Annotated in this window: 54 protein-coding genes and 1 other RNA gene (2 of these 55 only partly in view); 49 read left to right on the top strand and 6 right to left on the bottom strand. The window is 63.7% G+C overall.

Annotated elements, in window-relative coordinates:
• The 3 genes from AWB67_RS10050 to trxA form a co-directional block, all read right to left on the bottom strand.
• A protein-coding gene (locus AWB67_RS10050; RefSeq protein WP_087656081.1) for a MerR family transcriptional regulator crosses the window boundary here: on the bottom strand, positions 1-457 show its 5' portion. 53 nt of this gene lie to the left of the window's left edge; the window shows 457 of its 510 coding nt (coding positions 1-457); its start codon is at positions 455-457; the stop codon falls past the left edge of the window.
• A gap of 117 nt (positions 458-574) precedes the next feature.
• The gene (gene rho / locus AWB67_RS10045; RefSeq protein WP_062636961.1) at positions 575-1,840 is read right to left on the bottom strand and encodes a transcription termination factor Rho; all 1,266 of its coding nucleotides are present in this window, start codon (positions 1,838-1,840) and stop codon (positions 575-577) included.
• Between the two features lie 270 nt (positions 1,841-2,110).
• Positions 2,111-2,437: a thioredoxin TrxA gene (gene trxA, locus AWB67_RS10040; RefSeq protein ID WP_008349330.1), complete on the bottom strand. Its 327-nt coding sequence runs from the start codon at positions 2,435-2,437 to the stop codon at positions 2,111-2,113.
• Between the two features lie 321 nt (positions 2,438-2,758).
• Between trxA and ffs the strand changes: the two genes are divergently transcribed.
• From ffs to AWB67_RS09995, 9 genes are all read left to right on the top strand, one after another.
• Positions 2,759-2,857: signal recognition particle sRNA small type (gene ffs, locus AWB67_RS10035), an RNA gene on the top strand.
• A gap of 106 nt (positions 2,858-2,963) precedes the next feature.
• On the top strand, positions 2,964-5,984 hold the full coding sequence (gene dnaX, locus AWB67_RS10030; protein ID WP_087656080.1) for a DNA polymerase III subunit gamma/tau: 3,021 nt from the start codon (positions 2,964-2,966) through the stop codon (positions 5,982-5,984).
• 234 nt (positions 5,985-6,218) lie between these two features.
• Positions 6,219-6,545 (top strand): YbaB/EbfC family nucleoid-associated protein, encoded by a 327-nt coding sequence (locus AWB67_RS10025; protein ID WP_062636957.1) that lies wholly within the window; start codon positions 6,219-6,221, stop codon positions 6,543-6,545.
• Between the two features lie 30 nt (positions 6,546-6,575).
• Complete coding sequence (gene recR / locus AWB67_RS10020) at positions 6,576-7,172, top strand: recombination mediator RecR (protein ID WP_087656079.1); 597 nt, start codon at positions 6,576-6,578, stop codon at positions 7,170-7,172.
• Between the two features lie 10 nt (positions 7,173-7,182).
• The gene (locus AWB67_RS10015) at positions 7,183-7,407 is read left to right on the top strand and encodes a DUF1653 domain-containing protein (protein WP_087656078.1); all 225 of its coding nucleotides are present in this window, start codon (positions 7,183-7,185) and stop codon (positions 7,405-7,407) included.
• A gap of 177 nt (positions 7,408-7,584) precedes the next feature.
• On the top strand, positions 7,585-8,790 hold the full coding sequence (locus AWB67_RS10010) for a CaiB/BaiF CoA transferase family protein (protein ID WP_087656077.1): 1,206 nt from the start codon (positions 7,585-7,587) through the stop codon (positions 8,788-8,790).
• Between the two features lie 56 nt (positions 8,791-8,846).
• Positions 8,847-9,884, top strand: coding sequence for an ABC transporter substrate-binding protein (locus AWB67_RS10005; protein ID WP_087656076.1), 1,038 nt, complete (start codon positions 8,847-8,849; stop codon positions 9,882-9,884).
• 3 nt (positions 9,885-9,887) lie between these two features.
• Complete coding sequence (locus AWB67_RS10000) at positions 9,888-10,718, top strand: ABC transporter ATP-binding protein (protein ID WP_087656075.1); 831 nt, start codon at positions 9,888-9,890, stop codon at positions 10,716-10,718.
• A 20-nt stretch (positions 10,719-10,738) separates the two neighbouring features.
• Entirely contained in the window at positions 10,739-11,563 is an 825-nt protein-coding gene (locus AWB67_RS09995; RefSeq protein ID WP_087656074.1) for an ABC transporter permease, read from the top strand.
• Between the two features lie 72 nt (positions 11,564-11,635).
• Here the strand turns inward: AWB67_RS09995 and AWB67_RS09990 are convergent, their stop codons facing one another.
• Positions 11,636-12,610 carry an NADPH:quinone oxidoreductase family protein gene (locus AWB67_RS09990; RefSeq protein WP_087656073.1) on the bottom strand — a complete coding sequence of 325 codons (975 nt, stop codon included), beginning with the start codon at positions 12,608-12,610 and terminating at the stop codon, positions 11,636-11,638.
• Positions 12,611-12,708: 98 nt separating this feature from the next.
• On the opposite strand from AWB67_RS09990, the gene surE reads away from it, so the two are divergent.
• From surE to rlmD, 6 genes are read left to right on the top strand one after another with little or no spacing between them, the layout of a single operon-like run.
• A complete protein-coding gene (gene surE / locus AWB67_RS09985) occupies positions 12,709-13,467 on the top strand; it encodes a 5'/3'-nucleotidase SurE (RefSeq protein WP_087656072.1) in 759 nt (252 codons plus the stop codon).
• On the top strand, positions 13,464-14,468 hold the full coding sequence (locus tag AWB67_RS09980) for a protein-L-isoaspartate(D-aspartate) O-methyltransferase (protein ID WP_087656071.1): 1,005 nt from the start codon (positions 13,464-13,466) through the stop codon (positions 14,466-14,468). Before surE ends, AWB67_RS09980 begins: the two co-directional genes overlap by 4 nt.
• A 5-nt stretch (positions 14,469-14,473) precedes the next feature.
• A complete protein-coding gene (locus AWB67_RS09975) occupies positions 14,474-15,412 on the top strand; it encodes a peptidoglycan DD-metalloendopeptidase family protein (RefSeq protein ID WP_087656070.1) in 939 nt (312 codons plus the stop codon).
• A 15-nt stretch (positions 15,413-15,427) separates the two neighbouring features.
• A complete protein-coding gene (rpoS, locus tag AWB67_RS09970) occupies positions 15,428-16,522 on the top strand; it encodes an RNA polymerase sigma factor RpoS (RefSeq protein WP_087656069.1) in 1,095 nt (364 codons plus the stop codon).
• Positions 16,523-16,527: 5 nt separating this feature from the next.
• A complete protein-coding gene (locus AWB67_RS09965) occupies positions 16,528-17,304 on the top strand; it encodes a 3'-5' exonuclease (protein WP_087656068.1) in 777 nt (258 codons plus the stop codon).
• Positions 17,305-17,360: 56 nt separating this feature from the next.
• The gene (gene rlmD / locus AWB67_RS09960) at positions 17,361-18,776 is read left to right on the top strand and encodes a 23S rRNA (uracil(1939)-C(5))-methyltransferase RlmD (RefSeq protein ID WP_087656067.1); all 1,416 of its coding nucleotides are present in this window, start codon (positions 17,361-17,363) and stop codon (positions 18,774-18,776) included.
• A gap of 71 nt (positions 18,777-18,847) precedes the next feature.
• Here the strand turns inward: rlmD and AWB67_RS09955 are convergent, their stop codons facing one another.
• Positions 18,848-19,546, bottom strand: a complete 699-nt coding sequence (locus AWB67_RS09955) for a Bax inhibitor-1/YccA family protein (RefSeq protein ID WP_087656066.1) — start codon at positions 19,544-19,546, stop codon at positions 18,848-18,850.
• A 284-nt stretch (positions 19,547-19,830) separates the two neighbouring features.
• Between AWB67_RS09955 and ndk the strand changes: the two genes are divergently transcribed.
• The 17 genes from ndk to AWB67_RS09870 all read left to right on the top strand — a co-directional run bounded on the left by ndk (position 19,831) and on the right by AWB67_RS09870 (position 39,089).
• Positions 19,831-20,256 carry a nucleoside-diphosphate kinase gene (ndk, locus tag AWB67_RS09950; RefSeq protein ID WP_087656065.1) on the top strand — a complete coding sequence of 142 codons (426 nt, stop codon included), beginning with the start codon at positions 19,831-19,833 and terminating at the stop codon, positions 20,254-20,256.
• A 114-nt stretch (positions 20,257-20,370) separates the two neighbouring features.
• Positions 20,371-21,510, top strand: a complete 1,140-nt coding sequence (gene rlmN / locus AWB67_RS09945) for a dual-specificity RNA methyltransferase RlmN (RefSeq protein WP_087656123.1) — start codon at positions 20,371-20,373, stop codon at positions 21,508-21,510.
• Between the two features lie 223 nt (positions 21,511-21,733).
• Positions 21,734-22,843 (top strand): helix-turn-helix domain-containing protein, encoded by a 1,110-nt coding sequence (locus AWB67_RS09940; RefSeq protein ID WP_087656064.1) that lies wholly within the window; start codon positions 21,734-21,736, stop codon positions 22,841-22,843.
• Positions 22,844-22,960: 117 nt separating this feature from the next.
• A complete protein-coding gene (gene ispG / locus AWB67_RS09935; RefSeq protein ID WP_087656063.1) occupies positions 22,961-24,277 on the top strand; it encodes a flavodoxin-dependent (E)-4-hydroxy-3-methylbut-2-enyl-diphosphate synthase in 1,317 nt (438 codons plus the stop codon).
• 6 nt (positions 24,278-24,283) lie between these two features.
• Entirely contained in the window at positions 24,284-25,624 is a 1,341-nt protein-coding gene (gene hisS / locus AWB67_RS09930) for a histidine--tRNA ligase (RefSeq protein ID WP_087656062.1), read from the top strand.
• Positions 25,625-25,715: 91 nt separating this feature from the next.
• Entirely contained in the window at positions 25,716-26,345 is a 630-nt protein-coding gene (locus AWB67_RS09925; protein ID WP_087656061.1) for a YfgM family protein, read from the top strand.
• A gap of 106 nt (positions 26,346-26,451) precedes the next feature.
• Positions 26,452-27,594: an outer membrane protein assembly factor BamB gene (gene bamB, locus AWB67_RS09920; protein ID WP_087656060.1), complete on the top strand. Its 1,143-nt coding sequence runs from the start codon at positions 26,452-26,454 to the stop codon at positions 27,592-27,594.
• Positions 27,595-27,946: 352 nt separating this feature from the next.
• The gene (gene der, locus AWB67_RS09915; protein ID WP_087656059.1) at positions 27,947-29,284 is read left to right on the top strand and encodes a ribosome biogenesis GTPase Der; all 1,338 of its coding nucleotides are present in this window, start codon (positions 27,947-27,949) and stop codon (positions 29,282-29,284) included.
• Between the two features lie 141 nt (positions 29,285-29,425).
• Positions 29,426-29,662, top strand: a complete 237-nt coding sequence (gene hfq, locus AWB67_RS09910) for an RNA chaperone Hfq (protein WP_035930711.1) — start codon at positions 29,426-29,428, stop codon at positions 29,660-29,662.
• A gap of 72 nt (positions 29,663-29,734) precedes the next feature.
• A complete protein-coding gene (gene hflX / locus AWB67_RS09905) occupies positions 29,735-30,988 on the top strand; it encodes a GTPase HflX (RefSeq protein ID WP_087656058.1) in 1,254 nt (417 codons plus the stop codon).
• Between the two features lie 48 nt (positions 30,989-31,036).
• The gene (hflK, locus tag AWB67_RS09900; protein ID WP_087656122.1) at positions 31,037-32,413 is read left to right on the top strand and encodes an FtsH protease activity modulator HflK; all 1,377 of its coding nucleotides are present in this window, start codon (positions 31,037-31,039) and stop codon (positions 32,411-32,413) included.
• Between the two features lie 11 nt (positions 32,414-32,424).
• A complete protein-coding gene (gene hflC / locus AWB67_RS09895; protein ID WP_087656057.1) occupies positions 32,425-33,321 on the top strand; it encodes a protease modulator HflC in 897 nt (298 codons plus the stop codon).
• A 42-nt stretch (positions 33,322-33,363) separates the two neighbouring features.
• Positions 33,364-33,555, top strand: a complete 192-nt coding sequence (locus AWB67_RS09890; RefSeq protein WP_087656056.1) for a DUF2065 domain-containing protein — start codon at positions 33,364-33,366, stop codon at positions 33,553-33,555.
• A gap of 72 nt (positions 33,556-33,627) precedes the next feature.
• Positions 33,628-34,779: an ATP phosphoribosyltransferase regulatory subunit gene (locus AWB67_RS09885; protein WP_087656055.1), complete on the top strand. Its 1,152-nt coding sequence runs from the start codon at positions 33,628-33,630 to the stop codon at positions 34,777-34,779.
• A gap of 139 nt (positions 34,780-34,918) precedes the next feature.
• The gene (locus AWB67_RS09880; protein WP_087656054.1) at positions 34,919-36,265 is read left to right on the top strand and encodes an adenylosuccinate synthase; all 1,347 of its coding nucleotides are present in this window, start codon (positions 34,919-34,921) and stop codon (positions 36,263-36,265) included.
• 114 nt (positions 36,266-36,379) lie between these two features.
• The gene (locus tag AWB67_RS09875; protein WP_087656053.1) at positions 36,380-36,940 is read left to right on the top strand and encodes a phosphoribosyltransferase; all 561 of its coding nucleotides are present in this window, start codon (positions 36,380-36,382) and stop codon (positions 36,938-36,940) included.
• Between the two features lie 256 nt (positions 36,941-37,196).
• Positions 37,197-39,089 (top strand): potassium transporter Kup, encoded by a 1,893-nt coding sequence (locus tag AWB67_RS09870; RefSeq protein WP_087656121.1) that lies wholly within the window; start codon positions 37,197-37,199, stop codon positions 39,087-39,089.
• A 25-nt stretch (positions 39,090-39,114) separates the two neighbouring features.
• Here the strand turns inward: AWB67_RS09870 and AWB67_RS09865 are convergent, their stop codons facing one another.
• Entirely contained in the window at positions 39,115-40,080 is a 966-nt protein-coding gene (locus AWB67_RS09865; protein WP_087656052.1) for a DMT family transporter, read from the bottom strand.
• Positions 40,081-40,363: 283 nt separating this feature from the next.
• Here AWB67_RS09865 and guaB point away from each other — a divergent pair, with 283 nt between their 5' ends.
• The 17 genes from guaB to puuE all read left to right on the top strand — a co-directional run.
• Positions 40,364-41,824, top strand: a complete 1,461-nt coding sequence (gene guaB / locus AWB67_RS09860) for an IMP dehydrogenase (RefSeq protein ID WP_087656051.1) — start codon at positions 40,364-40,366, stop codon at positions 41,822-41,824.
• A 3-nt stretch (positions 41,825-41,827) separates the two neighbouring features.
• The gene (locus tag AWB67_RS09855) at positions 41,828-42,625 is read left to right on the top strand and encodes a hypothetical protein (RefSeq protein ID WP_087656050.1); all 798 of its coding nucleotides are present in this window, start codon (positions 41,828-41,830) and stop codon (positions 42,623-42,625) included.
• A gap of 173 nt (positions 42,626-42,798) precedes the next feature.
• Positions 42,799-44,382, top strand: coding sequence for a glutamine-hydrolyzing GMP synthase (guaA, locus tag AWB67_RS09850; RefSeq protein WP_087656049.1), 1,584 nt, complete (start codon positions 42,799-42,801; stop codon positions 44,380-44,382).
• 40 nt (positions 44,383-44,422) lie between these two features.
• Complete coding sequence (gene thpR / locus AWB67_RS09845) at positions 44,423-44,977, top strand: RNA 2',3'-cyclic phosphodiesterase (RefSeq protein ID WP_087656048.1); 555 nt, start codon at positions 44,423-44,425, stop codon at positions 44,975-44,977.
• Positions 44,978-45,268: 291 nt separating this feature from the next.
• Positions 45,269-45,832, top strand: a complete 564-nt coding sequence (gene ddpX / locus AWB67_RS09840) for a D-alanyl-D-alanine dipeptidase (protein ID WP_087656047.1) — start codon at positions 45,269-45,271, stop codon at positions 45,830-45,832.
• A 43-nt stretch (positions 45,833-45,875) separates the two neighbouring features.
• Positions 45,876-47,489, top strand: a complete 1,614-nt coding sequence (locus AWB67_RS09835; protein WP_087656046.1) for an ABC transporter substrate-binding protein — start codon at positions 45,876-45,878, stop codon at positions 47,487-47,489.
• Entirely contained in the window at positions 47,490-48,560 is a 1,071-nt protein-coding gene (locus AWB67_RS09830; RefSeq protein ID WP_087656045.1) for an ABC transporter permease, read from the top strand. It begins immediately after the preceding gene.
• Positions 48,561-48,611: 51 nt separating this feature from the next.
• A complete protein-coding gene (locus AWB67_RS09825; RefSeq protein WP_087656044.1) occupies positions 48,612-49,526 on the top strand; it encodes an ABC transporter permease in 915 nt (304 codons plus the stop codon).
• 1 nt (position 49,527) lies between these two features.
• Positions 49,528-50,415 (top strand): ABC transporter ATP-binding protein, encoded by an 888-nt coding sequence (locus tag AWB67_RS09820; RefSeq protein ID WP_087656043.1) that lies wholly within the window; start codon positions 49,528-49,530, stop codon positions 50,413-50,415.
• The gene (locus tag AWB67_RS09815) at positions 50,412-51,194 is read left to right on the top strand and encodes an ABC transporter ATP-binding protein (protein ID WP_087656042.1); all 783 of its coding nucleotides are present in this window, start codon (positions 50,412-50,414) and stop codon (positions 51,192-51,194) included. Before AWB67_RS09820 ends, AWB67_RS09815 begins: the two co-directional genes overlap by 4 nt.
• Positions 51,195-51,421: 227 nt before the next feature.
• A complete protein-coding gene (locus tag AWB67_RS09810) occupies positions 51,422-51,814 on the top strand; it encodes a DnaJ family domain-containing protein (RefSeq protein ID WP_087656041.1) in 393 nt (130 codons plus the stop codon).
• Positions 51,811-52,356, top strand: a complete 546-nt coding sequence (gene tadA, locus AWB67_RS09805) for a tRNA adenosine(34) deaminase TadA (RefSeq protein WP_235025092.1) — start codon at positions 51,811-51,813, stop codon at positions 52,354-52,356. The genes AWB67_RS09810 and tadA overlap by 4 nt, the downstream gene beginning before the upstream one ends.
• Complete coding sequence (gene ldcA, locus AWB67_RS09800) at positions 52,353-53,282, top strand: muramoyltetrapeptide carboxypeptidase (RefSeq protein WP_087656039.1); 930 nt, start codon at positions 52,353-52,355, stop codon at positions 53,280-53,282. Before tadA ends, ldcA begins: the two co-directional genes overlap by 4 nt.
• Positions 53,283-53,579: 297 nt before the next feature.
• The gene (locus AWB67_RS09795; protein WP_087656038.1) at positions 53,580-54,296 is read left to right on the top strand and encodes a GntR family transcriptional regulator; all 717 of its coding nucleotides are present in this window, start codon (positions 53,580-53,582) and stop codon (positions 54,294-54,296) included.
• A gap of 377 nt (positions 54,297-54,673) precedes the next feature.
• The gene (locus AWB67_RS09790; RefSeq protein ID WP_087656037.1) at positions 54,674-56,170 is read left to right on the top strand and encodes an NCS1 family nucleobase:cation symporter-1; all 1,497 of its coding nucleotides are present in this window, start codon (positions 54,674-54,676) and stop codon (positions 56,168-56,170) included.
• A gap of 85 nt (positions 56,171-56,255) precedes the next feature.
• Positions 56,256-57,011 (top strand): aspartate/glutamate racemase family protein, encoded by a 756-nt coding sequence (locus AWB67_RS09785; RefSeq protein ID WP_087656036.1) that lies wholly within the window; start codon positions 56,256-56,258, stop codon positions 57,009-57,011.
• 93 nt (positions 57,012-57,104) lie between these two features.
• Positions 57,105-57,671, top strand: partial view of an allantoinase PuuE gene (gene puuE, locus AWB67_RS09780; RefSeq protein WP_087656035.1) — the 5' portion only. It continues 390 nt past the right edge of the window; the window shows 567 of its 957 coding nt (coding positions 1-567); the start codon lies at positions 57,105-57,107; its stop codon lies off the right edge, out of view.

Here is a 57,671-nt window from a genome sequence, read left to right as displayed (position 1 = left end):
TCTTGCGCTGTTCCAGCAATTCGTCGGCGGGCTGGCCGGCGAGGCGCCCTTCGACGTAATCCAGGTCGCGCCGCAATTCCGCGCGTACCGTCTGCGCTTCCTTCAACTCGCGGCGCACCGCTTCGATGCGCGTATCGAGCGCGTCGAGTTGCTGCTGCAGGCCGCTGCGGATTTCGTCGAGCGATTCGTCGGAGTAGCGCCTGCGCCCGGTTTCAGTCGATTCGAGCGGCCGCTTCAGCATCTCGACGATGCCGTGCAGCGAAAACCCCAGCGATCGCAAACGCAGGATTCGCCCGAATCGCTCGAGATCGCTTTCATCGTACAGACGATAGCGGCCGACGCTGCGGCTCGGCATAACGAGGCCGCGTTCCTCGTAATACTTCAGCGTGCGCGGCGTGACGCCGAGACGCTCGGCGGCGTCGCGGACGGTCAGAAGTGGAGTCGATTCGTCGGCCATGCGGCGAATTATAGTTCAACCTGTACGTTCACGTACAGGTTGTCACCAACGCATGCGATGGACGAAAAAAAACCGCCCGGAGGCGGTTTCGGTGCAGACGGGGTGCGAGAGGAAGAATCAGCCTCCGCCACGGCGCATCAGGTCGAAGAACTCGGAATTGCTTTTCGTCTGGCGGATCTTGTCGAGCAGGAATTCCATCGCTTCGACTTCGTCCATGTCGTGGATGAACTTGCGCAGCACCCAGACCTTTTGCAGCAGATCCGGCTTGATCAGCAACTCTTCGCGGCGCGTGCCCGACTTGTTCAGGTTGATCGACGGATAGACGCGCTTTTCAGCCAGACGCCGCTCCAGGTGCACTTCCATGTTGCCGGTGCCCTTGAACTCTTCGTAGATCACGTCGTCCATGCGGCTGCCGGTTTCGATCAGCGCCGTACCGATGATGGTGAGCGAACCACCTTCCTCGATATTGCGGGCAGCGCCGAAGAACCGCTTCGGACGTTGCAGCGCGTTCGCATCGACACCGCCCGTCAGCACCTTGCCCGACGCCGGCACGACCGTGTTGTAGGCGCGCGCGAGACGCGTGATGGAGTCGAGCAGAATCACGACGTCGTGCTTCATTTCGACGAGACGCTTCGCCTTCTCGATCACCATTTCCGCGACTTGCACGTGGCGCGCGGCGGGTTCGTCGAAGGTCGAGGCGATCACTTCGCCGGCGACCGAACGCTGCATTTCCGTCACTTCTTCCGGCCGCTCGTCGATGAGCAACACGAAGAGCACGATGTCCGGATGGTTCGACTTGATGGCATGCGCGATGTGCTGGAGCATCACCGTCTTGCCCGACTTCGGCGACGCGACGAGCAGACCGCGCTGGCCTTTGCCGATCGGCGAGATCATGTCGATGATCCGGCCGGTGACGTTTTCCTCGCCGCGCATTTCGCGTTCGAGCGGCAGCGGCTTGTTCGGATGCAGCGGCGTCAGGTTCTCGAACATGATCTTGTGCTTCGAGGCCTCGGGCGGCTGCCCGTTGACCTTGTCGACCTTGACCAGCGCGAAATAGCGTTCGCCGTCTTTTGGCGTGCGCACTTCGCCTTCGATGGTGTCGCCGGTATGCAGATTGAAACGGCGAATCTGCGAGGGGCTGATATAGATGTCGTCCGTGCTCGCGAGATACGAGGTCTCGGGCGAGCGCAGGAAGCCGAAGCCGTCGGGAAGGACTTCTAGCGTGCCGTCGCCGAAAATCGTGTCGCCCGTCTTGGCGCGCTTCTTGAGAATCGCAAACATCAATTCCTGCTTGCGCAGGCGGTTTGCGTTTTCGATCTCAAGGCCATTGGCCATTTCGATCAGTGCTGACACGTGCTGAGACTTGAGCTCGGATAAATGCATACGGATTTCCCGCCAGGGAGAGAGGTGCGACTGAAAGATTTGGGAGAAGAGGTGAGCGGAACCGCTCTAGGACTTGTACTTCTTGAAGTCTTGTGATTCTAGCATAGCACACGCCGGACAAGGCCCGGGTGGCGCTGCGACGCGGGTTTTGCGCGCATGTTGTCGCTTCACAACATTGGCTCGTGCACGCTGGTGCACATCGGGTGCACGTTTGGCCCGCATATAAAGAGAAGAGCGCCTTTGCAGCGCTCTTCTCTTGGGTATGACGTGTTACAGGTTGCTATCGAGGAACGCGGTGAGCTGCGACTTCGACAATGCACCGACCTTCTGCGCGGCGACAGCGCCGTTCTTGAACAGGATCAGCGTGGGGATGCCGCGCACGCCGAACTTGACCGGCGTCGACTGATGCTCGTCGACATTGATCTTCGCGATTTGCAGGCGATCGCCGTAATCCTTCGCGACTTCGTCGAGGATCGGGGCAATCATCTTGCACGGACCGCACCATTCCGCCCAGAAATCGAGCAGGACTGGTTTATCCGACTTGACGACGTCCTGTTCGAACGATGCGTCGCTGATATGCTTGATTGATTCGCTCATTGTCTAAATACCTCTATCGATTCGAGGCCCGCGTTTGAATGCTCGCCACGATACACCAAAACAGGAAAAGTTCTTCGTTGCGCTGCGGCTGAAACCGCTCGCCTACCGAAAGCGCCAAGCCGTTGCCGGCCGGGCCTTACGGGTGATTCAAATATCATCTTAGCCTACTTTGCTATCCGTTGCCCGGTGCTGATAGGGACCATCTGAGGCCGGAAACACGAAGCGCAAGAGGCGTATTCCTACGGATATTTAGGTTAGTCGCCGGCAATGAATGGCGCTTCCGGGTCGCGCTGTGCTGCGCCCGGTGATACAATTCGTCGTGACGGGCCTCCTCGCATGGCGGCGCGGTCAACCTGGTCAGGTCGGGAACGAAGCAGCCACAGCCGTTTTCCGCCAGTGCCGAGGGTCGGGCTCGTCACCTTCCGCTTTTTCCTCTGTTTTCCCCCTCGTTTTTCATTGCTCCGGCGCTCGGTTGCATCGCCTTTGCGGCTGCTTTGCGATAGGACGTTGCTGATACAATTTCGGCATGACCTATCAAGTTCTCGCACGCAAATGGCGGCCGAAATCGTTCGCGTCGCTCGTCGGCCAGGAGCACGTCGTTCGTGCGCTCACGCACGCACTCGACGGCGGCCGCCTGCATCACGCCTATCTGTTTACAGGCACGCGCGGCGTCGGCAAGACGACGCTCTCGCGCATCTTCGCGAAGGCGCTCAACTGTGAAACGGGCGTGACGTCTACGCCGTGCGGCGTGTGCCGCGCGTGCCGGGAGATCGACGAGGGGCGTTTCGTCGATTATGTCGAGATGGATGCGGCGAGCAATCGCGGGGTCGACGAGATGGCGGCGCTGCTCGAGCGCGCCGTGTACGCGCCGGTCGATGCGCGCTTCAAGGTCTATATGATCGACGAAGTGCACATGCTCACGAATCACGCGTTCAACGCGATGCTGAAGACGCTCGAAGAGCCGCCGTCGCACGTCAAGTTCATTCTCGCCACCACCGATCCGCAGAAGATTCCGGTCACCGTGCTCTCGCGCTGTCTGCAATTCAATCTGAAGCAGATGCCGGCGGGCCACATCGTTTCGCACCTCGAGCACATTCTCGGCGAGGAACAGATTCCGTTCGAGTCGCAGGCGCTGCGGCTTTTGTCGCGCGCAGCGGACGGCAGCATGCGCGACGCGCTCTCGCTCACCGATCAGGCGATCGCCTATTCGGCCAATCAGGTCACCGAGGAAGCCGTGCGCGGAATGCTCGGCGCGCTCGATCAAAGTTATCTGATCCGGCTGCTGGAAGCGCTCGCGGCGGGGGATGGCGAGGGTGTGTTGTCGGTTGCCGATGAGATGGCGTTGCGCAGTCTGTCGTTTTCGACTGCGCTGCAGGATCTTGCGGGGCTGCTGCACCGGATCGCGTGGGCGCAGTTCGCACCGGCGTCCGTGCTGGATGAATGGCCCGAGGCGGAGGATGTTCGGCGGTTTGCCGAGGCGCTGTCGGCTGAACAGGTGCAGTTGTTCTATCAGATCGCGACGGTCGGGCGCAGTGAGCTGGGCCTCGCACCCGATGAGTACGCCGGCTTCACCATGACCCTGCTGCGCATGCTCGCGTTTGAACCGGCGAGTGGCCCGGGTGGCGGTGGTGGCGTCGTGGTTAATGCGCCGTCGTCGGGCGCTGGGGTTGCGCGGAAGGCGGTCGCTGGCGTTGCAGTTGCGGGTTCGCGTGCGTTGGCGTCGGGTGAGGGTGCGTCGAGCGCCGCGCGTGGCGTTGCGGCCACCGTTTCTTCGACACCGACGCCCGCGCAACCGTCGGGCGCGCAGGATTCGGCAGCGATGGTCGATGCGTTTGCGCAAGTGGAACGCACCACGCCGAGCGCCGCCGGGCAGGTGGAAGCGCCGCGCGAATCGGCTCATTCTGCTGATGCAGCCGTCAATGAGAGCGCTGCGCGGAAGCCCCCGAATGCTGCTACACGGACAGAATTAGCGGCATCCGAGAGCGCGGCGATTTCCGATGGCGCAATGCTCATGCGTTCGAACAACGCCGCGTCGGCAGAATTGGCTACTCCCGAAGGCGCGATACCTGAGCGTTCGGATGCCGCTGCAGAGTCGTTTCCCGGCGCGCCAAAATCTCAGAACATCGCTGCATTGGCAGGATCGGCTACGCCCGAAGGCGCGATACCTGAGCGTCCGGATGCCGCTGCACAGTCGTTTCCCGGCGCGCCGAAATCTCAGAACATCGCTGCATTGGCAGGATCGGCTACTCCGAAAAATGCGGCGATCTCCCAACGCGCGACGACGCCTCTGAATGTTGCTGCGTCGGCAGGAGCACGGACGCCTGAAAGCACCGCGACGCGTAAAGGTTCGGCGCCAAGGCATCCGAATGCCGCTTTGCATGAAGAGTTGGCGCCTTGGGACGACGCGGCAACGTCCGACGGTGCAACGGATATTTCTGCGCAAACCGGATCGGGGACGTTTGAAGGAGTGGCTCCGAATCCCGATGCCGCTGCATGGGCAGAAGCGCCGACGACCGAAAGCACAAAGTCGGGCGAAGCCGCCACGTCGGCACGCGATGACCATGCTGCGCCCGTCGTCGAGCGCAACATCACTGCAACCGATTTCGACGCAGCGTCCGGCCAGCAATCTCCCGACGTAACCCCATCGCCCGTCGCCGCAGCCGCGCAGCAAGCCGCAGCCGATTCCGCGCGCTATACCCCGGTAGCCGCCGACAAACCACGCGCCGCCACCGGCGCAAGCGCCGCGCTCGACGTGTTGCGCAGCGCGGGAATGCGCGTGTCGTCGGATCGGGGAACGCGAGGCGCGCCGCCTGTGCCGAAACCTGTCTCCGCGTCGCCGATGTGCGCCGCGCCCGCCGTGCAAGTCCCGACACCGCGCCGCGCGCCCGTCGCAGCCCAGCCGCCTGCCGCTGCACCGTCGCCCACGGTCGAAACCAAACGCGCCAGTTCCGCCGTGCCGCCATGGGAAGACATGCCGCCGGACGACTACATGCCGGCATCGTCGGAAGATGCGTACTTCATGCCGCCCGACGACAACTTCGTCCCCGCGTTCGACAGCGGCCCCGACGACCTGGATTTCAACGCCGCGCCGGCGAAGGCAACCCCAAAATCCGACCCGCGCCCGCTGCCCGCTGCCGTGCCGCTCGATGCGATCGGCGTCGCGGGCGACTGGCCGTCGCTTGCCGCCGACTTGCCGTTGAAGGGCATCGCCTACCAGCTCGCGTTCAATAGCGAACTGACCGCATGCGACGCCGCCTCGATCGCCCTGAGCGTGCCCGTGCCGCAATACGCCGACGCAGCGCAAGTGGCCAAACTGAAGGCAGCGCTCGCCGAAAAGCTCGGCCGGGCGCTCGAAGTGAACGTCACCGTCGGACCAGCGCGCCGCACGGCCGCCGCCGTCGATGCCGCCGTCCGCGCAAAACGCCAGCAGGAAGCCGAGCAGGAAATCACGCAGGATCCGTTCGTGCAGTCGCTGATTCGCGACTTCGGCGCGAGCATCGTCCAGGGTTCGATCAAGCCGCTCGCAGCGGGCATGCGACCAGAGTAACGCGCATGGGATCGGAATAAGCGCATGGGGCCAGAGGAAGCGCTAAAGAGCGCCAACTTCGATCGACAGCGCTAACTCTGATCCGACAGCGCCCGCAACTGATGAATCGAACGCCCGCCGATAAGGCGCAAGGGTCGCGCGCAAAGTTTCTCGAGATACGCGCCGGCAAAGCAACGCAACCGGACGCGTCCGTCACTGATCTGCATTACCCCGATCCAGGCAAGGAGCCACATCATGATGAAGAATCAACTCGCCGGGCTGATGAAGCAGGCCCAGCAGATGCAGGAAAACATGAAGAAGATGCAGGACCAGCTCGCGCTGATCGAGGTGGAAGGGCAGTCGGGCGCGGGCCTCGTCAAGGTGACGATGACCTGCAAGAACGACGTGCGCCGCGTGCAGATCGACCCGAGCCTGCTCGCCGACGACAAGGACATGCTCGAAGACCTCGTCGCCGCCGCCTTCAACGACGCGGTGCGCAAGGCCGAGGCCACCACTCAGGAAAAGATGAGCGGCATGACAGCCGGCATGCCGATGCCGCCGGGTTTCAAGATGCCGTTTTAAGGGCGCGTCGCGCGTCCATCGCAGGAACACATGAAACAACCTTCCGCGTTGTCGGCGCTCGTCGAAGCGCTGCGTGTGCTGCCGGGCGTCGGTCCGAAGTCGGCGCAGCGCATGGCCTATCACCTGATGCAGCACGATCGCCCGGGCGCGGAAAAGCTCGGGCGATCGCTCGTGTTCGCCACCGAGCACCTGAAGCACTGCGAGAAGTGCAACACGTTCACCGAGGCGCAGATCTGCGAAGTGTGCAGCGATCCGGAGCGCGATCCGGCGCTGTTGTGCGTCGTCGAGACGCCCGCCGACCAGATCATGCTCGAACAGACGCTCACGTATCGCGGGCTCTATTTCGTGCTGATGGGCCATCTGAGTCCGCTCGACGGCATCGGTCCGAAAGAGATTCACTTCGACCGGCTGATCAGCCGCGCGAACGACGGCATCGTGCAGGAAGTCGTCCTCGCGACGAACTTCACGAACGAAGGCGAGGCGACCGCGCACTATCTGGCCCAGACGCTCAAGTCGAAGGGGCTGAAGGTGACGCGTCTTGCGCGCGGCGTGCCGGTAGGTGGCGAACTGGAATACGTCGATGCCGGGACGATCGCACGCGCGATGCTGGACCGGCGCTCTGTATAGGACTGATCGAATGACTGAAGAACAAGCAAAGGCGCTCGCCACGCATCGGCACTACAAGGGCGGGCTGTATCGCGTGATCGGCGTGGCGCGGCATTCCGAAACCGAGGAGACGATGATCGTCTACGAACACCTGTGGCCGCATGAGCGCGGCTTGTGGGTGCGTCCGGCCGAGATGTTCAACGGCACGCTCGACGACGGCACGCCGCGCTTCAAAGCGCTCGACATTCCGCTCTGAGAAGCGGACGCGAACAAAGCAACAACCTTTCGTGGGGCCAGAGTAAGGCGCATAGGGCCTGAGTAAGCGCTAAAGCGCCAACTCAGGCCGACAGCGCTAACTCTCATCGACCGCAACTACGTTGCATGGGACCAGAGTAAGGCGCTAAAGCGCCAACTCTGGTCGACAGGAGACGACATGACCGCATCGACCGGACCGCTCGCCGGCGTCAAGGTGCTGGAACTCGGCACGCTGATCGCCGGGCCTTTCGCCGCGCGCTTCATGGGCGAATTCGGCGCCGACGTCATCAAGATCGAAGACCCGAACGGCGGCGATCCGCTGCGCAAATGGCGCAAGCTCTACCCGGAAGTCGGCGGGACGTCGCTCTGGTGGGCCGTGCAGGCGCGCAACAAGAAGTCCGTGACCGTGAATCTCAAGGCCGAGGAGGGCAAGGAGATTGTGCGGCGGCTCGCGAAGGAAGCCGATATCGTCGTCGAGAACTTCAGGCCGGGGCTGCTCGAAAAGCTCGGGCTCGGCTACGAGGTCTTGTCGGCGGAGAATCCAGGGCTCGTCATGGTGCGCTTGTCCGGCTATGGGCAGACAGGGCCGTATCGCGACCGGCCGGGCTTCGGCGCGATCGCGGAATCGATGGGCGGCTTGCGGCACATCACCGGTTATCCCGACTTGCCGCCGCCGCGCATCGGCATTTCGATCGGCGATTCGATCGCGGCGCTGCACGGCGTGATCGGCGCGCTAATGGCGCTGCATCACAAGCAGGTGAACGGCGGACGCGGGCAGGTGGTCGATGTCGCGCTCTACGAAGCCGTCTTCAACATGATGGAAAGCGTCGTGCCGGAATACGGCGTGTACGGGCTCGTGCGCGAGCGCACGGGCGCGTCGCTGCCGGGCATCGTGCCGTCTAACACGTATCCGTGCCGCGACGGCAGCGTCGTGATCGGCGGCAACAGCGATCCGATCTTCAAGCGCCTGATGAACGCCATCGGACGCGACGATCTCGCGAACGATCCCGCGCTCGCATCGAACGACGGCCGCGTGCCGCGCACGCAGGAAATCGACGCGGCGATTGGCGCGTGGCTCGCGCCGCGCAGCATCGACGAGGCGCTCGCGGTGCTCAATGCTGCCGACGTGCCGGCGGGGCGCATCTACAGCGTCGCCGACATGTTCACCGATCCGCAATACATCGCGCGCCAGATGCTGCAGCGTTTTCCGTGGCAGGACGGTCGCGAGATCACGCTGCCGAACGTCACGCCGAAGCTCTCGGAGACGCCCGGCGAAACGCGCTGGCTCGGGCCGCAGCTGGGTGAACACACGGATGAAGTCCTTCAATCGCTCGGGTATGATCCTGACGATATCGCGAGGCTGCGAGCGGCGAAGGTGATTTAGCCGCGGCAGACCAGACCACAAGAAACAAGACCACAAGAAATCGGAGACAGAAGTCGATGAAACGCAGAACGTTCATTGCGAGCGGTGCCGTGCTCGCAGGCGGTGTAGTGTCGGGCGCGCCGCTCGCATTCGCGCAGGCGAAGCCGGAGCAGCCGAAGGTGGCCGTCGCGGTCGGCGGCAAGAACCTGTTCTATTACCTGCCGCTCACCATCGCCGAGCGCCGCAATTACTTCAAGGACGAAGGGCTCGAAGTCGAGATCTCGGATTTCGCGGGCGGCGCGAAGGCGCTGCAGGCGGCGGTCGGCGGCAGTGCCGATGTCGTGTCGGGCGCGTTCGAGCACACGCTGCTCTTGCAGGCGAAAGGCCAGATGTTCCGCGAATTCGTGCTGCAAGGGCGCGCGCCGCAGATCGTGTTCGCGGTATCGAAGAAGGCGATGCCGAACTACAAGACCGTCGCCGACCTGAAGGGCAAGAAGATCGGCGTGACGGCACCCGGTTCGTCGACGTCGATCATGGCGAGCTACGTGCTCGCGAAGGCGGGGCTCACCGCGAGCGACGTCGCGTTCATCGGCGTGGGCGCGGGCGCCGGCGCGATTGCCGCGCTGCAATCCGGCCAGATCGACGCCATCGCGAACCTCGATCCCGTGATGACCAAGCTCGAACGCTCGGGCGATATCCGCATCATCTCCGATACGCGTACGCTCGCCGATACGAAGAACGTCTTCGGCGGCAACATGCCGGCGGGGTGTCTGTACGCGTCGCAGAGTTTCATCAACAAGAACCCGAACACGACGCAGGCGCTCACCAACGCGATGGTCCGCGCGCTGAAGTGGCTGCAGACGGCATCGGGGTCCGAGCTGATCGCGACCGTGCCAGAAGGCTATCTGCTAGGCGACCGCGCACTCTATCTCGACTCGTGGCAGCACGTGAAGGAAGCGCTGTCGCCGGACGGCCTGATGCCCGCCGACGGTCCCGCGACTTCGCTCAGGACATTGCAGGCGTTCGACCAGACGGTGAAGGGCAAGCCGATCGACCTGTCGAAGACGTGGACGAACGACTTCGTCAAGAAGGCGCTCGCGACGGTCAAGGCGTAAGCGATGGCGCCCACGTCCCTCACGTCGCCTTACGCGCTCGCGCTCGAGAACATCATCTGCACGTTCACGTCGCGCGACGACCGCAACGCGCGTTACACCGCCGTCAGCCAGACGACGCTGCGGATCGCGCCGGGCGAGTTTGTATCCGTGGTCGGCCCGACGGGCTGCGGCAAGTCCACGCTGCTCAACATCGGCGCGGGGCTGTTGCAGCCGTCGTCGGGTGAGGTGACGGTGTTCGGCGAACCGCTCGCTGGCATCAACCGGCGCGCGGGCTACATGTTCCAGGCCGAAGCGCTGATGCCGTGGCGCTCGGCAATCGATAACGTCACCGCCGGTCTCGCGTTTCGCGGCGTGCCGAAAAACGAGGCGCGCGAACGCGGCGAGGAGTGGCTGAAGCGCGTAGGCCTTGGCGGCTTCGGCGACCGCTATCCGCATCAGCTATCGGGCGGCATGAGAAAGCGCGTCGGCATGGCGCAGACGCTGATCCTCGATCCCGACATCATCCTGATGGACGAGCCGTTCTCCGCGCTCGACATCCAGACGCGCCAGCTCATGGAAAACGAGCTGCTCGACTTGTGGGCGGCGAAGCGCAAGGCCGTGCTCTTCATCACGCACGACCTGGACGAGGCGATTTCGATGTCCGACCGCGTGGTCGTGCTGTCGGCGGGGCCGGGCACGCATCCGATCGGCGAATTCACGATCGATTTGCCGCGTCCGCGCGATGTCGCCGAGATTCGCTCGCATCCGCGCTTCGTCGAATTGCATGCGCAAATCTGGGGCGTGCTGCGCGAAGAGGTGCTGAAGGGCTATCAGCAGCAGCTCACCGCCGTCTAATTCGAGGCCTAACGACAATCATGTGGAAGAAATTGCGCCCGAATCGCGCAAATCTGGTGCTTTGGCAATGGCTGCTGCTCGTCATGTGCTTCCTGCTCTGGTACGTGCTGACGAGCCCGACGCTGCTCCCGGCCTTTTATTTCGACGACAACAGCAAGGCCGCGTTCTTCTTCGGCGAGCCGCAGAAGGTGCTGCTGCGCATCTGGGAATGGTTCACGACCGGTGAAATCTACGTGCACCTCTGGGTGACGCTGATCGAAACCGTGCTCGCGTTCACGATCGGCACGGTGCTGGGACTTGGCGTCGGCTTGTGGCTCGCGCTCGCGCCGCTGATGAGCGCTCTCCTCGATCCGTACATCAAGGCCGCCAACTCGATGCCGCGCGTGATCCTCGCGCCGATTTTCGCGGTGTGGTTCGGGCTCGGGATCTGGTCGAAGGTGGCGCTCGGCGTGACGCTCGTGTTCTTCATCGTGTTCTTCAACGTCTATCAGGGCGTGAAGGAAGTCAGCCCGGTCGTGCTCGCGAACGCGCGCATGCTTGGCGCGAATCGCAAACAATTGTTGCGCCATGTCTACCTGCCGAGCGCGACGAGCTGGGTGTTTTCCAGCCTGCATACGTCGGTGGGGCTGGCGTTCGTCGGCTCGGTGGTGGGCGAATATCTTGGCTCGGCGCGGGGAGTCGGTTATTTGATCTTGCAAGCCGAAGGCACGTTTGACATCAATACAGTGTTCGCCGGCATTCTCGTGCTGACGGCGTTCGCACTGGTGCTGGACGGCATCGTCGCGCTGGTCGAGCGTCGGCTGATGAAGTGGCAGCCGAAGACGGGGGAGACGGAGAAGCTCTAACTTCCCGCGATGCATTGCGCGGAAAAATGGCGCGCCTGAATTAATCGGGCGCGCCACTTTTGTATCAGCCGTTCACGGCTCGATGACCACTTTCCCCGTCACGCGGCGATGCGCCATGTCGTCGAGCGCCTGGGGCGTTTCGTCGAGCGTATACCGCTTCGACACGTGCGGCTTGAGCTTGCCCTCCCTGATCCAGCCGACCATGCGCTCGAATCCCGCCGCGCCGAGTTCGGCTTCGCGCTTCATGTGATCGCCCCAGAACACGCCGACGATGCTCGCGCCTTTCAGTAGCGGCAAGTTGAACGGCAGCTTCGGGATCTCGCCGTTCGCAAACCCGACGACTAGATAGCGTCCGCGCCACGCTATGCTGCGAAATGCTGGTTCGGCATATTCGCCGCCGACCGGATCGAAGATCACGTCGGGGCCGCGCCCGTCGGTGAGCGCCTTGATGCGCTCGCGCAGATCCTCGCGCGAATAGTCGATCGTCGCGTCCGCGCCGTTTGCGGAACAGACCGTGAGTTTCTCCGCGCTCGATGCGGCCGCGATCACCCGCGCGCCTAGCGCCTTGCCGATCTGCACCGCCGCGAGTCCGACGCCGCCCGCCGCCCCGAGCACGAGCAGCGTCTCGCCGGCCACGAGCGCCGCACGATCCGCGAGCGCGTGATACGACGTGCCGTACGCGAGCGTGAAGGCGGAGGCGCTCGCGAGATCGACGTCGTCGGGGAGCGCGACGCACGCGTCCTCGCGCGCGAGCGCCTGCTCGGCGAACGCGCCGTGCGCGGTGTAGGCCGCGACGCGCATCCCTGGCTTCAGACGCGTCACGCCCGCACCGGTTTCGCGCACGATGCCCGCGAGCTCGGCGCCGGGCGTGAAAGGCAAGGGTGGCTTGAACTGATATTTGTTCTGAATGATGAGGACGTCCGGGAAGTTGACGCTCGCCGCTTTCACGTCGATAACGACTTCGCCCGCCGCGGGATGCAGGTCGGGCAAGGTCTCGATGGAAAGCGTCTCCGGGGGTCCGTGGCGGGTGCATCGAACGGCGCGCATGTCGTCTCCTTATGAGGTCGCGTAAGTGTAGTTCAGGCTTGCCGCGAGGCGCTTGGCGAGTCGTTCGCGTGCCATCTTTCCTCGGTTACAATCGTCGGATGCGAATCCTACTCAGCAACGACGACGGTTATCTGGCGCGCGGCCTCAACGTGTTGTACGAGGCCATGGTGCCGCTCGGTGACGTCACGGTGATGGCGCCCGAGCAGAACTGCAGCGGCGCCTCGAACTCGCTCACGCTCTCGCGCCCGCTCACGATCCATCAGGCGGCGAACGGCTTCAACTACGTGAACGGCACGCCCACCGATTCCGTCCACATCGCGCTCACCGGCATGCTCGAAGAGCAGCCGGACCTCGTCGTCTCGGGCATCAACAACGGCCAGAACGTCGGCGAGGATACGCTGTATTCCGGCACCGTCGCCGCCGCCACCGAAGGCTTCATGTTCGGCATCCCGGCGATCGCGTTTTCGCTCGTCGGCCGCGACTGGCTGCATCTCGATTCGGCGGCGCGCGTCGCGGCTGAAATCGTCGCGCATTTTCTCGAGCACCCGATGCCCGGGCATCCGCTCTTGAACGTCAACATCCCGAGCCTGCCTTACGAGCAACTGGGCGACTGGCAGGTGACGCGGCTCGGCAAGCGTCATCCGTCGCAGCCGGTGATCCGGCAGACCGATCCGCGCGGCAATCCGATCTACTGGATCGGCCCGTCGGGCGATGCGCTCGATGCCAGCGAAGGCACCGATTTCCACGCGGTCGCGAACGGCCATGTGTCGATCACGCCGCTGCAACTCGATCTGACTCACACGAAGCTGCTCACCGAGACGCGCGAGTGGGCGCTGGCCGGGAGCCATCGCTCATGACGGACGAGCGCGCGAAGCGCTTTCCGCTGGCGCTCGCCGATCTCGTGCGCGAGCCGCGCAAGTCGGTTGCCCGCGCGGATCAGGCGCGCGCGAAGCCGGCGGGCGGCGCGTTGCGCTCGGTGCCGGGCGTCGGATCGACAGTCTCGCGTAATACGCCGCTCAAAGCCGCCGATGCGAACGCCGCCGTGGTCAAACCGGCCAAGCCGGTCGTGACGCGTTCGGCGAGTCTGGTCCCGAGTCCCGTGACGAAGCCGCTGCCCGGCGCTTTGCGCGCGGCGCCGCGTCAAAACGAGCACCGTGAATCAAACGTCAGCGTCAAGCGCGGCGCCCCGAATGTTGCGCTGAACACGACGCATGCGCTGACCTCGGAACGGGTTCGCGAACGCATGGTCGAACGGCTGCGCGCGAACGGTATCACCGACGCGCGCGTGCTGAACGCGATGTCTGTCGTGCCGCGCCATATGTTCGTCGATCCCGGACTCGCCGCGCAGGCTTATGAAGACGCGGCGCTGCCGATCGGCCATCATCAGACCATCTCGAAGCCGTCCGTGGTCGCGCGCATGATCGAACTCGTCGCGGCGGGCCGGACGCTCACGAAAGTGCTGGAGATCGGCACTGGCTGCGGCTATCAGGCGGCGGTGCTGTCGCTGGTCTCGGCCGATGTGTATTCGATCGAGCGCGTGCGTCCGCTGTCGGAGCGCGCGAAGCTCAACCTGCGGCCACTGCGCGTGCCGAACATTCGCCTGCATTACGGCGACGGCCGGCTCGGCCTGCCGGCGGCGGCGCCGTTCGATGCCATCGTCATCGCGTGCGCCGGGCTCGACGTGCCGCAGGCGCTGCTAGAGCAACTGGCGATCGGTGGCAGGCTCGTCGCGCCGGTCGGCTCGCAAAGCGCACAGTCGCAGGTGCTGACGCTCGTCGAGCGCGTGTCGGCCACGCAATGGCGGGAGTCGCAGCTCGATCGTGTTTTCTTTGTACCCTTAAAATCCGGAGTGATTTGACACCGATGAGTATGTTGCGTGCTTGGCGAGTAAGAAGCGTGAGCGCCCGCCCGACGGCGGTCCAGCGCGGTTTGTGTGTTCTCGCGCTGTCCGTCCTGGCAGCCTGTGCGACGCGGATGGATCAGGCGCCGGTCGTCGACCGCACGGGCGGGGCGATCAGCACCGACGCCGCCGCGCAGGCGGCGGCGCAGAACGGCCCGCCGCCGCCCGGTTATATCCGCGTGAAACCGGGCGACACCCTATATCGGATTGCACTGGAAAACGGTCAGAATTATCGGGATATCGCGTCATGGAACAACCTGACGAACCCGAACCAGATCGAAGTCGGTCAGCTCGTGCGCGTGGCGCCTCCGGGCGCGAATCTCGCCGCGACGACGCCGGGCGTTGCCACCGCGCCGATCGTGGGCGGCGGGGTGCAGGCACAGCCGCTTGGCGGTGCCCCGCAGCCGGGCGTGACGACCGGCACGACGGCGCAGCCGCCGGTGTACGGTTCGTCGTCGGGGATGGGCGTGGCGCCGGGCGCGGCCGCTGGAATCGGAGCAGGCGTTGACAGCGGCACTGCCACCGCGCCCGCTGCACAGCCGGCGTTCATCTGGCCCGTGCGCGGCCCGATTCTCGGCACGTTCGACGATGCCAAGAACAAGGGCTTGAACATCGGCGGCGTGGCGGGAGATGCGATCAATGCGTCGGCGGATGGCCGGGTCGTGTACTCGGGCAACGGTCTGCGCGGGTACGGCAACCTCATTATCATCAAGCACGATGCGACTTTTCTCACGGCATATGCACATAACCGCGCTTTGATGGTAAAAGAGGGTGACGCAGTAACAAAAGGTCAAAAAATCGCCGAGATGGGGAATAGCGATTCCGACCGCGTGATGTTGCATTTTGAAGTTCGCCGTCAGGGCAAACCTGTCGACCCGCTGAAGTACTTGCCGCCGCAATAAAAAGCGAAAACCATCATGCCTAAAACGAAGCGCCGCCTACCGCAAGCCGAGACTGAGACGATCAGCCGACCCATGCAAGTGTCGGTGGAAGACGGTGCTTCGACCCACGACGAAGACGACGCCGACGCGGTGGACGTCGAAATCGAACCATCCGATGACGAAGGCGAAATACGGTCGAAGGATTCGGGGGACGTCGCAAACGATAACGTTCCCGACGCCGACGATTTCCGCTCGATTCTGCAGGCCGAGCTCACCGCCGACACCATCCAGCATTATCTGAATCGAATCAGCGTCAAGCCGCTTTTGACCGTCGAGGAAGAGCAGCGCTATTCGCGGCTTGCAAAAGCGGGCGAATTCGAAGCGCGCCAGGTGATGATCGAGCGTAATTTGCGGCTCGTCGTGAGTATCGCGAAGGGTTATCTGAATCGCGGGGTTCCACTTCTCGATTTAATCGAGGAGGGCAATCTCGGCCTGATGCACGCTATCGAAAAATTCGATCCGACGCGCGGTTTTCGCTTTTCGACTTATGCCACCTGGTGGATTCGCCAGAGCATCGAGCGCGCGATCATGAATCAGGCGCGCACGGTGCGCTTGCCGGTGCATGTGATCCGCGAGCTGAACCAGGTTTTGCGCGCCAAGCGCCACCTGGAAAAAAATTCCGCCAACTCGAACACGGCGATTGCGCCCGACCGCCGCGACGCGAGCATCGACGATATCGCCTACCTCACCGGCAAGACGCCCGAGGAAGTCACCGATATCCTCGCGCTCAACGAACACACCGCGTCGCTCGATGCACCGCTTGACCTCGATCCGGGTTCGAGCCTGCTCGATCTGCTCTCCGACGACCAGAGCCAGTCGCCGGACGCCGAAGTGCAGCACCGCGAACTCGAGACGCTCACGCGCCTGTGGTTGTCGCGCCTGTCGGACAAGCACCGGCATGTGATCGAGCGCCGCTTCGGGTTGAACCACATCGAGCCCGCGACGCTCGAGGAACTCGCCGATGAAATGGGCCTCACGCGCGAGAGGGTGCGCCAGATCCAGCAAGAGGCGCTCGTGCGGCTCAAGCGCTTTTTCGCTTCCAACGGCGTTCGCAAGGACGCCGTGCTCTAGGATTCATGACTCCCATCCTCGTTTTCGACATCGAGACGATTCCCGATGTCGACGGTATTCGCCGTCTTGAAGATCTCCCGTCCGAACTGTCCGACGCAGAAGTCGCCGAATTCGCGTTCGCGGCACGCCGCGAGCGCGTCGGCAACGATTTCCTGCCGCACCATTTGCAGCGCATCGCCGCGATTTCGTGCGTGTTTCGCGACAACAACGGCTTTCGCGTGCGCTCTCTCGGCACGCCGCAAGATTCCGAGGCGGCGCTGATCCAGTCGTTTTTCCGCGTGATCGAAAAGTACACGCCGCAACTCGTTTCCTGGAACGGCGGCGGGTTCGACTTGCCCGTGCTCAACTATCGTGCGCTGGTGCATGGCGTCGCGGCGTCGCGCTTCTGGGATTCTGGCCAGGACGACCGCGAGTTCAAGTTCAACAACTACCTGAGCCGATACCACACGCGCCACACCGATCTGATGGACGTTCTCGCGATGTATCAGGCGCGCGCGAACGCGCCGCTCGACGCCCTCGCGAAACTCTGCGGCTTTCCCGGCAAGCTCGGCATGGATGGCGGCAAGGTGTGGGAGGCGTACTGCGACGGCCGCATCGACGATATCCGCGCCTATTGCGAGACGGACGTCGTCAACACGTACCTGATGTATTGCCGCTTCCAGCTGATGCGCGGCGGCTTCTCGGCGGACGAATACGCCGATGAAATCACCTTCGTGAAAAACGCGCTCGCGCTCGAACCGTCGCCTCACTGGGCGCAATATCTGGCCGCGTTCGGGAAGTAAGGCTGCGACGTTCGACTACAATCTCGCCTTTGCCACGTCAGTCAGGAAGTCCGCAGGTGTCTGAATCCGCTCGAAAATCCTCGCATCGCCGCCGCGCCGCGCCGGCCAAGTCCGTCGTCGTCGACCCGTCGTTCGCCGCGCCCGAAATCGAGATCGAATCGCTCGATATGGACGCGCGCGGCGTCGGCCGAACGGTCAATGAAGACGGCGAGCCGGGCAAGGTCATTTTTGTCGAAGGCGCGCTGCCCGGCGAGCGCGTGACGTACTCCAGCTATCGCAAAAAGCCGAGCTTCGAGCAAGCGCAGGTCGTCAAGGTGCTGCGCGAAAGCGTGATCCGCACGAAGCCGAAATGTAAATTTTTCGGCACTTGCGGCGGCTGCTCGATGCAGCATCTCGACGTGCGCGCGCAGATCGCCGTCAAGCAACGCGTGCTCGAAGACAATCTGCAACATTTGAGCAAACTGCGCGCCGAAACGATGTTCCGGCCGATCCACGGGCCGTCGTGGGGCTACCGGTATCGCGCGCGGCTGACTGTGCGTTATGTGGAGAAGAAGGGTGGCGTGCTGGTCGGTTTCCACGAGAGGAAGAGCAGCTACGTCGCCGACATGACGAGCTGCGAAGTCCTGCCGCCGCACGTTTCCGAGATGCTCGTGCCGCTGCGGCATCTTGTGGCGGGGCTGTCGATCCGCGAGCGCATGCCGCAGATCGAGCTCGCGGTGGGATCGGATGTGACGGCGCTCGTGCTGCGCATCCTCGAACCGCTGACCGAAGCCGACGAGGCGCTTCTGCGCACCTTCGCGGACGAACACGGCGTCCAGTTCTGGCTCCAGCCGAAGGGCCCGGACACGGTGTATCCGTTCTATCCGCTCGACAAGCAGCTTGCCTACACGCTGCCGGAATTCGCGATTCGCATGCCGTTCAAGCCGACCGATTTCACGCAGGTGAACCACCAGATCAACCGTGTGCTGGTGAGCCGGGCGCTGAGCCTGCTGGCGGCATCGAAGACGGATCGCGTGCTCGATCTTTTTTGCGGCATCGGCAACTTCACGCTGCCGCTCGCGCGGGTGTCGCGCGAGGTGGTCGGAATCGAAGGTAGCGAAGTGCTCACGACGCGCGCGCTGGAGAACGCGAAGGCGAATGGCGTCGATGCGCATACATCGTTCGCGTGCCGCAACCTGTTCGAAGTCACCGCCGACGACCTGCGCGCGCTCGGCGCCTTCGACAAATTCCTCATCGATCCGCCGCGCGAAGGCGCGCTGGCCGTGGCGAAGGCGCTCGCGGACATTGCGCAGAGCGGGGACGGGCCGCTGCCGAAGCGGATCGTCTACGTGTCGTGCAGCCCGTCGACGCTCGCCCGCGACGCCGGGGTGCTCGTCCGCGAAGCGGGGTACAGGATGAAGGGCGCGGGCGTCGTGAACATGTTTCCGCACACGTCGCACGTCGAATCGATCGCGCTTTTCGAGCGGGATTAACACAGCAACTTTTTCTGCAGACGAAAAAAACCGGCCCGCGAAGGCCGGTTTCGTATTTCAGGCGACCGCGATCAGTTGCGATTGCCGCCGAAGATGCCGAGCAGCGCCAGCAGGTTCGTGAAGACGTTATACAGATCGAGATAAATCGCGAGTGTGGCGCTGATGTAATTCGTCTCGCCCCCGTTCACGACGCGCTGCACATCGAACAGCATATAAGCCGAGAAAATGACGATCGCGAGCACGGAAATCGTGAGCATCAGGGCCGGCAACTGCAGGAAGATGTTCGCGAAAGCGGCGAGCAGGATCACCATCACGCCCATGAACAGCCACTTGCCGAGGCCCGAGAAGTCGCGTTTGCTGACCGTGGCAATGGTTGCCATCGCGGCGAAGATCACGCCGGTGCCACCGAACGCCATCATGATGAGTTGCGGCCCGTTCGAGAACCCGAGGATGAAGCTCAAAAGGCGCGAGAGCATCAGGCCCATGAAGAACGTGAAGCCGAGCAGCACGACGACGCCGATGGCGCTGTCCTTTGTTTTTTCTATGGCGAACATGAAGCCGAACGCGATCGCGAGGAACGCGATGAAGCTCATCGTCGGGCTGGTGGCGGCGAAGAGCGAAAAGCCCGTCGCGACGCCGATCCAGGCGCCGAGCACTGTCGGCACCATAGATAGCGCGAGCAGCCAGTAGGTGTTGCGCAGCACGCGATTGCGCATCTCGACCGACGTGACGCTGCCATTGCGGCCAAAACTGTAGGGTGATTCGTTCATGGTTTCTCCTTGCCTTTGCCTTGAGTCTGAAAACAAGATATCCATAACAGCGGTGGGTATGACGTGCCGGCGCTTTTGCTTTCTCTTCGCCGCCGGTTCGCGTGCGGCACGTATATGCGTCTATCTTGCACTGAATTCAATAGTGCCGCACCACAGCGACACCATCTGTGACGACTGGTTCGACCCTTACGAATCCGTAAGGTTTCAATCGCAATCATACATGCCTTCGTGCTACAATTGTCGATTCATTTAATTCGTAACCCGTTCATTTTTTTGGAGTTTTCATGGCGATCGAGCGCACCCTGTCGATTATCAAGCCGGACGCAGTGGCAAAGAACGTTATCGGCCAAATCTACGGCCGTTTCGAAAACGCTGGCCTCAAGGTTGTTGCGGCTCGCATGGTTCACCTGTCGCGTGCTGACGCGGAAAAATTCTACGCCGTGCACGCAGCACGCCCGTTCTTCAAGGACCTGGTCGAATTCATGATCTCCGGCCCGGTGATGATCCAGGCGCTGGAAGGCGAGAACGCAATCGCACAGAACCGTGACCTGATGGGCGCAACGGACCCGAAGAAGGCCGACAAGGGCACGATCCGCGCGGATTTCGCCGACAGCATCGACGCGAACGCCGTACACGGCTCGGACGCTCCGGAAACGGCGCGCCAGGAAATCGCGTTCTTCTTCCCGGAAGTGAACGTCTACTCGCGCTAATTGCGTTTGGCCTCCGCATCGCGCGGGGGCACACTGGATGCAAGCAGGAATTGGCGCGAACGGCCCGGGCGACCTGCCCGGAATTCGCACAAGACAGAAATGGCAGAATTCGACATGACGAGCAGCTCTACCGTCAACCTTCTCGATCTCGACGCCGCCGGGCTCGTGGCATATTGCGGCAGCCTGGGGGAAAAGCCGTTTCGCGCCAAGCAGTTGCAGCGCTGGATCCACCAGTACGGCGCCGACGACTTCGACGGCATGACGGACCTGGCAAAATCCCTGCGCGAAAAATTGAAGGGCCGCGCCAACATGGCGATGCCTGAAATCGTCCGCGATCACGTTTCTACCGACGGCACGCGCAAGTGGCTGATCGACGTAGGCAACAGCAACGCGGTCGAGACGGTTTTCATCCCCGAGGAACATCGTGGCACGCTGTGCGTTTCGTCGCAGGCGGGCTGCGCCGTGAATTGCCGCTTTTGTTCGACGGGCAAGCAGGGCTTTTCGCGCAATCTCAGCACGGGCGAGATCATCGGCCAGTTGCGCATGGCGGAATTCGCGCTGCGCAAGTCGCTCGGACGCGAAGTCGGCGGGCCGGGCAAGGGCGGACGCGTCGTGACTAACGTCGTGATGATGGGCATGGGCGAACCGCTGCTCAATTACGACGCCGTGGTCCCCGCGATGCGCCTGATGCTCGACGACAACGCCTACGGCCTGTCGCGCCGTCGCGTGACGCTGTCCACCTCCGGCGTCGTGCCGATGATGGACCGCCTCGCTGCCGATCTGCCGGTGGCGCTTGCAGTATCGCTGCACGCACCGAACGATCCGCTGCGCGACATGCTCGTGCCGCTGAACAAGAAGTATCCTTTGCGCGAGCTGATGGCGGCGTGCCAGCGTTACCTGAAAGTGGCGCCGCGCGATTTCATCACGTTCGAGTACTGCATGCTCGACGGCGTCAACGATACGGAAGCGCACGCGCGCGAATTGCTCGCCATCACGCGCGACGTGCCGTGCAAGTTCAACCTGATCCCGTTCAATCCGTTCCCGGAGTCGGGCCTCACGCGTTCGCGCAACGATCAGATTAAGCGTTTCGCACAGGTGCTGATGGACGCGGGGATCGTGACGACTGTGCGCAAGACCCGCGGCGACGACATCGATGCCGCCTGCGGGCAACTCGCTGGCGCGGTTCAGGACCGCACGCGACTCGCCGAGCGCATGGGCCGGCAGTCAAAAGTGATCGAAGTGCGGGCGGTCTGAAATCTGCCCGAAAGCTGGCGGCCGCTCATTTTTGAAGAATCCGCGTGTTTTTGGCGCGAAAAACAAAGAAAAACGAAGCAAGCGATCGGATGCGGCACGGAAAGCCGCACATTTTGTTATAAAGCGGTCTGCGACAGGCAGCAGGGTTATATCGTGCACAGATGGTCCGTGCAACCCGACGCTTTGCAGTGTCAAATAAAAGAATCGATGCGAGGAATTTGGCATGAGTGAGCCGCAGCACCCGACGCCGTTTGGAAGTCACGACGGCAGTCATTCCGGCGGTCCGTCCGGTAGTTTTCCGGATGGCGAAGCGTTGTCGGGCACGACGGCGTCGAGCGGAAATCAGGCGGGGAGCTTGGAATCGATCGTCGCGGTCGGCGCGCGCTTGGCGCAGCTGCGCACGGCGAAAGGCTGGTCGATCGACGATGTATCGGCGCGCCTGAAAGTGTCGCCGCAAAAGGTACGCGCGCTGGAAGCCGGCGACCTGAGCCACTTACCTGACCGCACGTTCGCGGCCGGCATCGTGCGCAGTTACGCGAAGATGCTCGGCGCGGATCCGGCACCGTTCACCCAGGCGATGCGCCGCGCGAATGGTCCGGTGGAGCAGAATCTTTCGTTGCCGGCGTCGGCCGGCGGCGGTTTGCCGCGGGCACGCGTGTCCGTGCCGCTCAACACCGCCGGGCGCCGCCGTTCGTGGCTCTGGGGCGTAGCGGCGGTGATCGTCGCGATGATCGCGCTCGCGATGTGGCACACGGGCGGCGATTCGGCCGCCTGGCTCGCGCGCCTGAAGGCGAGCGCGAACGGCACGGCGGTATCGGGCAACAACGGGGCGAGCGCGGCATCGTCGGCCGCGACTCCCGACGAGATGGCGGCGGCCAATACCGGCGAAGGTTCCTCGACCGATGCCGCAGCCACTGCCGGCATGCAGCCGATGCCGCATCCGCTCGGGACCAACGCGCTGCCGGCTTCATCGTCGGCGATCGTCGCGATGCAGCCCGCGAGCGGTGCGGCCGCGCCGGCAACCGTCCCGCCAGCAGCCGCCGCAGCAGCTGCATCGGCTTCTGCCCCGGCCGTCGCGGGCTCCGGGTCGAGCGCCCTCGAACTGAAAGTGAAGGCGGACAGCTGGTTCAGCGTGCGCCAGAAAGACGGCAAGGAAGTATTCTCTGGTCTCGTGCGCGGCGGCAGCACCCAGCGCGTCGAAGGCGAGGTGCCTTTCAAGGTGACGATCGGCAATCAGGCGGGCATGGAATCGCTCACGCTCGACGACGAACCGGTCGATCCCGCCAAGTACGCCAACGCCAAAGGCAACGTCGCACGGTTCTCCGTGCCCTGAGGCCAAGCCGGCGCGCACCGCGGCATGAATCGAGAGCGCCGCCGGCTACCCCGGCGGCGTCGGTTTGAGAGTTCCACAAAAGCGTCACCTCAGGAGGCGGCGCAAGAGGGTTTTTCGATGCAATCTGAGGCTCAATCCCTGATCAGCAGCAAGATTTGTTCGACCGAACCGGTGTTCGGAGGGCCGCTCAAACGCCGCGCGTCGCACGGCGTCGATGTCCGCTGGGGCGGCCAGCTCGTGACGATCGGCGGCGATGCGCCCGTGCGCGTCCAGTCGATGACCAATACCGACACCGCCGACGCCATTGGCACTGCGATTCAGGTAAAGGAACTGGCACAAGCCGGCTCCGAACTGGTACGCATCACGGTCAACACGCCGGAAGCGGCGGCCGCCGTGCCGCACGTGCGCGAGCAGCTCGACCGGATGGGCGTGAACGTGCCGCTTGTCGGCGATTTTCATTACAACGGCCACTTGCTGCTGCGCGATTTTCCCGCGTGCGCCGAGGCGCTGTCGAAGTATCGGATCAACCCGGGCAACGTCGGGCAAGGCGCGAAGCGCGACACGCAGTTCGCGCAAATGATCGAAGCCGCCGCGCGCTATGACAAGGCGGTGCGCATTGGCGTGAACTGGGGCAGTCTCGACCAGGACCTGCTCGCGCGCATGATGGACGAAAACGCCGCGCGCGCCACGCCGTGGGACGCGCAGAGCGTGATGTACGAGGCGCTGATCCAGTCGGCGATCGGGTCGGCGGAACGCGCGGTCGAACTCGGTCTCGGGCGCGACAAGATCATTCTGTCGTGCAAGGTGAGCGGCGTGCAGGACCTGATCGCCGTGTATCGCGAACTGGCGAAGCGCTGCAGCTTCGCGCTGCACCTTGGGCTGACCGAGGCGGGCATGGGATCGAAGGGCATCGTCGCGTCGACGGCGGCGCTTTCCGTGCTGCTGCAGGAAGGCATCGGCGACACGATCCGCATTTCGTTAACGCCGGAACCGGGCGGCGCGCGCACGGGCGAAGTCGTCGTCGGGCAGGAAATTTTGCAAACGATGGGCCTGCGCTCCTTTACGCCGATGGTTATCGCCTGCCCCGGCTGCGGCCGCACGACGAGCACGCTGTTCCAGGAACTCGCCTCGCAGATTCAGACGTATCTGCGCAACGAAATGCCGGTCTGGCGCGATCAATATCCGGGCGTCGAGAAAATGCACGTCGCGGTGATGGGCTGCATCGTGAACGGGCCGGGCGAATCGAAGCAGGCGAATATCGGCATCAGCCTGCCGGGTTCGGGTGAGAATCCGGCGGCACCCGTCTTCATCGACGGTGTGAAGGTCAAAACGCTACGCGGCGAGCACATCGCCCAGGAATTCCAGAAAATCGTGAGCGAGTACGTCGCGCGCACTTATGGCAAGCGCGAAGAAACGGCCGCGGCATCACTCTAAAGACAGATGACAGAACAGAAGAAACGGCTCGAAAAACTGAGCGGCGTGAAGGGCATGAACGACATCCTCCCGCAGGATGCCGCGTTGTGGGAGTTCTTCGAATCGACTGTCAAGTCGATGCTGCGCTCCTACGGCTATCAGAACATTCGTACGCCGATCGTCGAGCACACGCAGCTTTTCACGCGCGGTATCGGCGAAGTGACCGATATCGTCGAGAAGGAAATGTACAGCTTCACCGACGCGCTCAACGGCGAGCATCTCACGATGCGCCCGGAGAACACGGCGGCGGTCGTGCGTGCGACGATCGAGCACAACCTGCTTTACGACGGCCCGAAGCGCCTGTGGTACGTCGGACCGATGTTCCGCCACGAGCGTCCGCAGCGTGGGCGGTATCGGCAGTTCCATCAGGTCGGCGTGGAAGCGCTCGGCTTCGCAGGGCCCGATGCCGACGCCGAGATCATCATGATGTGCCAGCGTCTCTGGGACGACCTGGGCCTAACCGGCATTCGCCTCGAGCTCAATTCGCTCGGCCAGGCCGATGAGCGCACGGCGCATCGCCAGGAACTGATCGCATATCTCGAACAGCACGTCGAATTGCTCGACGAGGAAGCGAAGCGCCGTCTTTACACGAACCCGCTGCGCGTGCTGGACACGAAGAATCCCGCGCTGCAGGAAATTGCGCAGAACGCGCCGAAGCTCGTCGATTTCCTTGGTGACGAATCGCGCGCGCACTTCGAAGGCGTTCAGCGTCTTTTGAAGGCGAACAATATTCCGTTCAAGATCAATCCGCGCCTCGTGCGCGGACTCGATTACTACAACCTGACCGTTTTCGAGTGGGTCACCGACAAGCTCGGCGCGCAGGGCACAGTGGCCGGCGGCGGGCGCTACGATCCGCTGATCGAGCAACTCGGTGGCAAGCCGACGAAAGCGTGCGGCTGGGCGATGGGCGTCGAGCGGATTCTGGAACTGTTGAAGGAAGAAAAGCTCGTACCCGAGGACGAAGGCACCGACGTCTACGTCGTGCACCAGGGCGAGGCGGCGGCGGAACAGGCGTTCATCATCGCCGAGCGTCTGCGTGACACCGGCCTCGACGTCATCCTGCATTGCAGCCCGGACGGCGCACCGGCGAGCTTCAAATCGCAAATGAAAAAAGCCGATGCGAGCGGCGCGGCCTTTGCTGTGATCCTTGGCGAGGACGAGCTCGCGCAGGGCACGGCGGGTGTGAAGCCGCTGCGGGCGATCGAACGGGAAGGCCAGAAGAACGAGCAATCGACTGTTCCGCTGGAAAACTTGACCGAATTTCTAATCAATGCGATGGTTGCATCCGCCGACGACGGCGCTGATTAAATTTTAGGCAGCGACCGTGCGCGCAGTGTCGGATCGAGAGGACTCGGCACGGTGCGCGCAATAAATAAGGCATCGAAGGAATGGTTGGGCAATGAGCTATCACGACGAACAAGAATCCCTGGAAAATCTGAAGCACTGGTGGGCCAAGTGGGGCAACGCGACGACGTGGATCGTTCTCGCCGTGCTCGTGGTCGCGGCGGGCTTCAACGGCTGGAACTACTGGCAGCGCAGGCAGGCGGCGGAAGCGGCTGTGCTCTACGATCAGGTCCAGCAGGCGGTCACTGCGAACGACAAGGCGAAGGTCGCGCGCGTCGCCGCCGACATGGAGGACAAGTTCGGCCGCACGGCCTATGCGCAGATGACGGCGCTCGCCGCCGCGAAGGCACTCTACACGGCCGGCGATAGCGCGGCCGCGAAGGCGCAGTTGCAATGGGCTGTCGACCATGCGAAGGACGACGAGTACAAGCAGATAGCGAAACTGCGTCTCTCGCTCCTGCTGCTCGACGAAAAATCCTACGACGCCGGCCTGAAAGTGCTCGCCGACGCGCCACTCGATGCGTTCAAGGGCGTCGTGTCGGATCGTCGTGGCGATTTGCTCGCGGCGCAGGGCAAGCGCGAGGACGCCCGCGCCGCCTATAAGGTGGCGCTCGACACACTGCCGCAAAGCGACACTTCCGCGCGTCAACTGGTCCAGTTCAAGCTGGACGCGCTCGGCGGTTGAGTTCAGCCGCCTCCGCACCGTCGCCAGCCGCCGGGTTCGTCGCTGAAAAGCGCGCCCGCGGCGCACGCCGATCAATCGAATGTTCAATCTCCAATTGCGTCCACCGATGACCCTTCTGAAACGCTACGCCCTGCCGCTTGCCTGTGCGATGACTGCCTTGCTGGCCGCGTGCTCATCCACCAAGGACGAACGGCGCGTTCCGACGCCGCTCGTGGAAATCAAGCCCGTTCTCGAAGTCGGGCAGGTGTGGAAGGCGAGCGTCGGCAAGGCCGGCCGCTATCTGTTCATGCCTGTCGCCGTCGGCGACGCGGTGTATGCCGCCGGCGTCAACGGCACGGTCGCGAAGATCGATGCGAAGACTGGCCAGGACGTATGGCGCACGAAGCTGAAGGACGATCTGTCGGCGGGCGTCGGCAGCGACGGTACGCTGACAGCCGTCGGCGGGCTGAAGGGCTCGGTCTACGTGCTTGGACCGGACGGCAAGCAATTGTGGACTGCCGTCGCGCCGGGTGAACTCGTCTCGCCGCCGCTCGTCGGCAACGATCTCGTGATAGTGCGCACGATCGACGGCAAGGTCATCGCATTCAACGCGCAGACTGGCGAGCAGAAGTGGACCTTCCAGGTCCGCGCGGTTCCGCTGAACCTGCGCGTCGCGGCCGGCATGACGTTCGCGGGCAATCAGGCCGTGCTCGCGGGTTTCCCCGGCGGCACGTTCGCCGCGATCAACATTCAGACCGGCGACGCCTTTTGGCAAGCGCCCGTCTCGTTCCCGAAAGGCGTGACCGAAGTCGAGCGCATCAACGACGTGACCGGCGCGCCGTCGCTCGTCGGCGCGCAGACTTGCGCGGTGACGTTCCAGGGCAGACTCGGCTGTTTCGATGCGAATTCCGGCCGTCCCGTCTGGGAAAAAGCGTTTTCGAGCGACAGCGGCCTGGCGCAGGACGCGCAAGTCGTCGCAGCCGGCGACGACTGGTCGGTGGTGAACGCGTTTCGCGCGTCGGACGGCACGCAACTCTGGAAAAGCGACAAGCTGAAGAACCGTCAGGTCAGCGTGCCTTATATCCTGGGACGCGCAGTCGTCGTCGGCGACTTCGAAGGCTATGTGCACTTCCTCGAAGCCAGCAGCGGCGAACTCATCGGCCGCGCGAAGACGGATGGCAGTGCGATCACCGCGGCGCCGGTGCTTGCGGGCGACACGCTCGTCGTGCAGACGCATGACGGCGACCTCTATGGGTTCCGTCCCCGCTGATTTGTCGAAGTGACCTGATCTGCGAGCCGGCGCTGCCGGCTCGCGTGCTTTATCGGCGCGAGATTCGCGCCACCGGTCGACCGGCCGAACACTGCAGTATCGAACAGAAGTAGAAGCGAGGCGCAAAGCATGAGCGCACACTCGTGAAATGAAGCCAGGCGGCAGACGAAAAACCGCCGCAAATCGGCGCCACCGCCGAGGCAAGTCTCTTGCATGCGAAGCACTCCGACGTGCCGCATGCCGAATCCATGCTAATTTTCGACAAACGCAGGCTTTATCGCGGCGTTTCCGTGGCCTTGGCGTTCCGTGCGCCGGTGTCGGCCGCCTTGCGTTCAACTGTGAACAACATCTGATGAAACCCGTTATTGCCCTCGTGGGGCGCCCCAATGTGGGGAAATCGACCCTTTTCAACCGCCTGACGCGCTCGCGCGACGCGCTCGTCGCCGACTTGCCCGGACTCACGCGCGACCGCCACTACGGCGAGGGCCGCGTAGGCGACCGGCCGTACCTCGTCGTCGATACGGGCGGCTTCGAGCCCGTCGCAAAGGACGGCATCCTGCACGAAATGGCGCGCCAGACGCGTCAGGCGGTGGAGGAAGCGGACGTGGTCGTGTTCATCGTCGATGGGCGCAATGGCTTGGCGCCGCAGGACAAGGCGATTGCCGACTATCTGCGCAAGACCGGCCGGCCGCTCTTTCTCGTCGTGAACAAGGCGGAGGGCATGAAGTACAGCGCCGTCGCCAGCGATTTCTACGAACTCGGCCTGGGCGATCCGCGCGCGATCTCGGCCGCGCACGGCGACGGCGTCAGCGAAATGATCGGCGACGCGCTCGAAATCGCCTACGCCGGCCAGACGGAAGAGGACGACGACGAAAAGGCGAAGCACGGCGTGAAGATTGCGATCGTCGGGCGGCCGAACGTCGGCAAGTCGACGCTCGTGAACGCGCTGATCGGCGAGGAGCGCGTTATCGCGTTCGACATGCCCGGCACGACGCGCGATTCGATCTATGTTGATTTCGAGCGACAAGGCCGCAAATACACCCTGATCGACACGGCGGGTCTGCGCCGGCGCGGCAAGGTGTTCGAGGCGATCGAGAAGTTTTCGGTGGTGAAGACGCTGCAGTCGATTTCGGACGCGAATGTCGTCATCTTGCTGCTCGATGCCCAGCAGGACATCTCCGAACAGGATGCGCACATCGCGGGATTCGTGGTCGAGCAGGGGCGGGCGCTGGTGGTCGGCGTGAACAAGTGGGACGGGCTCGATTCGCACACGCGCGAGCGGACCAAGGGCGATCTCACGCGCAAGCTCAAGTTCCTGGATTTCGCCAAGTTCCACTACGTGTCGGCGCTGGAGAAGACTGGCATCGGCCAGTTGATGAAATCGGTCGACGACGCATACGCTGCCGCGATGGCCAAATTGCCGACGCCGAAGCTGACGCGCGCGCTGATCGACGCCGTGGAATTCCAGCAGCCGCGCCGGCGCGGTCCGGTGCGTCCGAAGCTGCGTTATGCGCACCAGGGTGGGCAGAATCCGCCGATCATCGTCGTGCACGGCAACGCGCTCGACGCGATCACGGACACCTATAAAAGGTACCTCGAAGGGCGCTTCCGAGAAACTTTCGGGCTGGCCGGGACTCCATTGCGCATAGAGTTCCGCTCGAGCACGAACCCTTACGCGGATAAAGGCTGAGTCCCGCGCGCACCAAGCGTTTGGCACCTGTGGGGGCGCTGGTGCGGAAAAGAAAATCGGCTATAGTGTAGCGATTGTTGGCGGATCTCTTTTTCTTCCTCCACAATTACGTTCAACCTGCAAAAAAACACGGAGTTTGCTATGAGCAACAAAGGGCAATTGTTACAAGACCCGTTTTTGAACGCACTGCGTAAAGAGCACGTGCCGGTGTCGATCTATTTGGTCAACGGCATCAAGCTTCAAGGGAACATCGAATCGTTCGACCAGTACGTCGTGTTGCTCCGCAATACGGTTACCCAGATGGTCTATAAGCACGCCATTTCCACGGTCGTGCCGGCCCGTCCGGTGAATTTCCACCCGGACGCTGAAACGTCCTAAACCAAGTCGCGGCCGGTGAACCAACGTCGATAAAAAGTTACTCGCCGGTCGCTTCAAAACCAATACCTCAATTTGATCAACGCAGCGCTTGTCGGCATCGACTTCGGCAAAATCGATTTCGAAGCCAGTCTTGAAGAACTCAGCCTGCTCGCACAAAGTGCGGGCGCCAATCCCGCTGTCACGCTTACCGGCCGCCGTTCGAGCCCCGATGCCAAGATGTTCGTCGGCAGCGGCAAAGTCGAAGAGTTGCGCCTCGCGTGCGAAGCGAATGACGTCGAACTCGTCATTTTCAATCACGCCCTCGCGCCCGCGCAGCAGCGCAATCTGGAAGGCGCGCTGAACCGGCGTGTCGTCGACCGCACCAGCCTGATCCTCGATATTTTTGCGCAGCGCGCCCGAAGCCACGAAGGCAAGCTGCAGGTCGAACTCGCGCAGCTCCAGTATTTGTCGACGCGGCTCATCCGCGCGTGGACTCACCTCGAGCGTCAAAAGGGCGGTATCGGCCTGCGCGGCCCGGGCGAAACCCAGCTCGAAACCGACCGGCGCCTCATCGGCGAGCGCATCAAGGCGCTCAAGGCGCGGCTCGAAAAACTGCGCCGCCAGCACGGCACGCAGCGTCGCCAGCGCGTGCGCAACCGGACGATGTCGGTGTCGCTCGTGGGCTATACGAACGCGGGCAAGTCGACGCTCTTCAACGCGCTGACCAAGGCGCAGGCGTATGCAGCCGACCAACTGTTCGCGACGCTCGATACCACCTCCCGCCGTGTGTTCCTCGGCGAGGAAGCGGGGCACGTGGTGGTGTCGGATACGGTCGGGTTCATCCGCGAGTTGCCGCACCAATTGGTCGCAGCGTTTCGCGCGACGCTCGAGGAAACGATCCACGCGGACTTGTTGCTGCACGTCGTCGATGCATCGAGCGCCGTGCGCCTCGACCAGATCGATCAGGTGAACGAGGTGCTGCGCGGCATCGGCGCGGACACGATTCCGCAGATTCTCGTCTTCAACAAGATCGACGCGGTGCCTGAGCTGGCGGCCCGCGGCGACGCGGTTGAAAGGGACGAGTATGGTAATATTTCGCGCGTCTTTTTGAGCGCACGCACGGGGCAAGGTCTCGACGCGCTGCGCGCTGCCATCGCCGAAATCGCTGCATCGGATTCCAGTGAACTCAACGCGGTTCCCGAGTTCACCGAACCTGAGGAATCCGCTGAATCACCCGAATCAACGCAATCCTCGTCGTACGACGAAGCCGCGCTGCCGGAGGACCACCGGCCAGCCAGCGAACCGAACGAACACGACGACCGCAAGGTCCCCGAGCACGGGCACTGAAGCTGTTCCGATCTGCATTGACCCGGCTGTCTAATGGTGAATCACCGAGTGAACGACTACAACGAGCGGAGTAACCGGCAGCATTCGCATGCCGTCTTTTCGATTGACGACCCGCGCTGGGGGCGGGGCGACGGCAATGGCGGCACCAAGAACGATCAGAAGCGTCCGCAGGACCCGAAGCGTCCGAACGGCAAGGAAGGCGACGGCCCGCCCGATCTCGATGAAATGTGGCGCGACTTCAACAAACGTTTGGCCGGTCTCTTCGGCAAGAAGCCCGGCAACGGCGCGCCGCGCGCGGACAATGGCCGGGGCGCGAAGATCGGTTTCGGGATCGTCGTCGGCGTTCTGATCGCGATCTATCTCGGCAGCGGCGTGTTCGTTGTACAGGACGGACATGTCGGCGTCGTGTCGCAGTTCGGCAAGTACAAGGGCACGGCCGACCAGGGCATCCACTGGCGCCTGCCTTATCCGTTCCAGACGCATGAAATCGTCAACACCGCGCAGATCCGCTCGGTGGAAGTGGGCCGCAACAACGCGCTCACGCAGGCGAACGTGCGCGACGCGTCGCTCCTCACGCACGACGCCGATATCGTCGACGTGCGGTTCGCCGTCCAGTATCAGATCAAGTCGCCGACCGACTATCTCTTCCGCAATCTCGATCCCGATCAGAGCGTGACGCAGGCCGGCCAGGCTGCGATCCGCGAAATCGCGGGCGCGGAGCCAACGGACGACCTTCTCTACAACGATCGCGAATCGCTGCGCGCGCGTCTCATCGATACGATCCAGCGCTCGCTCGACGCGTACAAGACCGGCCTCCAGGTGACGGGCGTCACGCTGCAAAGCGTGCAGGTACCGGCGCAGGTGCAGGCAGCGTTCGAGGAAGCGGCGAAGGTGCGCCAGGACAACGAGCGCGCCCGCGACACCGCGCGCGCCTATGCCGCACAACTGCTGCCGCGCGCGAAGTCCGACGCGGCACGCACGATCGACGAGGCCACCGCGTACAGCAATCGCGTGGTGACGCAGGCGCAAGGCGATGCCGAGCGCTTCAAGCAGGTCTACGCAGAATATTCGAAGGCTCCGGCAGTGATTCGTCAACGCATGTACCTGGACACGATGCAGCAGATTTATTCGCGCGCGACGAAGGTGTTCGTCGACAGCAAGGCGGGCAACAACGTGCTGTATCTGCCGCTCGACAAGCTCGCGGAAGCGGCGCGCCAGCGTCCGGGTGAAGCTGTCAGCGAGGCGCCGGCCGTGGCGCCGGCACCGGCTTCCGGCCCTGCCGCAACTGCGGCGCCCGCGCCGGCACCGGCATCGGCCGCGACGCCCGCGAGTGCGGCGAGCGGTGCCAGCCAGAGCGGTGCGAACGACCCGCTGCGCTCGCGCGACGCGTTCCGTTCGCGTTCCCGTCAAGACGACCTGCAATAAGGAGCGCGATCATGAATCGAATCATTGCGCTCGTCGTGGCCGTCGTCATCGTGCTCTTCATCGGTTCGTCGATGATCTTCGTCGTCGACGAGCGGCATGCCGCCGTCGTGTCGGCGCACGGCGAAGGCAATCCGAAGCTCTACGGCCCCGGCCTCCATTTCAAGCTGCCGCCGCCGTTCCAGACGGCCACGCTGATCGACACCCGCACGCTCACCATCGACGAAACCGGCTCGGACCGTTTCACGACGTCGGATAAAAGCGAGGTGCTGGTCAACACGGTCATCAAGTATCGCGTGACCGATCCGCTCAAGCTCTTCGAAAGCAACGAGAAGAACACGCAGAGCGCGCAGGAACGCCTGACCGCGCTCGCCCGCACGGCGCTCGCGAGCGCGTTCACGAAGCGCTCGCTCAACGACGCGCTCGCCGAGCAGCAGGCGCTCGCAAGCGAGGCGCAGAAGTCGATCGAGCAGTCGGCGTCGGCGTTCGGTGTCGATCTGGTGGATCTGCAGCTCACGCGCATCGACTTTCCGCCGGCCGTCGCCGATTCGGTCTACAAACGCATGATCGCGGCGCGCCAGCAGGCCGCCGCCGACGAGCGCGCGAAGGGCACGGCCGAAGCGGACAAGATCAAGGCCGACGCCGACCGCCAGCAGCAGGCGACGCTCGCGGAAGCGTACAGTCAGGCGCAGACGATCAAGGGCGAGGGCGACAGCCAGGCCGCCGCGATCGCCGCCGATGCCTACGGACGCGATCCGCAGTTCTACCAGTTCTATCAGAGCCTCGAAGCGTATAAGAAGACGTTCAAGCCGGGCGACGTGATGGTGCTCGACTCGAGCAGCGACTTCTTCCGCTTCATGCGCGGCCCGAACGGCGGCCTCGCGGATGTGGCTCCCGCGCTCAAGCGCTGATTGTGCGCGTGCCTGAGCGAACGCTCCGGCACCTTCATTCGAATGGATATGGCCGCGACGTTACTGCTTGCGCTTGCGCTGATGCTGATCATCGAAGGGATGTTTCCGTTCGTGTTCCCGACGGCATGGCGCGACACGTTCCGCCGGATCGCCGAGCGGCCGACGAACCATATCCGCATCGGCGGCCTGATCGCGATGGGGCTCGGACTCATCCTGCTCCTGATCGCGACCTGAGGCGCCTCGCGCGCCCTCTCTCTTTATAAGAGCGCCCGAAGGTCGCTCAAACACCCCGTAGGAATCGTTTCGATGTCGACCTGGTTACTCCCCGAGAATATTGCCGACGTGCTTCCGTCGGAGGCCCGCAAGATCGAAGAGCTGCGCCGGCGGCTGCTCGACCGCTTCCGCTCGTACGGCTACGAGCTCGTGATGCCGCCGATGCTCGAATACATCGAGTCGCTCCTGACGAGCGGCGGCAGTGATCTCAACCTGCGCACCTTCAAGCTCGTCGACCAGCTCTCGGGCCGCACGCTCGGCCTGCGTGCGGACATCACGCCGCAGGTGTCGCGTATCGACGCGCATTTGCTGAACCGGCAGGGCGTGACGCGTCTTTGTTACGCAGGCAACGTGCTGCATACGCGTCCGCGCGGCCTGCACGCGACGCGCGAGCAGATCCAGATCGGCGCTGAAATCTACGGCCACGCGGACCTCGAAGCGGACCTCGAAATTCAGACGCTGATGCTCGATTCGCTGCATCTCGCGGGCTTGACCAAGGTGCGTCTCGATTTGTGCCATGCCGGTGTGCTCGCGGCGCTGCTCGAAATGGAACCAGCGGCGGCATCGCTGGGCGAAGCGCTTTTCGATGCGCTCGCCAGCAAGGACGTGCCGCGTCTGAACGAACTCACTGCGCATCTCGGTCAGGTGCCGCGCGAGGCGTTGCGCGCGCTGCCGTCGCTGTATGGCGATGCGTCGGTGCTCGACACCGCGCGGGGCCGTCTGCCGAACCTGCCGGTGATCTCTCGTGCCCTCGACGACCTCGCGTTCCTCGCATCGCAAGCAAACGGCGCGGAACTGATGATCGACCTGGCCGATTTGCGCGGCTACGCGTACCACAGCGGCGTGATGTTCTCGGCCTATGTCGACGGCGTGCCGAACGCGGTCGCGCGCGGCGGCCGTTATGACGACGTCGGCCTTGCGTACGGCCGTGCGCGTCCGGCGACGGGCTTTTCGCTGGACCTGCGCGAAGTCGCCCGCATTTCCCCGGTCGATGCCCGCGGCAGCGCGATCGTCGCACCATGGAAGCACGACGAACCATTGCGTGCGGCCGTCGCGGCCTTGCGCGACAAGGGCGAAGTGGTGATCCAGGCGCTCCCGGGCCACGACCACGATCTCGACGAATTCGCGTTCGATCGCGTGCTCGTCGAACGTGACGGCACATGGATCGTGGAAGCGCGAAAGTAAGCAGCCAAATGCCATACCTTTGATCGGCAACGGCTTTTTAAGGCGTTTCCGATCGACACGGGTTCATGAAAGTCCCGAAAAACTCGGAACCTTTCGCGAACATAGGTAAAATGCGTTTTTAACCAGCTAACGAATCAACATGTCTGCCAGTGCAGTGAATGTGAACCCCGGGCGCAACGTCGTCGTGGTGGGCACCCAGTGGGGTGATGAGGGCAAAGGCAAGATCGTCGACTGGCTGACGGACCACGCCCAGGGCGTCGTGCGCTTCCAGGGCGGTCACAATGCGGGCCACACGCTCATCATCGGCGGCAAGAAAACCATCTTGCGCCTGATTCCCTCGGGCATCATGCGCGCGGGCACGGCCTGTTACATCGGCAATGGCGTCGTGTTGTCTCCGGAAGCGCTCTTCAAGGAAATCGGCGAGCTGGAAGCGGCGGGAATCGACGTCCAGAAGCGCCTGTTCATCTCCGAAGCGGCCACGCTGATCCTCCCATATCACGTCGCCATCGATCAGGCTCGCGAAGCGCGCCGCGGCGCGAGCAAGATTGGCACGACGGGGCGCGGCATCGGCCCGGCTTACGAGGACAAGGTCGGCCGTCGCGGCCTGCGCGTGCAGGATCTGTTCGACGCGCCCGTGTTTGCCGAACGCCTGCGCGAAACGCTCGACTTCCACAATTTCGTGCTCACGCAATATCTGGGCGCTGCAGCGGTCGACTATCAGGAAACGCTCGACACGATGCTCGGCTACGCGGATCGTCTGGCGCCGATGGTCACCGACGTCTCCCGCCGTCTCTACGACGAGAACCACGCCGGCCGCAACTTGTTGTTCGAAGGCGCGCAAGGCACGCTGCTCGACATTGATCACGGCACTTATCCGTATGTCACGTCGAGCAACTGCGTCGCGGGTGCGGCGGCTGCGGGCGCGGGCGTTGGTCCGCAAAAGCTGAACTACATTCTCGGCATCACGAAGGCGTATTGCACGCGCGTGGGCGCGGGTCCGTTCCCGAGCGAACTGTACGACGCCGACAACGCCGAGCGCCAGGAGCAGGTCGGCCTGACGCTCGCCACCGTCGGCAAGGAATTCGGTTCGGTGACGGGCCGTCCGCGCCGCACCGGCTGGCTTGATGCCGCCGCGCTGCGCCGTTCGATCCAGATCAACGGCATCTCGGGCCTGTGCATGACGAAGCTCGACGTACTCGACGGCCTCGAGGAAGTAAAGCTCTGCGTCGGCTACAAGCTCGATGGCAAGACCGTCGACATCTTGCCGCGCGGCGCGTCGGAAGTGGAGCGTTGCGAGCCGGTCTACGAGACGTTCGGCGGCTGGAAGGAAAGCACGATCGGCATCACGCAATGGGACGGCCTGCCGGAAAACGCGCGCGCCTATCTGACGCGCGTGCAGGAAGTGGCCGGCGTGCCGATCGACATGGTCTCGACCGGTCCCGACCGCGACGAAACCATCCTGCTGCGCCATCCGTTCAAGGTCTGAGCGCGCGTTTTCGGCTCAATCGGCTCGCCTGAACCGATCGCTTCAAAAAATGTGGCCGCACTGAGCGGCCACATTTCGTATATAACCGCAGTACGCATTTGAAAGAGTCTTACCATGATCGCGATGACGGACCCGCGCAACGACGACAAGAACCTCTGGGTCGGGTGGGATGAATATCACCGGCTGATCGAACTGCTCGCCTTGCGCGTGCACGAGTCCGGCTGGAAGTTCGACAACATCCTGTGCCTCGCGCGCGGCGGCCTGCGCGTGGGCGACCAGCTCTCGCGCATCTACGACCTGCCGCTCGCGATCCTCTCGACGAGTTCGTACCGCGAGGCCGCCGGCACGGAGCAGGGTGCGCTCGACATCGCGCAGTACATCACGATGACGCGCGGCGATTTGACCGGCAACGTGCTGCTCGTCGACGATCTGGTCGACTCGGGTGTCACGCTCGCGCGCGTGCAGGAGCATCTGAAGGAACGCTATCCGGCGGTCACGGCGGTGCGCTCGGCGGTGCTCTGGTACAAGGCGTGCTCGAAGGTCAAGCCCGACTATCACGTTCAGTTTCTGGAAACGAACCCGTGGATTCATCAGCCGTTCGAGGAGTGGGATACGGTGCGTCCGCACAATCTCGGCGCATGGATCAAGCGCGGCATGCAGAACGGCCGCGGCTGACACGCATCATCGAACAAGCCCGGCTCGACGCCGTTCGCTCATGCCTTCGGGCATGGCCGAACGGCGTTTTTCTTGGTGCACTGAAAGTCATGGCGTGTTCGAGAAGCACCGCGCCGATGCACCGTCGCCATTTCGACGCAATGCTAAACTGCCTCTTCCCGCCTCGCGTGGTGCTCGGACAACAGGGAACCGGCGGTTTGCCTGCAACGTTAGAATGGCGTTCGTTTTTTCCGCCTCAAACGGATACCTCGCGTTTATGACCAATCTGACTCACGCGCAAGAGCGCAAGCAGCCTCTTCCGACGCTGGCGCTTGCCGCCATCGGCATCGTGTTCGGCGATATCGGCACGAGTCCGCTGTATGCGCTGAAAGAGGCGTTCAGCACGTCGCACGGCATCGAATTGACCGATGCCTCCATCCTCGGCGTCATTTCCTTGCTCTTCTGGGCGATCGTCATCGTGGTCGCGATCAAGTACGTGCTGTTCGTCATGCGCGCCGACAACAACGGCGAAGGCGGCGTGCTCGCGCTAATGACGCTCGCGTTGCGCACCTTCAGCAACACCGGGCGCATGTCCGGCATCCTGATGATGCTCGGCATCTTCGGCGCGTGCATGTTCTACGGCGACGCGGTGATCACCCCGGCGATGTCGGTGCTCTCGGCGGTGGAAGGGCTCACCATCTCCACGCCGAAGCTCGCGCCCTACGTGCTGCCGATCACGATCGTCATCCTCATCATGCTCTTCTGGATCCAGCGGCGCGGTACGGCGGTTGTCGGCCGGCTGTTTGGCCCGATCATGGTGCTGTGGTTCGCGACGCTCGCCGTGCTCGGCGTGTATCACATCGTGCTCGAGCCGCGTGTGATCATCGCGCTGAATCCGTATTACGCGTTCTCGTTCATGCAGCAGCACGTGCTGCAGGCGTACATCGTGCTCGGCTCGGTCGTGCTCGTGCTGACGGGCGCCGAAGCGCTCTACGCCGACATGGGCCACTTCGGCGCGAAGCCGATCCGCCTCGGTTGGTATTGCTTCGTGATGCCGTCGTTGCTGCTGAACTACTTCGGCCAGGGCGCGCTTCTGATGCATTCGCCGGAAGCGCGCGTGAGTCCGTTCTTCCTGCTCGCACCGGACTGGGCGCTGCTGCCGCTCGTGATTCTCTCGACAATCGCGACCGTCATCGCATCGCAGGCGGTCATCTCGGGCGCCTATTCGCTGACGAGCCAGGCGATCCAGCTCGGCTACGTGCCGCGCATGAAGATCCTGCACACGTCCGAACTCGCGATCGGGCAGATCTATATTCCGCTCGTCAACTGGATGCTGCTTTTCATCATCCTGTGCATCGTGATCGGCTTCAAGAGTTCGGAGAATCTCGCTGCCGCGTACGGCCTCGCCGTCACCGCGACCATGATTGTCACGACGATGCTCGCCTCGGTCGTCATGACCAAGCTCTGGGGCTGGAACAAGGCGGTCGTGACGGGGATCATCAGCGTGTTTTTCCTCGTCGATCTCGGGTTTTTCGGCGCGAGTTTGCTGAAGATCGAGCAGGGTGGCTGGCTGCCGCTGTGCGTCGGCGGGGCGCTGTTCTTCCTGCTGATGACGTGGTACAAGGGCCGCATGATCGTGAAGGACCGCACGGCCGCCGACGGTATCCCGCTGATGCCGTTCCTGCAGGGGCTGCTGGCGCACCCGCCGCATCGCGTGTCGGGGACGGCGATCTACCTGACGGGCAGCGACTCGCTCGTGCCAGTGAGCCTCCTGCACAACCTGAAGCACAACAAGGTGCTGCACGAGCGGACGATTTTCCTGAACTTCGTGACGCGCGACATCCCGTACGTCGACGATTCGGAGCGGCTCGACGTGAAGGACATTAGTGGCGGGCTTTTTCTCGTGAAGGCCGCCTACGGTTTCAACGAGACGCCGGACGTGAAGGCAGTGCTCGAGCAGATCAGCCGCACGCACGCGATGACCTTCGAGCTGATGGACACGTCGTTCTTCATGGCGCGCGAAACGGTCGTGCCGACGGAGTTGCCGGGCATGTCGGTGTGGCGCGAGCGCGTGTTCGCGTGGATGCACCAGAACGCCGCCAAGCCGACCGATTTCTTCAGCATCCCGGCCAATCGCGTGGTCGAGCTGGGCACGAAGATCGAAATTTGAGCGTTGCCCGGCGCATTGAATGCCTTCAGTGCGCCGGCGCTTCCAGTTCCGCCCGCGTAGATGGCCTCGCAACCGCGTGCTGGCGCACCGACCAGCTCACGCCTCCCAGCAGCAGCACGATCGCCAGGACCTCGGGCACGCGCGGCAGCCGTTCGTCGTAGACAAACGCGTAAAGCAGCGCGAAAAGCGTTTCGAACGCGATCATCTGTCCCGAGAGCGTCAGCGGCAGGCGTTTGGACGCCGCATTCCAGAGCGTGTTGCCGAGCCACGAACCGCCGAGCGCGAGCGCGAAACTCACGATCCAGAACGTCTGCCAGCGCCCGGCCGGCACGCTCGCCTGCACGGTGCCCGCGGGCAGCATCAGCACGACGAGCCATAGCGCGCCCCCCAATACGCCCGTCACGATGCCCCACAGGATCGCCCACTCGTTGCCGTCGAAATGGGTGTTCGCCTGCAGGTAGCGTGCGTTGACGACCGCGTACCACGTCCACGAGAGGAGCGCGCCCACCGCGCACGCGAGGCCGCCGAGCTTCGTCATGACGCTGGTGGCGTTGCCGCCGGCGTCGCTGAAGACGTCGATGTTGATGCACGCGATGCCGGCGATAACCATCACGAGCGGCCAGAACAGGCGCTTGAGGTCGATCGCGCCGTGATCGCGCCGCCCGGCGAGCGTCACGGTGACGGGCAAAATCCCGACGATCAGCGAGGAGGGCGCGACGCCCACCATCTGCACGGCGGTCGCGAGCAGCATGTAGTAGAGCAGGTTGCCGACCAGCGCCAGCTTGACGAGCGCGATGAGGTCCGCGCGTGTGAGTTTTGCGGCGAGCCGCCGCGCGAACGGCAGCGCGAACGCAAGCGAGACGAGTCCGTACATCACGTACCGGCCGCTGCTCAGGAGGAGCGGCGAAAAATCGGGCAGCAGTCGCGGCGCGAGAAAAATGAAGCCCCAGATTGCCCCTGCCATTACCCCATATGCCACGCCGCGCTGCATCGTCTGCTCCTGTCTTGGCTCTTGAAGGCGCGGAGAGTAGCACGGGGCAGGGGCGGTTCGTCTTGTCGAAAGCTGCACTCCGATGCCGTTTTCGACCCCGCGTGCGAGCCGATAGCGCGGAAGGCCAAACCGAAAATCAGCCGAAAACGACGCGAAAAGAAAAGCGAAATGAGGGTGGAAAATAGGCCCGGAAATTGCGACGGATTCACGTAAGCCAATGTTCGGTCAGTGAAAAACCGGGGAACTATCGGTATAATCTGCTTTTGCGCCCATAGGATTTGCCATGCGTCTGATCCAGAAAGCACTCACGTTCGATGACGTGCTGCTCGTGCCCGCGTTTTCCAACGTTCTCCCGCGCGACACCACCCTTAAATCCCAGCTGACCCGCAAGATTTCCCTCAACATGCCCCTCGTGTCCGCCGCCATGGACACCGTCACCGAAGGGCGCCTCGCCATCGCGATGGCCCAGATGGGCGGCGTCGGCATCGTCCACAAGAACCTCACCGCTGCCGAACAGGCCCGCGAAGTCGCGAAAGTGAAGCGCTTCGAGTCGGGCGTCGTGCGTGATCCGATCACCGTGCCGCCGCAAATGCGCGTGCGCGACGTCATCGCGCTGACGCAGCAGCACGGCATTTCGGGCTTTCCGGTCGTCGAGGGGCCGAAGCTGATCGGCATCGTCACCAATCGCGACCTGCGCTTCGAAGAACGCATGGACGAGCCGGTGCGCAACATCATGACGCCGCGCGAGCGCCTCGTGACGGTCAAGGAAGGCACGCCGCTCGCCGAAGCGAAGGCGCTGATGCACAGCCACCGGCTGGAGCGCGTGCTGGTCGTGAACGACGCGTTCGACCTGCGCGGCCTCATGACGGTCAAGGACATCACCAAGCAGACCGAACACCCGGACGCCTGCAAGGACGAACACGGCAAGCTGCGCGTCGGCGCGGCGGTGGGTGTCGGCGCCGATAACGAAGAGCGCGTCGAGCTGCTGGCGGCGGCGGGCGTCGACGTGATCGTCGTCGATACCGCGCACGGCCACAGCCAGGGCGTGCTCGAGCGCGTGCGCTGGGTCAAGCAGAAGTATCCGCACATCGAAGTGATCGGCGGCAATATCGCGACGGCCGAAGCTGCCAAGGCGCTCGTCGAGTACGGCGCGGACGGCGTGAAGGTCGGAATCGGCCCGGGCTCGATCTGCACGACGCGGATCGTCGCAGGCGTCGGCGTGCCGCAGATCACGGCGGTGTCGAACGTGTCGGAAGCGTTGAAGGGCAGCGGCGTGCCGGTGATCTCCGACGGCGGCGTGCGCTTCTCCGGCGACGTCGCGAAGGCGCTTGCCGCCGGCGCGAACGCGGTCATGATGGGCAGCATGCTCGCGGGCACGGAAGAGTCGCCCGGCGACGTATTCCTGTTCCAGGGCCGCCAGTACAAGGCGTATCGCGGCATGGGCTCGGTCGGTGCGATGAAGGACGGCGCCGCCGATCGCTACTTCCAGGACAACTCGGCGAACATCGACAAGCTCGTGCCGGAAGGCATCGAAGGCCGCGTCGCCTACAAGGGCTCGGTCAACGCGATCCTGTTCCAGGTGGTCGGTGGCGTGCGGGCGAGCATGGGCTACTGCGGCTGCCGCACGATTCTGGAGATGCACGACAAGGCCGAGTTCGTGCAGATCACGGCGGCGGGCATGCGCGAATCGCACGTCCACGACGTCCAGATCACCAAGGAAGCGCCCAACTACCACGTGGACTAAACCATGAAACCGTTGCTGCGAGCCGTACTCGTCGTCAATGCCCTGATTTTTCTCGCGTTCGGCGTGCTGTTCCTGCTGACGCCCTGGGCTGCGTTGTACAGCGCGCTGCAACTCGTTCAGGTGCAGCCTGCGTTCGCCGGGCAACTGTTCGGCATCGCGCTCGTCGGATTGGCGTGGCTGTCGTTTCACGCGGCCGTCAACGGCGCGCTGACGGTGACGGCCGCAAGGGTGTCGGGGCATGTCGAATGGCTGTCGGGCGTTGTCATGCTCGTGTGGCTGCTCGGGCTTCGGACGCCGGAACTCGCCGGCTTCGGGCAGGTGGTCTCCGCGCTGACCGGCGTGATCCTGCTGATCCTCGGGCTCGGCAGCGTGCGGCTCGCGGGCGCGGTGCGCCGGCGCGAGCGGGCACAGGCGGCGGGCGCGGTGGCGGCGGATCGCGCTGAAAAGCGCGCGGCGGTAAAGCGCGAGGATGTTCGCGCGACGCCCGCGCCTGCTACGGCTACGACACCCGCTGGCCGTCGCGTCGATCCGCTGGCGGGCGAGCCTGTCGCGGGCGAGGCGCTGGATGTCGGAACGCGGCCCGCGGCGCGAGCGCCGGCAGCCACAGCGATCGATCCTGCGACCGGCCGCAGCATCGATCCGGTCACCGGCCGCACGATCGACCCCGTGACCGGCCGCACGATTGAGCCAACGATTGCCAGAACCATCGATCCCGCCACCGGCAGAACCATCGACCCTGTGACGGGCGAGCGCACGGAACCGCGTTTGACGCCGGACCCGCTGCGCCCCGATACGCGATGAAAACCGCATGAGCGAAGCGCGCCTCAACCGAACCGGGCGTTTCGCCATGACCTGTACTCCAGCGGTCGGCCTTCGCGCCGGCCGTCGATTTTTTGGCGGGAGCCGGACGTCGCGATGACGCCGACCCCGCGCCCCCATTACCGCAACCGTTTACTTCGCCTTTGGCCGCTGCCATGCACGACAAAATCCTGATCCTCGATTTCGGCTCCCAAGTCACCCAGTTGATCGCGCGACGCATCCGCGAATCGCACGTCTACTCGGAAATCCATCCGTACGACGTCGACGAGGCGTTCATCCGTGAGTTCGCGCCCAAGGGCATCATCCTGTCGGGCGGGCCTAATTCGGTCACGGAAGCCGGCTCCCCGCGCGCCCCGCAGATCGTATTCGACCTGGGCGTGCCGGTTCTCGGCATCTGCTACGGGATGCAGACGATGGCCGACCAGCTCGGCGGCAAGGTCGAGCTCGGCAAGCTGCGCGAGTTCGGCTATGCGGAAGTGCGTGCGCACAACCACACGGGCTTCCTGAACGACATCGAGGATTTCAAGGATGACTCCGGCCACGGCATGCTGAAGGTGTGGATGAGCCACGGCGACAAGGTGGCCGACATGCCGGCCGGCTTCAGGCTGATGGCATCGACACCGTCGTGCCCGATCGCCGCGATGGCCGACGACGAGCGCCGCTTCTACGGCCTGCAATGGCACCCGGAAGTCACGCACACGGTGCAGGGCCGCGCGATGCTCGATCGCTTCGTGCTCGAGCTGTGCGGTGCGACGCCCGATTGGGAGATGGGGCATTACATCGACGAAGCCGTCGAGAAGATTCGCGCGCAAGTCGGCGACGAGCATGTGATTCTCGGCTTGTCGGGCGGCGTGGATTCGTCGGTGGCGGCGGCGCTGTTGCATCGCGCGATCGGCGATCAGCTGACGTGCGTGTTCGTCGATCACGGCCTTTTGCGCCAGAAGGAAGCCGAGCAGGTCATGACGACTTTTGCCGATCATCTCGGCGTGAAGGTGATCCACGTCGATGCGAGCACGGTGTTCTTGTCGAAGCTCGCGGGCGTGACCGATCCCGAGGCGAAGCGCAAGATCATCGGCGCGGAATTCGTCGAGGTGTTTCAGGCCGAGGCGAACAAGCTGAAGGATGCGAAGTGGCTCGCGCAGGGGACGATTTATCCGGACGTGATCGAATCGGCGGGCAAGGGAAAGAAGGGCGCGCATACGATCAAGAGCCATCACAATGTGGGCGGCTTGCCGGAGACGTTGAACCTGAAGCTGCTGGAGCCGCTGCGCGAATTGTTCAAGGACGAGGTGCGTGAGCTCGGCGTGAAGCTCGGGCTGCCGCCGGCGATGGTGTATCGGCATCCGTTTCCGGGGCCAGGGCTCGGCGTGCGGATTCTCGGTGAGGTGAAGCGGGAGTTTGCTGACCTGCTGCGTCGCGCGGATGCGATTTTTATCGAGACTTTGCGCACTACGATCGATAAAGAGACGGGGAAATCCTGGTATGACCTCACTAGTCAGGCGTTTGCGGTGTTTTTGCCGGTGAAGAGCGTTGGGGTCATGGGCGATGGGCGGACCTATGAATACGTCGTCGCGCTGCGGGCGGTGCAGACGCTGGATTTCATGACGGCTCATTGGGCGCATCTGCCGCATGAACTGCTCGGGCATGTTTCGAACCGGATTATCAATGAGGTTCGGGGCGTTAATCGGGTGGTTTATGACATTTCGGGGAAACCGCCGGCTACGATTGAGTGGGAGTGAGGGGCCGTCTGCGTTGCCTTGAACTGCGCGTAAGAGTGCAATGCCCGCTCTGACCGACTCCCTCTTTTTCGCCATCTACCCCGACGCCGCGGCCGCCGAGCGGCTGTCGCGGCTCGCCGAGCGCGTGCGCGCCGAGCACAGCCTGAAGGGCAAGCCCGCTGCTCCTGATCGTTTTCACGTCACCTTGCATCATCTGGGCGCGTTCGCGGGAGTACCTGAAGACGTGGTCATGGTCGCGTGTGACGCCGCGTCGAGAATCGCATTGCCGCCGGTTGGCATCGCGTTCGATCGCACTTCAAGTTTCCCGGGCAGACGAAGCAAAAGGCCATTCGTCCTGCGCACGGCCCCGGATGCTATAGCCAACGGATTGCTCGACCTTTACACCGGGTTGGGCGTCGAACTGCAAACCGCCGGCCTCGCGATCAAGGCGAATTCGCATTACACCCCGCACGTGACCTTGCTCTACGACGAGCACCATCTTTCCGAACAAACCGTCGATCCGATCTCGTGGACCGTGCGTGAATTCGTCCTGGTGCGGAGTCTGCTCGGGCGGTCGCAATATGTGCCGCTTGGGCGCTGGCAGCTGATTGACTGACCTCGATCGGTGTCTTTACCAATCACAACGGTCGAATCAATAAGTTTTATTAGCTGCCTGCACAATTTTGGCTCGGTCTAATATTTGCGATCAAAATAACGGACGAACAACCGACGCGCCGATGCCGACTTCCCTTGTGAAGACACCAGCAGCACGTACCACCGGATCACCGTGGCGCGACAGGCGCAACGCCGCGGTCATCGCGCACGCGACAAACCGCTCGCTAACGAATCAAGCGCCCCGCGCCGTGCCGCATTCCGCGATCACGCAACTCACCCGCAGCCGTAGACGATGACCCATCCCCGCCTCCTCGAAATCACTCCCCAGACCCACCACGTCCAGATCGACCTCGCGTACGCGACCGATCGCAATTTCACCGGCAAGCCGATCTACAAAGCGGCGCATTGCCTGCTGCTCGAGCCTGCCGAAGCCGCCCTGCGCAAGGCCGTGGACATCGCGAAAACCATCGGCATGACGGTGAAAATATTCGATGCCTACCGCCCGCCGCAGGCTCAGCAGGTCCTTTGGGACTTCCTCCCCGATCCGACCTTCATCGCCGAGCTGGGCCGCGGTTCGAACCACAGCCGGGGCACGGCGATCGACCTGACGCTCGTCGATGCAAGCGGCGCCGAACTCGACATGGGGACGGGTTTCGACGCGATGGTCGCCGCCTCCGAGCACTTCCACCCCGGCTTGCCGGAGCAGATCCAGAAAAACCGCACGCTGCTGCTCGGCGTGATGCACGGCGCAGGGTTCACGCACATCGCGAGCGAATGGTGGCATTACGAGCTGCCGGGATCGCGCGAACGCCCGGTGATCGACAACAGCGAAAGCGGCCCGCTGCGCCTGATGTAAGCCGAACAGCAACCTACGACACCCCAAAAAAACGGAACGCGATATGAAACTGGTTTTGCGCAACGCACTCGCAACACTTGCAGCACTCGCTGTCGCCTCCACGCTGACACTGACACTGACGCCAGGCCAAACGCAGGCAGCAACCCCGAAAGACATGTTCGTCATGGCCACGCTCCTCGACGAATTCACCACCCTCGACCCCGGCGAAATCTACGAACTCGTCCCCGAGGAATACGTCGCGAACACCTACGATCGTCTGGTGCGCGTCGATCTGAAGGACCCGTCGAAGTTCAATGGCGACGTCGCACAATCGTGGACGGTCAGCCCCGACGGCCTCACGTTCACCTTCAAGATCCGCCCCGGCCTCAAGTTCCATTCCGGCAACCCGCTCACCGCCGATGACGTCGCGTGGTCGATCCAGCGCACGGCGCTGCTCGACAAGGGCGCAGCGGCCGTGCTCGCGGGCATCGGCCTGACGAAGGCCAACGCGTTGCAGAACGTGAAGAAAATCGACGACACCACTGTCTCGATCACCACCGACCAGAAGTACGCGCCGACCTTCGTGCTCAACGTGCTCGGCGCGTGGCCGGCGTCGGTGATCGACCGCAAGCTCGCGGAGTCGCACCAGAAGGACACCGACTTCGGAAACGAGTGGCTGAAGACCAACGAAGCCGGCTCGGGCGCCTACAAGCTCGTGAAGTGGACCGCGAACGATTCGATCGTCCTGCAGCGCTTCGACGGCTATCGTCTGCCGCTCGCGATGAAGCGCATCGTGCTGCGTCATGTGACGGAAGCCGCGAGCCAGCGCCTGATGATCGAGAACGGCGACATCGACGTTGCGCGCGACCTGAGCCCCGACGACCGCGACACGCTCTCGAAGGCGGGCAAGATCAAGGTCACGTCGGTGCCTCAGGCGACGCTGATGTATCTCGGCCTGAACAACAAGAACCCGAATCTTGCGAAGTCGGAAGTGCAGGAAGCGATGAAGTGGCTCATCGACTATCAGGGCATTCAGAAGAACGTGATCCGCACGACCTACAAGGTTCATCAGACGTTCCTGCCCGAAGGCTTCCTCGGCACGCTGAACACGAACCCGTATCACCAGGACGTCGCGAAGGCGAAGGCGCTGCTCGCGAAGGCCGGTCTTGCCGATGGCTTCACCGTCAGGATGGACGTGCGCAACGACTATCCGTACAGCGAGATCGCGCAGGCGGTGCAGGCGAACCTCGCGCTCGGCAACATCAAGGTCCAGCTGATGCCGAGCGACAACAAGCAGACGCTCGGCCGCTATCGCGCGCGTCAGCACGACATTTACATCGGCGAATGGTCGGCGGATTACATCGATCCGCACAGCAACGCGCAGGGCTTCGCGTGGAACCCCGACAACTCCGATAAGTCGAGCTACAAGATGCTCGCGTGGCGCAACTCGTGGGACATCCCCGGACTCACGAAGGAGACACTCGCGGCGCTCGCGGAATCGTCGACGACGAAGCGCGCGCAGATGTATCAGGCGATGCAAAAGGAGATGCTCGCGAAGTCGCCCTTCGTGATCATGTTCGAGAAGGTGTCGCAGGTGGCGGCGCGGCCGGGCGTGACGGGCCTCGAAGTCGGGCCGATCAACGACCTCGTTTCGTATCGCGACCTGAAGAAGCAATAAGTGTCGACGCCGCTTTCGACATTCGACCGCATCCGCGCGCTTTCGGAGCGGCGGCGCGGCGTGCGCTGGATACTGCTGCTTGCGCGCTGGATCACGATGCTCTTGATCACGTTCACGGGCTTGCTCGCGATCACGTTCTTCATCGGCCGCAAGATTCCGATCGATCCGGTGCTCGCGATCCTCGGCGATCGCGCATCGGAGACGGCGTACGCCGCCGCGCGCCTGCGGCTCGGCCTCGACAAGCCGCTTATCGAGCAATTCCTGATCTATTCGCGCGACGTGCTGCATGGCCAGCTCGGCGTGTCGCTGCTGACGGCGAATCCGGTCATCGACGACATTCGCCGCGTCTTCCCCGCGACGCTCGAACTCGCGACGCTGTCGATCATCGTCGGCGTTGCGATCGGCGTGCCGCTCGGCGTGATCGCGGCCGTGCGCCACAACCGGTGGATCGATCACGTCGCGCGCTTCGTCGGCCTGATCGGCAGTTCGGTGCCGGTGTTCTGGCTCGCGCTGATGGGCCTCTTGCTGTTCTACGCGCGGCTGCACTGGGTTTCCGGCCCGGGCCGCGTCGATCCGATGTACGACGGCATGGTCGAGACGCGCACCGGCAGCCTGCTCGCCGATTCACTGATCGCGGGCGAGTGGGACGTGTTCGCCAACGCGTTCTCGCATGTCGTGCTGCCGGCGGGCATCCTCGCGTTCTATTCGATAGCGTACCTGAGCCGCATGACGCGCTCGTTCATGCTCGACCAGTTGAGCCAGGAATACGTGACGACCGCGCGCGCGAAGGGTCTTTCCGAACAGCGCGTGATCTGGCGGCATGCGTTCGGCAACATCGCGGTGCCGCTTCTGACGGTGATCGCGCTCGCGTACAGTTACCTGCTCGAAGGTTCGGTGCTGACGGAGATCGTGTTCGCGTGGCCCGGCATCGGCTCGTATCTGACGGGCGCGCTCCTCAACGCCGACATGAACGCCGTGCTCGGCAGCACACTCGTGATCGGCGCCACCTTTATTACGCTGAACCTGCTGACCGATGCGCTCTATCGCGTGTTCGATCCGCGGGCGCGCTGACGTCGGATGCCCATGCCTCAATCAACCGAAGATTCGACCCAGGACTGGCCCATGAGCAAGCAGCGCGGGCATCTCAAGGCGTGGCTTCTCACCGATACTCCCGCGTCGCGGAGACAGGCGGCGCTCGGCCGCGCGTATCGGCGCTGGCGGCGCTTTTCGAGCAATCCGCTCAGCATGTTCGGCCTGGCGATTCTCGTGCTGCTGATCGTGGTGGCGGCCGTCGGTCCGATGATCGTGACGCAAGACCCGCTGCAGCAAACGCTCTCCGACCGCCTGATGCAGCCGGGTTCTGCCGCGCACTGGTTCGGCACCGATCAGCTCGGCCGCGACATCCTGTCGCGGCTCGTGCATGGCTCGCGTCTCACGCTGAGCATCGCGATGCTCGTCGTCGTGCTGGTGGTGCCCGTGGGCTTGCTGATCGGCACGACGTCGGGCTTTTGCGGCGGTTTCGTCGATACGGTGCTGATGCGTCTCACGGACGTCGCGCTCGCGTTCCCCAAGATCGTGCTCGCGCTCGCATTCGCGGCGGCGCTCGGGCCGGGCGTGTTCAACGCGGTCATCGCGATCTCGATCACCGCGTGGCCGCCGTACGCGCGGCTCGCGCGCGCCGAAACGCTGCGGCTCGTGCAGGCGGACTTTATCCACGTGGCGCGGTTGCAGGGCGCGTCGTCGATGCGGATTTTGCTGCGCTATATCGTTCCGCTCTGTTCGTCGTCGGTGCTGGTGCGCGCGACGCTCGACATGGCCGGCATCATCCTCGCCGTCGCGGGGCTCGGCTTTCTCGGTCTGGGCGCCCAGCCGCCAAGTCCTGAATGGGGCTATATGGTCGCGTCGGGCCGCAACGTGCTGCTCGACGCATGGTGGGTCGCGACGATCCCCGGCCTCGCGATCCTCTTCGTGAGCCTCGCGTTCAACCTGCTCGGCGACGGTCTGCGCGACGTTTTCGATCCCCGCCACGGAGGCTGACATGCAGACGCCATCGAATGCGCCGCTGTGCGAGATCGAGAACCTGCGGATCGGCTTTCCGGCCCACGACGGCACGCTCACCGACGCCGTGCGCGGCATCTCGCTCGCGGTGCAAAGGGGAGAGCGGCTTGGCATCGTCGGCGAATCGGGGTCGGGCAAGTCGCTCACGGGGCGCGCGCTGCTCGGGCTTTTGCCGCCGTCGGCGCAATGGTCGGCCGATGCGCTGCGCTTCGAAGGCACCGACCTCCTCGCGATGCGTCCGAAGGAGCGGCGGCGCCTGTGCGGCACGCAGATGAGCATGATCTTGCAGGACCCGAAGTATTCGCTCAATCCGGTGATGACGGTCGCACAGCAAATGCGTGAAGCGTTCAGGCCCCACGAGCCGAAGCTGGGCGCGCGGGCGATGCGCGAGCGGATCGTCGCGGCGCTGGCGGCGGTGCATATCCGCAATCCGGAGCGCGTCGCCGATGCGTATCCGCACGAGCTATCGGGCGGCATGGGGCAGCGCGTGATGATCGCGATGATGGTGTCGGCGGGGCCGCGCCTGCTCATTGCCGATGAACCGACCTCCGCGCTCGACGTGCTCGTCTCGATCCAGGTCCTCGCCGTTCTCGACGAGATGATCGAGAAGCACGACACGGGGCTCATTTTCATCAGCCACGACCTGCCGCTCGTGATGTCGTTCTGCGACCGCGTGGTCGTGATGTACGGCGGGCGCGTGGTTGAAACGTGCGCCGCGCGCGATCTCCAGCACGCGCAGCATCCGTACACGCGCGGGCTGCTCGCGGCCAATCCGCCGCTGACCGATCCGCCCGATGAGCTGCCGACTCTGCGCCGCGACGCCGCGTGGCTTACCGAACCGCTCACCGACGAAAAAGCCGCGCAATGATCGAAGTTCAGAACGCGCACATCCGCTTCAAGACGAACACAGGCTACGCCGACGCCGTGCGCGACGCGTCGTTCCACGTCGATGAAGGCGAGGTCTTCGGGCTCGTCGGCGAATCGGGGTCGGGCAAGTCGACGATCCTGCGCGCGCTCACCGGTCTCGTGCCGCTCGCCGGCGGCGCGATGCAGGTCGCGACGCATTCGCTCGGCAGCAAGATCGACCGCGCGTTCCGCCGCGACGTGCAGATGGTGTTCCAGGACCCGTACGGCTCGCTGCATCCGCGCTTCACGGTCGATCAGACGCTGCGCGAGCCGCTCGCGATCAACGGCATCGGCGAGGAGGACGAGCGCATCCTGAACGCGTTGCGCGAAGTCGGCCTCGGACCGGCGTTTCGCTTTCGCTATGCGCACCAGTTGTCGGGCGGGCAGCGGCAGCGGGTGTCGATCGCGCGGGCGCTGATCGTCGAGCCGCGCGTGCTGCTGCTCGACGAACCGACCTCCGCGCTCGATGTCTCCGTGCAGGCGGAAATCCTGAACCTGCTGCGGCGGCTGCATCGCGAACGCAAGCTGACGATGATCCTCGTGAGCCACAATCTCGCGGTCGTCGGCTTTCTCTGTCAGCGGGTCGCCGTGATGCGTAACGGCGAAGTGGTCGAGCAGCTTTCGATCGACGCCGTCCGCGCGCGCGACGTGAAGCACGAATACACTCGCAGCCTGCTGCTCGCGACGGAGGGCTACAAGCGCAAGGTGGCCGAGGCGATCGGGGTCGATACGGCGTTATGAAGCGGAATTCTGTGCCTGTTGCATAAACGGAACTCGCGTCGAACGCTCGTGCGTTTGGAAGAAATCGTTTTCGGAACTCGCTGATAGAATGGCTGGCTTGATTTCCGATGCCGTCCTGCAATTTTGCGACAAGCGTCGCGGACGGTGTTCCGGCCCCGAGCGGCCGCCCTAACGATATTGCGAAAGACCGGCTGGGCTTCGTGCCCGTAGGCCGATCGTAATCCCCGATGAAACTGCTAGATGCCTTAGTCGAACAGCGGATCAGCGCTGCCGCCGCGCGCGGCGAATTCGACGATTTGCCCGGCGCGGGCGCGCCGCTCCAGTTTGACGACGACGCCCTCGTGCCCGAAGAAGTTCGCGTCGCGAACCGGATCCTGAAAAACGCCGGTTTCGTGCCGCCGGCCGTCGAGCAATTGCGGGCGCTGCGCGACCTGCAGGACGAATTCGACAAAGTCACCGATCCGGCGGCGCGCTGCCGTCTGCAAGCGAAGATGCTTGCGCTCGACATGGCGCTGGAATCCCTGCGCGGCGGCTCGACGGTGCCGCACGAATATCGTCGGCGCATTGCCGAGCGGCTCTCCGAGCGTGCGCAGAACCGCGCGGCGGAGCAGCCGAAGTGAGCGAACCCCCGTCCGACGAACGCGATCGCTATTTCATGGCGCTAGCTCGCGAAGCCGCCAATGAAGCGCGCGCGGCCGGCGAAGTGCCGGTCGGCGCGGTGCTGGTGCGCGGCGACGAAGTCATCGCGACGGGGTTCAATCATCCGATCGGCGGGCACGATCCGTCGGCGCATGCGGAAATGGTAGCGTTGCGCGCGGCCTCGCGGGCGCTCGAAAACTACCGGCTGCCCGGCTGCGAGCTCTACGTTACGCTCGAACCGTGCCTCATGTGCGCGGGCGCGATCATGCATGCGCGCGTCGCGCGGGTGGTGTTCGGCGCGCCGGACCCGAAGACGGGCGCGTGCGGCAGCGTCGTCGACGTGTTCGCCAACGAGCGGCTAAATCACCACACGACCGTCGTCGGCGGCGTGCTTGCCGACGAATGCGGCCACGCGCTGCGCAATTTCTTCGCCGAACGCCGGCAGCTCGCACGCGAGGAGCGCGACGCCCGCCGCGCGCGCGAAGTGGCGTTCACTCTCCCGACTTCTTCAGATACTCCATGATCGTCAAGCCCCGCACCATCGATTTCGTGGCGCCTTCCGGCTATCCGCACGATCCTGCGGCCGTCGAGCGGGGACTTCAGCGGCTGCGGGCGCAGGGACATCGGTTGGAGAACCTGCACGCGACGCAGCGGCGCTTCCAGCGCTTCGGCGGCACCGACAGCGAGCGCGCCGCCGATCTGAACCGTCTCGCCGACCCCGCGCGGCGGCTGCCGGACATCGTGCTTGCGGTGCGCGGCGGTTACGGCGCGTCACGCATCCTTCATGGCCTCGATTTCGACGGTCTGCAACGGCGCCTGGAAGACCGCCCGATCGCGATCGTCGGCCACAGCGATTTCACCGCGATCCAGTGCGCGCTCTACGCCCGCGCCGGGCTGAAGAGCTTCGGTGGACCGATGTTCGCGGGCGACTTCGGCGCTGAGCATCCGAGCACGTTCACCATGCAGAACTTCTGGACCGCGATCACGCGCCCGGCGTTCACCGTGTCGGGCAACACGCCACAACAGCAATCGGTCGATGCAACCGGCATGCTGTGGGGCGGCAATCTCGCGATTCTGGCGTCGCTGGTCGGCACGCCGTATATGCCGCCGGTGGAGGGGGGTATCCTGTTCATCGAGGACGTGAACGAGCATCCGTTCCGTATCGAACGGATGATTTACCAGTTGCACCAGTCGGGCGTGCTCGGGCGGCAGCAGGCGCTCGTGATGGGCGAATTCTCCGGCGGACGCCTTTCGGACTACGACAACGGCTATTCCCTTGACACGATGCTGGAGCAGGTGCGCGCGGTGATCGGCATTCCGGTTGTAACGGGCCTCCAGTTCGGACACGTCGAGAATCTTCTGACGCTGCCGTTCGGCGCGACGGCGCATCTCGTCGCGCGTGCGCAGGGCTTCACGATGAAGCTGAGCGACTATCCGCATCTCGCGTAAGTTTTGTGATTTTTCGGGCGCCCGGTCGGGGCGCTTTTTACAACTTCATTCACGCAACTAACGGTCTATATTCAATCTCTCCGAGTTAACCCGCAAGTTGCCCGTACGAACCTCTTTGTCGACAAAAAAGTGCGGTCAATGATGACAAAATGTTTAGAAATAGGCGCGGAGGCCCTTCACCATTGGCTTGCACGCCGACTCATTTCATTCCAAACACGATTGCCGACAATTCCTAAATTGAATTGTTGACAATCTTTATGTCGCTTCTAAGATGTACAACATGCGAGTGAGCACATCATGTCCGACCCGAAACCGATTGCTGCAGTCGTCATCAGTGCCAATGCGAATGCCGAGTCGATCGCCGAGAACATCCGCGCCGCGATCCTCGAGCATCGCCTCGCGCCCGGCGCGAAGCTGACGGAAGCGCAACTCTGCGAAGTGTTCGAGGTGAAGCGGGGCACGGTGCGGCAGGCGCTCGCGCAACTGGCAGGCGAGCGGCTCGTCGATCTGGAGCCGAATCGCGGCGCATTTGTCGCGAGTCCGTCGCTGCAGGAAGTGCATGAAGTGTTCGAGATGCGCCGGATCATCGAAATGGCGGTAGTCGAGCGGATCTGCAGCGGACACGGCACGCGACGCCTGAAGTCGATCGGCGCGACCATCGGACGCGAACGACGCGCCTTCGAGAGCCACGATTTTTCGTCGTGGATCAGGCTCTCGGGCGAGTTCCATACGGAACTCGCCTCGCTGACGGGCAACACGGTGCTGTGCGAATGCCTGTCCGGTCTGGTTGCGCGTTCGACGCTGATCTCGGCGCTGTACGAATCACTCGGCAAGAGTTCGTGCTCGTTCGAGGATCACGAAGAGATCCTCACCGCGCTCGATGCCGCCGATGCCCCGAAGGCCACCGAACTGATGTCGCGGCATCTGCGGGATGTCGAATTGAAGATGCTGGAGCGGCCGGCGCGTGGCGCGGTCGATCTGCGCGAAGTATTTGCGAAGCCTGCCGAGCGTTGAGAGACGCGAAGCACGGTGTGCAGTAACGGAAAGCCGGCCAGGACCGGCACCGACCGAAGATCAGATGGAGACCGTGCCCCGCCAGAGGACACGCAAGCAGCACACGAAGCAAGACACTCAGCCGATTGCGCGCGAAAAGACGCAGCAACGGCATCACTGAACAGGGCGCTCTGCTTGAGCGCGAAATGAAAGCCGTCCGGGCGTCGTATCAAGGGCTGGCCAGCAGCATGGCCCGTCGATACACCGCCAGGAGAGTCTCGCAAGTCCGCAAGTACTGCGCGTAAAAAGCCAAGGTATCCGAATCGGCGCACCCCGCGTCGAGCCGCGCATTGGTCGAATTTCATTACCCATTTGCCTTTCTCATCGAAGGAGAAGTCATGGCCCAGTTCAGTGCTACGTCCAGCGAATCCTCGCTGCCACCGTACGACGGCGAAGCATCCGCCCACGATTCGCACATGCCCGCCGGCTACAGCGATCGTCTCTATAACGAGGACCTCGCGCCGCTCAAGCAACAGACCTGGGGCGCGTACAACATCTTCGCGTTCTGGATGTCCGACGTGCACAGTGTCGGCGGCTACGTGTTCGCGGGCAGTCTCTTCGCGCTCGGTCTCACGAGCTGGCAGGTGCTGGTGTCGCTTTTGATCGGCATCGGACTCGTGAACGCGCTCTGCAACCTGATCGCGAAACCGAGCCAGCAGGCCGGCGTGCCCTATCCGGTCGCGTGCCGCGCGACCTTCGGCGTACTCGGCGCCAACATTCCCGCCGTGCTGCGCGGGCTGATCGCGGTCGCATGGTACGGAATCCAGACGTTTCTTGCTTCGAGCGCGCTCGTGATAGTCGTGCTCAAGTTCGTCCCGCAATGGATGCCTTACGCGGACGTCCACCAGCACGGCTTCGTCGGCTTGTCGGCGCTCGGCTGGGCGGGCTTCATGCTGCTCTGGGTGCTGCAGGCCATCGTGTTCTGGCGCGGCATGGAGATGATCAAGAAGTTCATCGACTTCGCCGGCCCCGCCGTCTACGTCGTAATGTTCATGCTCGCGGGCTACATGGTGTGGCGCGCCGGCCTGAAGAACATCGGCCTGAACCTCGGCGGCGTGAAGTACCACGGCATGGAAGTCGTGCCGGTCATGATCACGGCAATTTCGCTTGTGGTCTCGTACTTCTCCGGCCCGATGCTCAACTTCGGCGACTTCTCGCGATACTGCAAGAGCTATCGCAGCGTGAAGCGCGGCAACTTCTGGGGCCTGCCGGTCAACTTCCTGGCGTTCTCGCTCGTCACCGTCATCACGACCGCCGCGACGCTGCCGGTGTTCGGCCAACTGATCACCGATCCGGTTGAAACCGTGGGCCGCATCGATCACCCGACGGCCGTGATCCTCGGCGCGCTGACCTTCACGATTGCGACAATCGGCATCAACATCGTGGCGAACTTCGTGTCGCCGGCCTTCGACTTCTCGAACGTCGCGCCGCGTCACATCAGCTGGCGCATGGGCGGGATGATGGCGGCAGTGGCATCGATCTTCATCACACCGTGGAACCTGTTCAACAACCCGGCCGTTATCCACTACACGCTCGACGTGCTCGGCAGCTTCATCGGACCGCTCTACGGCGTCCTGATCGTCGACTTCTTCCTCGTCAAGCGCGGCAAGCTCGTGGTGGACGATCTGTACACGGTGTCGGAAACGGGCCGCTACTGGTACACGAAGGGCGTGAATCGCCGTGCGGTCGCGGCATTGTTGCCGGCGGCGCTGATCGCGGTGCTCTGCGTGATGATTCCGTCGCTCGAAGGCGCTGCTAACTTCTCGTGGTTCATCGGCGCGGGCCTCGCCGCGGTGTTCTACTGGTTCCTGGCAGACAAGAAGGCTTCGAACTAAGCTTTAGCGATACACAGCGCCGGCCCCTCGCGTGCACATGAGCGGTGCCGGCGTTGCAGAAAACGAAATCCGAAGGAGCAGGACCATGCGAATCAAACTGATCAACCCCAATACGACGCAGCGCATGACCGAGTCGATGGGGCGTTGCGCGAAAGAAGTGGCATCGCCCGGCACGGAAATCGTGGCCGTGAGTCCGACGATGGGGCCGCCTTCGATCGAAGGCTACTACGACGAGGCGATCGCGTCGCTCGGCTTGCTGGCGGAGATCGAGTCGGGCGAGCGCGAGGGTTTCGACGGCTACGTGATCGCGTGCTTCGGCGACCCCGCGCTCTACGCGGCGCGCGAACTGGCGCGCGGGCCGGTGATCGGCATCGCGGAAGCGGCGATGCACGCGGCGAGCGTGATCGCGCCGGGCTTCTCGGTCGTGACGACGCTGGCGCGCACCTGCGGCATGGCGTGGCATCTGGCGGAGCGCTACGGCATGACGCGCTTCTGCAAGAACGTGCGGGCAACGGACGTCGCCGTGCTCGATCTCGACGTGCCGGGGTCGGCTGCGCGCAACATCATCATCGACGAATGCCGCCGCGCGCTCGACGAGGACGGGTCGGATGCGATCGTGCTGGGCTGCGCGGGCATGGCGGAGTTCTGCCACGAAGTCGAAGATGCGATCGGCGCGCCGGTCGTCGAGGGCGTGACGGCCGCCGTGAAATGGGCCGAGGCGCTCATCGCGCTGAAGTTGCACACGTCGAAACGCGGCGATTTCGCACGGCCGCTGCCAAAACGCTACGACGGCGTACTCGCCGACTACAGCCCGAGAGAGAGCCATATACACCGCAAGTGACCCGCATTATCTGCGCCGCCATATGGGCGCACCGGGGTGTTTTCGCTACACTGGACCATCGATCCACCGTCCGTTTTCAACCTTGTTATCGCTATGTCCAACGATCCGAACTATCCGCGCGACCTGATCGGCTACGGCCGCCACCCGGTGCAGGCGAACTGGCCGGGACGCGCACGCGTCGCCGTGCAGTTCGTCCTGAACTACGAGGAGGGCGGCGAAAACTGCGTACTCCACGGCGATCCGGGCTCGGAGCAGTTTTTGTCGGAGATCGTCGGCGCGGCGTCGTACCCGTCGCGTCACATGAGCATGGAGTCGATCTACGAATACGGATCGCGCGCGGGCGTCTGGCGCATCCTGCGCGAGTTCGAGAAGCGCAACATGCCGCTCACGGTGTTCGGCGTCGGCATGGCGATCGAGCGGCACCCCGAACTCGCACGGGCGTTCGTCGAACTGGGGCATGAGATCGCGTGTCATGGCTATCGATGGATCCATTACCAGGACATGTCGCCGGAGCGCGAGGCAGAGCATATGCGCCTCGGCATGGACGCGATCGAGCGCGTGACGGGCGTGCGGCCGCTCGGCTGGTACACCGGCCGTGACAGTCCCAACACGCACCGGCTGGTGGCGGAACACGGCGGCTTCCTCTACGACTCCGACAAC

The organism is Caballeronia terrestris (genome assembly GCF_001544515.1).
In the GTDB taxonomy this organism is placed as follows: Bacteria; Pseudomonadota; Gammaproteobacteria; order Burkholderiales; family Burkholderiaceae; genus Caballeronia; species Caballeronia terrestris.
This window is presented reverse-complemented; position numbering and strand designations above follow the sequence as displayed.

Bases quoted from the DNA above. Each gene is read 5' to 3' on its own strand.
- AWB67_RS09965 (WP_087656068.1), top strand. From the start codon at position 16,528: ATGACTCCCATCCTCGTTTTCGACATCGAGACGATTCCCGATGTCGAC.
- recR (WP_087656079.1), top strand. From the start codon at position 6,576: ATGAAACAACCTTCCGCGTTGTCGGCGCTCGTCGAAGCGCTGCGTGTG.
- hflC (WP_087656057.1), top strand. From the start codon at position 32,425: ATGAATCGAATCATTGCGCTCGTCGTGGCCGTCGTCATCGTGCTCTTC.
- hisS (WP_087656062.1), top strand. From the start codon at position 24,284: ATGACAGAACAGAAGAAACGGCTCGAAAAACTGAGCGGCGTGAAGGGC.
- AWB67_RS09795 (WP_087656038.1), top strand. From the start codon at position 53,580: ATGTCCGACCCGAAACCGATTGCTGCAGTCGTCATCAGTGCCAATGCG.
- AWB67_RS09855 (WP_087656050.1), top strand. From the start codon at position 41,828: ATGAAACCGTTGCTGCGAGCCGTACTCGTCGTCAATGCCCTGATTTTT.
- AWB67_RS09975 (WP_087656070.1), top strand. From the start codon at position 14,474: ATGAGTATGTTGCGTGCTTGGCGAGTAAGAAGCGTGAGCGCCCGCCCG.
- AWB67_RS09925 (WP_087656061.1), top strand. From the start codon at position 25,716: ATGAGCTATCACGACGAACAAGAATCCCTGGAAAATCTGAAGCACTGG.
- AWB67_RS10005 (WP_087656076.1), top strand. From the start codon at position 8,847: ATGAAACGCAGAACGTTCATTGCGAGCGGTGCCGTGCTCGCAGGCGGT.
- thpR (WP_087656048.1), top strand. From the start codon at position 44,423: ATGCCCGCTCTGACCGACTCCCTCTTTTTCGCCATCTACCCCGACGCC.
- rpoS (WP_087656069.1), top strand. From the start codon at position 15,428: ATGCCTAAAACGAAGCGCCGCCTACCGCAAGCCGAGACTGAGACGATC.
- rlmN (WP_087656123.1), top strand. From the start codon at position 20,371: ATGACGAGCAGCTCTACCGTCAACCTTCTCGATCTCGACGCCGCCGGG.
- ispG (WP_087656063.1), top strand. From the start codon at position 22,961: ATGCAATCTGAGGCTCAATCCCTGATCAGCAGCAAGATTTGTTCGACC.
- AWB67_RS09870 (WP_087656121.1), top strand. From the start codon at position 37,197: ATGACCAATCTGACTCACGCGCAAGAGCGCAAGCAGCCTCTTCCGACG.
- dnaX (WP_087656080.1), top strand. From the start codon at position 2,964: ATGACCTATCAAGTTCTCGCACGCAAATGGCGGCCGAAATCGTTCGCG.
- AWB67_RS09835 (WP_087656046.1), top strand. From the start codon at position 45,876: ATGAAACTGGTTTTGCGCAACGCACTCGCAACACTTGCAGCACTCGCT.
- der (WP_087656059.1), top strand. From the start codon at position 27,947: ATGAAACCCGTTATTGCCCTCGTGGGGCGCCCCAATGTGGGGAAATCG.
- guaA (WP_087656049.1), top strand. From the start codon at position 42,799: ATGCACGACAAAATCCTGATCCTCGATTTCGGCTCCCAAGTCACCCAG.
- ldcA (WP_087656039.1), top strand. From the start codon at position 52,353: ATGATCGTCAAGCCCCGCACCATCGATTTCGTGGCGCCTTCCGGCTAT.
- AWB67_RS10025 (WP_062636957.1), top strand. From the start codon at position 6,219: ATGATGAAGAATCAACTCGCCGGGCTGATGAAGCAGGCCCAGCAGATG.
- AWB67_RS09785 (WP_087656036.1), top strand. From the start codon at position 56,256: ATGCGAATCAAACTGATCAACCCCAATACGACGCAGCGCATGACCGAG.
- AWB67_RS09825 (WP_087656044.1), top strand. From the start codon at position 48,612: ATGAGCAAGCAGCGCGGGCATCTCAAGGCGTGGCTTCTCACCGATACT.
- AWB67_RS10015 (WP_087656078.1), top strand. From the start codon at position 7,183: ATGACTGAAGAACAAGCAAAGGCGCTCGCCACGCATCGGCACTACAAG.
- AWB67_RS10000 (WP_087656075.1), top strand. From the start codon at position 9,888: ATGGCGCCCACGTCCCTCACGTCGCCTTACGCGCTCGCGCTCGAGAAC.
- ndk (WP_087656065.1), top strand. From the start codon at position 19,831: ATGGCGATCGAGCGCACCCTGTCGATTATCAAGCCGGACGCAGTGGCA.
- AWB67_RS09980 (WP_087656071.1), top strand. From the start codon at position 13,464: ATGACGGACGAGCGCGCGAAGCGCTTTCCGCTGGCGCTCGCCGATCTC.
- AWB67_RS09880 (WP_087656054.1), top strand. From the start codon at position 34,919: ATGTCTGCCAGTGCAGTGAATGTGAACCCCGGGCGCAACGTCGTCGTG.
- AWB67_RS09995 (WP_087656074.1), top strand. From the start codon at position 10,739: ATGTGGAAGAAATTGCGCCCGAATCGCGCAAATCTGGTGCTTTGGCAA.
- AWB67_RS09810 (WP_087656041.1), top strand. From the start codon at position 51,422: ATGAAACTGCTAGATGCCTTAGTCGAACAGCGGATCAGCGCTGCCGCC.
- AWB67_RS09820 (WP_087656043.1), top strand. From the start codon at position 49,528: ATGCAGACGCCATCGAATGCGCCGCTGTGCGAGATCGAGAACCTGCGG.
- AWB67_RS09885 (WP_087656055.1), top strand. From the start codon at position 33,628: ATGTCGACCTGGTTACTCCCCGAGAATATTGCCGACGTGCTTCCGTCG.
- ddpX (WP_087656047.1), top strand. From the start codon at position 45,269: ATGACCCATCCCCGCCTCCTCGAAATCACTCCCCAGACCCACCACGTC.
- AWB67_RS09990 (WP_087656073.1), bottom strand. From the start codon at position 12,610: ATGCGCGCCGTTCGATGCACCCGCCACGGACCCCCGGAGACGCTTTCC.
- AWB67_RS09890 (WP_087656056.1), top strand. From the start codon at position 33,364: ATGGATATGGCCGCGACGTTACTGCTTGCGCTTGCGCTGATGCTGATC.
- AWB67_RS10010 (WP_087656077.1), top strand. From the start codon at position 7,585: ATGACCGCATCGACCGGACCGCTCGCCGGCGTCAAGGTGCTGGAACTC.
- AWB67_RS09940 (WP_087656064.1), top strand. From the start codon at position 21,734: ATGAGTGAGCCGCAGCACCCGACGCCGTTTGGAAGTCACGACGGCAGT.
- surE (WP_087656072.1), top strand. From the start codon at position 12,709: ATGCGAATCCTACTCAGCAACGACGACGGTTATCTGGCGCGCGGCCTC.
- AWB67_RS09790 (WP_087656037.1), top strand. From the start codon at position 54,674: ATGGCCCAGTTCAGTGCTACGTCCAGCGAATCCTCGCTGCCACCGTAC.
- guaB (WP_087656051.1), top strand. From the start codon at position 40,364: ATGCGTCTGATCCAGAAAGCACTCACGTTCGATGACGTGCTGCTCGTG.
- AWB67_RS09865 (WP_087656052.1), bottom strand. From the start codon at position 40,080: ATGCAGCGCGGCGTGGCATATGGGGTAATGGCAGGGGCAATCTGGGGC.
- AWB67_RS09875 (WP_087656053.1), top strand. From the start codon at position 36,380: ATGATCGCGATGACGGACCCGCGCAACGACGACAAGAACCTCTGGGTC.
- hfq (WP_035930711.1), top strand. From the start codon at position 29,426: ATGAGCAACAAAGGGCAATTGTTACAAGACCCGTTTTTGAACGCACTG.
- AWB67_RS09815 (WP_087656042.1), top strand. From the start codon at position 50,412: ATGATCGAAGTTCAGAACGCGCACATCCGCTTCAAGACGAACACAGGC.
- AWB67_RS09955 (WP_087656066.1), bottom strand. From the start codon at position 19,546: ATGAACGAATCACCCTACAGTTTTGGCCGCAATGGCAGCGTCACGTCG.
- rho (WP_062636961.1), bottom strand. From the start codon at position 1,840: ATGCATTTATCCGAGCTCAAGTCTCAGCACGTGTCAGCACTGATCGAA.
- bamB (WP_087656060.1), top strand. From the start codon at position 26,452: ATGACCCTTCTGAAACGCTACGCCCTGCCGCTTGCCTGTGCGATGACT.
- trxA (WP_008349330.1), bottom strand. From the start codon at position 2,437: ATGAGCGAATCAATCAAGCATATCAGCGACGCATCGTTCGAACAGGAC.